Origin of the sequence: Dinoroseobacter sp. S76, assembly GCF_049801095.1 — a bacterium.
Lineage (GTDB): Bacteria > Pseudomonadota > Alphaproteobacteria > Rhodobacterales > Rhodobacteraceae > Dinoroseobacter.
Map to the genome: position 1 here is coordinate 1,098,561 of NZ_JBNAGH010000001.1, position 51,328 is coordinate 1,149,888.

General features: G+C 64.4%; 59 protein-coding genes and 1 tRNA gene (1 of these 60 running past the window's edge). 22 read left to right on the forward strand and 38 right to left on the reverse strand.

Going from position 1 to position 51,328, the window contains the following annotated elements; genetic code table 11:
* Positions 1-335 carry the 3' portion of a GNAT family N-acetyltransferase gene (locus tag ACP153_RS05450; RefSeq protein WP_424970022.1) on the forward strand. 184 nt of this gene lie to the left of the window's left edge, so the window shows 335 of its 519 coding nt (coding positions 185-519); the start codon falls outside the window, past its left edge; the stop codon is at positions 333-335.
* A 174-nt stretch (positions 336-509) separates the two neighbouring features.
* On the opposite strand, the gene rplL is transcribed toward ACP153_RS05450, so the two are convergent.
* From rplL to secE, 7 genes are all read right to left on the reverse strand, one after another.
* A complete protein-coding gene (rplL, locus tag ACP153_RS05455) occupies positions 510-890 on the reverse strand; it encodes a 50S ribosomal protein L7/L12 (RefSeq protein WP_424968694.1) in 381 nt (126 codons plus the stop codon).
* Between the two features lie 72 nt (positions 891-962).
* The gene (gene rplJ, locus ACP153_RS05460) at positions 963-1,481 is read right to left on the reverse strand and encodes a 50S ribosomal protein L10 (protein ID WP_424969934.1); all 519 of its coding nucleotides are present in this window, start codon (positions 1,479-1,481) and stop codon (positions 963-965) included.
* Between the two features lie 390 nt (positions 1,482-1,871).
* Positions 1,872-2,735, reverse strand: coding sequence for an endonuclease/exonuclease/phosphatase family protein (locus ACP153_RS05465; RefSeq protein WP_424969935.1), 864 nt, complete (start codon positions 2,733-2,735; stop codon positions 1,872-1,874).
* 198 nt (positions 2,736-2,933) lie between these two features.
* Positions 2,934-3,632: a 50S ribosomal protein L1 gene (gene rplA / locus ACP153_RS05470; protein WP_424969936.1), complete on the reverse strand. Its 699-nt coding sequence runs from the start codon at positions 3,630-3,632 to the stop codon at positions 2,934-2,936.
* Position 3,633: 1 nt separating this feature from the next.
* Complete coding sequence (gene rplK / locus ACP153_RS05475; protein WP_424969937.1) at positions 3,634-4,059, reverse strand: 50S ribosomal protein L11; 426 nt, start codon at positions 4,057-4,059, stop codon at positions 3,634-3,636.
* A gap of 125 nt (positions 4,060-4,184) precedes the next feature.
* Positions 4,185-4,718: a transcription termination/antitermination protein NusG gene (nusG, locus tag ACP153_RS05480; RefSeq protein ID WP_424968700.1), complete on the reverse strand. Its 534-nt coding sequence runs from the start codon at positions 4,716-4,718 to the stop codon at positions 4,185-4,187.
* A gap of 230 nt (positions 4,719-4,948) precedes the next feature.
* Entirely contained in the window at positions 4,949-5,149 is a 201-nt protein-coding gene (gene secE / locus ACP153_RS05485) for a preprotein translocase subunit SecE (RefSeq protein WP_424968701.1), read from the reverse strand.
* Between secE and ACP153_RS05490 the strand changes: the two genes are divergently transcribed.
* The 3 genes from ACP153_RS05490 (at position 5,148) to ACP153_RS05500 (ending at position 7,025) form a co-directional block, all read left to right on the forward strand.
* On the forward strand, positions 5,148-5,276 hold the full coding sequence (locus tag ACP153_RS05490) for a hypothetical protein (protein WP_424969939.1): 129 nt from the start codon (positions 5,148-5,150) through the stop codon (positions 5,274-5,276). The genes secE and ACP153_RS05490 overlap by 2 nt on opposite strands.
* A 73-nt stretch (positions 5,277-5,349) precedes the next feature.
* A complete protein-coding gene (locus tag ACP153_RS05495; protein ID WP_424969940.1) occupies positions 5,350-6,717 on the forward strand; it encodes a S8 family peptidase in 1,368 nt (455 codons plus the stop codon).
* Positions 6,718-6,776: 59 nt separating this feature from the next.
* Positions 6,777-7,025: a hypothetical protein gene (locus ACP153_RS05500; protein ID WP_424969941.1), complete on the forward strand. Its 249-nt coding sequence runs from the start codon at positions 6,777-6,779 to the stop codon at positions 7,023-7,025.
* A gap of 60 nt (positions 7,026-7,085) precedes the next feature.
* On the opposite strand, the gene ACP153_RS05505 is transcribed toward ACP153_RS05500, so the two are convergent.
* Complete coding sequence (locus ACP153_RS05505) at positions 7,086-7,838, reverse strand: DUF1013 domain-containing protein (RefSeq protein WP_424969942.1); 753 nt, start codon at positions 7,836-7,838, stop codon at positions 7,086-7,088.
* 153 nt (positions 7,839-7,991) lie between these two features.
* Between ACP153_RS05505 and ACP153_RS05510 the strand changes: the two genes are divergently transcribed.
* Complete coding sequence (locus ACP153_RS05510; protein ID WP_424969943.1) at positions 7,992-8,651, forward strand: ribonuclease T2 family protein; 660 nt, start codon at positions 7,992-7,994, stop codon at positions 8,649-8,651.
* Positions 8,652-8,838: 187 nt separating this feature from the next.
* Positions 8,839-9,516, forward strand: coding sequence for a VPLPA-CTERM sorting domain-containing protein (locus ACP153_RS05515; protein WP_424969944.1), 678 nt, complete (start codon positions 8,839-8,841; stop codon positions 9,514-9,516).
* Positions 9,517-9,553: 37 nt separating this feature from the next.
* On the opposite strand, the gene ACP153_RS05520 is transcribed toward ACP153_RS05515, so the two are convergent.
* Positions 9,554-11,110: an AMP-binding protein gene (locus ACP153_RS05520; protein WP_424969945.1), complete on the reverse strand. Its 1,557-nt coding sequence runs from the start codon at positions 11,108-11,110 to the stop codon at positions 9,554-9,556.
* A gap of 58 nt (positions 11,111-11,168) precedes the next feature.
* Positions 11,169-11,774, reverse strand: coding sequence for a TetR/AcrR family transcriptional regulator (locus ACP153_RS05525; RefSeq protein ID WP_424969946.1), 606 nt, complete (start codon positions 11,772-11,774; stop codon positions 11,169-11,171).
* A 157-nt stretch (positions 11,775-11,931) separates the two neighbouring features.
* Between ACP153_RS05525 and ACP153_RS05530 the strand changes: the two genes are divergently transcribed.
* Together ACP153_RS05530 and ACP153_RS05535 are read left to right on the forward strand one after the other, a co-directional pair.
* Entirely contained in the window at positions 11,932-13,098 is a 1,167-nt protein-coding gene (locus tag ACP153_RS05530; protein ID WP_424969947.1) for an efflux RND transporter periplasmic adaptor subunit, read from the forward strand.
* A gap of 3 nt (positions 13,099-13,101) precedes the next feature.
* Positions 13,102-16,233, forward strand: coding sequence for an efflux RND transporter permease subunit (locus ACP153_RS05535; RefSeq protein WP_424969948.1), 3,132 nt, complete (start codon positions 13,102-13,104; stop codon positions 16,231-16,233).
* A 130-nt stretch (positions 16,234-16,363) separates the two neighbouring features.
* Here the strand turns inward: ACP153_RS05535 and ACP153_RS05540 are convergent, their stop codons facing one another.
* Both ACP153_RS05540 and ACP153_RS05545 read right to left on the reverse strand, forming a co-directional pair.
* A complete protein-coding gene (locus tag ACP153_RS05540) occupies positions 16,364-17,350 on the reverse strand; it encodes an NAD(P)H-quinone oxidoreductase (RefSeq protein ID WP_424969949.1) in 987 nt (328 codons plus the stop codon).
* 9 nt (positions 17,351-17,359) lie between these two features.
* Positions 17,360-18,058: a COQ9 family protein gene (locus ACP153_RS05545; protein WP_424970023.1), complete on the reverse strand. Its 699-nt coding sequence runs from the start codon at positions 18,056-18,058 to the stop codon at positions 17,360-17,362.
* Between the two features lie 111 nt (positions 18,059-18,169).
* Here ACP153_RS05545 and rpsU point away from each other — a divergent pair, with 111 nt between their 5' ends.
* Positions 18,170-18,376: a 30S ribosomal protein S21 gene (gene rpsU / locus ACP153_RS05550; protein WP_012176928.1), complete on the forward strand. Its 207-nt coding sequence runs from the start codon at positions 18,170-18,172 to the stop codon at positions 18,374-18,376.
* A gap of 78 nt (positions 18,377-18,454) precedes the next feature.
* Here the strand turns inward: rpsU and ACP153_RS05555 are convergent, their stop codons facing one another.
* From ACP153_RS05555 to ACP153_RS05565, 3 genes are all read right to left on the reverse strand, one after another.
* The gene (locus ACP153_RS05555; protein WP_424969950.1) at positions 18,455-19,018 is read right to left on the reverse strand and encodes a tetratricopeptide repeat protein; all 564 of its coding nucleotides are present in this window, start codon (positions 19,016-19,018) and stop codon (positions 18,455-18,457) included.
* A 90-nt stretch (positions 19,019-19,108) separates the two neighbouring features.
* Entirely contained in the window at positions 19,109-19,981 is an 873-nt protein-coding gene (locus ACP153_RS05560) for a winged helix-turn-helix domain-containing protein (RefSeq protein WP_424969951.1), read from the reverse strand.
* 61 nt (positions 19,982-20,042) lie between these two features.
* The gene (locus ACP153_RS05565) at positions 20,043-20,501 is read right to left on the reverse strand and encodes an Lrp/AsnC family transcriptional regulator (RefSeq protein WP_424970024.1); all 459 of its coding nucleotides are present in this window, start codon (positions 20,499-20,501) and stop codon (positions 20,043-20,045) included.
* Positions 20,502-20,647: 146 nt separating this feature from the next.
* Here ACP153_RS05565 and ald point away from each other — a divergent pair, with 146 nt between their 5' ends.
* Positions 20,648-21,763: an alanine dehydrogenase gene (ald, locus tag ACP153_RS05570; protein WP_424969953.1), complete on the forward strand. Its 1,116-nt coding sequence runs from the start codon at positions 20,648-20,650 to the stop codon at positions 21,761-21,763.
* A gap of 67 nt (positions 21,764-21,830) precedes the next feature.
* Here ald and ACP153_RS05575 read toward each other — a convergent pair whose 3' ends face one another.
* The 3 genes from ACP153_RS05575 to mscL form a co-directional block, all read right to left on the reverse strand.
* Entirely contained in the window at positions 21,831-22,961 is a 1,131-nt protein-coding gene (locus ACP153_RS05575) for an acyltransferase family protein (protein ID WP_424969954.1), read from the reverse strand.
* Positions 22,962-22,981: 20 nt separating this feature from the next.
* The gene (locus ACP153_RS05580) at positions 22,982-23,959 is read right to left on the reverse strand and encodes a sterol desaturase family protein (RefSeq protein WP_424969956.1); all 978 of its coding nucleotides are present in this window, start codon (positions 23,957-23,959) and stop codon (positions 22,982-22,984) included.
* Positions 23,960-24,025: 66 nt separating this feature from the next.
* Entirely contained in the window at positions 24,026-24,421 is a 396-nt protein-coding gene (gene mscL / locus ACP153_RS05585) for a large-conductance mechanosensitive channel protein MscL (RefSeq protein WP_424969957.1), read from the reverse strand.
* 146 nt (positions 24,422-24,567) lie between these two features.
* Here mscL and ACP153_RS05590 point away from each other — a divergent pair, with 146 nt between their 5' ends.
* Positions 24,568-25,266, forward strand: a complete 699-nt coding sequence (locus ACP153_RS05590) for a glutathione S-transferase family protein (RefSeq protein ID WP_424969958.1) — start codon at positions 24,568-24,570, stop codon at positions 25,264-25,266.
* Complete coding sequence (locus ACP153_RS05595; RefSeq protein WP_424969959.1) at positions 25,263-26,033, forward strand: aspartate dehydrogenase; 771 nt, start codon at positions 25,263-25,265, stop codon at positions 26,031-26,033. The genes ACP153_RS05590 and ACP153_RS05595 overlap by 4 nt, the downstream gene beginning before the upstream one ends.
* A 4-nt stretch (positions 26,034-26,037) precedes the next feature.
* On the opposite strand, the gene ACP153_RS05600 is transcribed toward ACP153_RS05595, so the two are convergent.
* Together ACP153_RS05600 and pheT are read right to left on the reverse strand one after the other, a co-directional pair.
* The gene (locus ACP153_RS05600) at positions 26,038-26,508 is read right to left on the reverse strand and encodes a YtoQ family protein (RefSeq protein WP_424969960.1); all 471 of its coding nucleotides are present in this window, start codon (positions 26,506-26,508) and stop codon (positions 26,038-26,040) included.
* Between the two features lie 118 nt (positions 26,509-26,626).
* Positions 26,627-29,023: a phenylalanine--tRNA ligase subunit beta gene (gene pheT / locus ACP153_RS05605; protein ID WP_424969961.1), complete on the reverse strand. Its 2,397-nt coding sequence runs from the start codon at positions 29,021-29,023 to the stop codon at positions 26,627-26,629.
* A gap of 251 nt (positions 29,024-29,274) precedes the next feature.
* On the opposite strand from pheT, the gene ACP153_RS05610 reads away from it, so the two are divergent.
* A complete protein-coding gene (locus ACP153_RS05610; RefSeq protein ID WP_424969962.1) occupies positions 29,275-29,397 on the forward strand; it encodes a hypothetical protein in 123 nt (40 codons plus the stop codon).
* On the opposite strand, the gene ACP153_RS05615 is transcribed toward ACP153_RS05610, so the two are convergent.
* Positions 29,394-29,600 carry a phenylalanyl-tRNA synthetase subunit beta gene (locus ACP153_RS05615; RefSeq protein WP_424969963.1) on the reverse strand — a complete coding sequence of 69 codons (207 nt, stop codon included), beginning with the start codon at positions 29,598-29,600 and terminating at the stop codon, positions 29,394-29,396. The genes ACP153_RS05610 and ACP153_RS05615 overlap by 4 nt on opposite strands.
* A 133-nt stretch (positions 29,601-29,733) precedes the next feature.
* Between ACP153_RS05615 and ACP153_RS05620 the strand changes: the two genes are divergently transcribed.
* Positions 29,734-30,063, forward strand: coding sequence for a helix-turn-helix domain-containing protein (locus ACP153_RS05620; protein ID WP_424969964.1), 330 nt, complete (start codon positions 29,734-29,736; stop codon positions 30,061-30,063).
* Positions 30,064-30,126: 63 nt separating this feature from the next.
* Here ACP153_RS05620 and pheS read toward each other — a convergent pair whose 3' ends face one another.
* The 9 genes from pheS to pyk all read right to left on the reverse strand — a co-directional run bounded on the left by pheS (position 30,127) and on the right by pyk (position 38,132).
* On the reverse strand, positions 30,127-31,200 hold the full coding sequence (gene pheS / locus ACP153_RS05625) for a phenylalanine--tRNA ligase subunit alpha (RefSeq protein WP_424970025.1): 1,074 nt from the start codon (positions 31,198-31,200) through the stop codon (positions 30,127-30,129).
* Between the two features lie 63 nt (positions 31,201-31,263).
* The gene (locus ACP153_RS05630; RefSeq protein WP_424969966.1) at positions 31,264-32,337 is read right to left on the reverse strand and encodes a Hint domain-containing protein; all 1,074 of its coding nucleotides are present in this window, start codon (positions 32,335-32,337) and stop codon (positions 31,264-31,266) included.
* A 110-nt stretch (positions 32,338-32,447) separates the two neighbouring features.
* On the reverse strand, positions 32,448-34,331 hold the full coding sequence (locus tag ACP153_RS05635; RefSeq protein WP_424969967.1) for an SLC13 family permease: 1,884 nt from the start codon (positions 34,329-34,331) through the stop codon (positions 32,448-32,450).
* Between the two features lie 259 nt (positions 34,332-34,590).
* Positions 34,591-34,956, reverse strand: a complete 366-nt coding sequence (gene rplT, locus ACP153_RS05640; RefSeq protein WP_424968728.1) for a 50S ribosomal protein L20 — start codon at positions 34,954-34,956, stop codon at positions 34,591-34,593.
* Between the two features lie 12 nt (positions 34,957-34,968).
* Positions 34,969-35,169, reverse strand: coding sequence for a 50S ribosomal protein L35 (gene rpmI, locus ACP153_RS05645; RefSeq protein ID WP_424968729.1), 201 nt, complete (start codon positions 35,167-35,169; stop codon positions 34,969-34,971).
* Between the two features lie 136 nt (positions 35,170-35,305).
* Positions 35,306-35,695: a nuclear transport factor 2 family protein gene (locus ACP153_RS05650; RefSeq protein WP_424969969.1), complete on the reverse strand. Its 390-nt coding sequence runs from the start codon at positions 35,693-35,695 to the stop codon at positions 35,306-35,308.
* Positions 35,696-35,766: 71 nt separating this feature from the next.
* On the reverse strand, positions 35,767-36,396 hold the full coding sequence (locus ACP153_RS05655; RefSeq protein ID WP_424969970.1) for a GNAT family N-acetyltransferase: 630 nt from the start codon (positions 36,394-36,396) through the stop codon (positions 35,767-35,769).
* A 55-nt stretch (positions 36,397-36,451) separates the two neighbouring features.
* On the reverse strand, positions 36,452-36,676 hold the full coding sequence (locus ACP153_RS05660) for a hypothetical protein (RefSeq protein ID WP_424969971.1): 225 nt from the start codon (positions 36,674-36,676) through the stop codon (positions 36,452-36,454).
* Between the two features lie 7 nt (positions 36,677-36,683).
* Positions 36,684-38,132: a pyruvate kinase gene (gene pyk / locus ACP153_RS05665; protein WP_424969972.1), complete on the reverse strand. Its 1,449-nt coding sequence runs from the start codon at positions 38,130-38,132 to the stop codon at positions 36,684-36,686.
* Between the two features lie 135 nt (positions 38,133-38,267).
* Between pyk and ACP153_RS05670 the strand changes: the two genes are divergently transcribed.
* On the forward strand, positions 38,268-39,029 hold the full coding sequence (locus tag ACP153_RS05670; protein ID WP_424969973.1) for an N-formylglutamate amidohydrolase: 762 nt from the start codon (positions 38,268-38,270) through the stop codon (positions 39,027-39,029).
* Positions 39,030-39,041: 12 nt separating this feature from the next.
* A complete protein-coding gene (locus ACP153_RS05675) occupies positions 39,042-39,359 on the forward strand; it encodes a DUF1244 domain-containing protein (RefSeq protein ID WP_424970026.1) in 318 nt (105 codons plus the stop codon).
* Positions 39,360-39,416: 57 nt separating this feature from the next.
* Here ACP153_RS05675 and ACP153_RS05680 read toward each other — a convergent pair whose 3' ends face one another.
* The gene (locus tag ACP153_RS05680) at positions 39,417-40,397 is read right to left on the reverse strand and encodes a sterol desaturase family protein (RefSeq protein WP_424969974.1); all 981 of its coding nucleotides are present in this window, start codon (positions 40,395-40,397) and stop codon (positions 39,417-39,419) included.
* A 104-nt stretch (positions 40,398-40,501) separates the two neighbouring features.
* Here ACP153_RS05680 and ACP153_RS05685 point away from each other — a divergent pair, with 104 nt between their 5' ends.
* Positions 40,502-41,464: a LysR family transcriptional regulator gene (locus ACP153_RS05685; protein WP_424969975.1), complete on the forward strand. Its 963-nt coding sequence runs from the start codon at positions 40,502-40,504 to the stop codon at positions 41,462-41,464.
* 2 nt (positions 41,465-41,466) lie between these two features.
* On the opposite strand, the gene ACP153_RS05690 is transcribed toward ACP153_RS05685, so the two are convergent.
* The gene (locus ACP153_RS05690) at positions 41,467-42,468 is read right to left on the reverse strand and encodes an agmatine deiminase family protein (RefSeq protein WP_424969976.1); all 1,002 of its coding nucleotides are present in this window, start codon (positions 42,466-42,468) and stop codon (positions 41,467-41,469) included.
* Between the two features lie 148 nt (positions 42,469-42,616).
* Here ACP153_RS05690 and ACP153_RS05695 point away from each other — a divergent pair, with 148 nt between their 5' ends.
* The gene (locus ACP153_RS05695) at positions 42,617-43,111 is read left to right on the forward strand and encodes a hypothetical protein (RefSeq protein WP_424969977.1); all 495 of its coding nucleotides are present in this window, start codon (positions 42,617-42,619) and stop codon (positions 43,109-43,111) included.
* Positions 43,112-43,117: 6 nt separating this feature from the next.
* Here the strand turns inward: ACP153_RS05695 and ACP153_RS05700 are convergent, their stop codons facing one another.
* On the reverse strand, positions 43,118-43,972 hold the full coding sequence (locus tag ACP153_RS05700) for a D-amino-acid transaminase (RefSeq protein ID WP_424969979.1): 855 nt from the start codon (positions 43,970-43,972) through the stop codon (positions 43,118-43,120).
* A gap of 105 nt (positions 43,973-44,077) precedes the next feature.
* Between ACP153_RS05700 and ACP153_RS05705 the strand changes: the two genes are divergently transcribed.
* Positions 44,078-44,902 (forward strand): M15 family metallopeptidase, encoded by an 825-nt coding sequence (locus ACP153_RS05705; protein ID WP_424969981.1) that lies wholly within the window; start codon positions 44,078-44,080, stop codon positions 44,900-44,902.
* A gap of 42 nt (positions 44,903-44,944) precedes the next feature.
* On the forward strand, positions 44,945-45,382 hold the full coding sequence (locus tag ACP153_RS05710) for a hypothetical protein (protein WP_424969982.1): 438 nt from the start codon (positions 44,945-44,947) through the stop codon (positions 45,380-45,382).
* 3 nt (positions 45,383-45,385) lie between these two features.
* Here the strand turns inward: ACP153_RS05710 and ACP153_RS05715 are convergent, their stop codons facing one another.
* From ACP153_RS05715 to ACP153_RS05725, 3 genes are all read right to left on the reverse strand, one after another.
* Entirely contained in the window at positions 45,386-46,153 is a 768-nt protein-coding gene (locus ACP153_RS05715; RefSeq protein ID WP_424969983.1) for a YbaY family lipoprotein, read from the reverse strand.
* Positions 46,154-46,177: 24 nt separating this feature from the next.
* On the reverse strand, positions 46,178-47,140 hold the full coding sequence (locus tag ACP153_RS05720; protein ID WP_424969984.1) for an acetyl-CoA carboxylase carboxyltransferase subunit alpha: 963 nt from the start codon (positions 47,138-47,140) through the stop codon (positions 46,178-46,180).
* A 257-nt stretch (positions 47,141-47,397) separates the two neighbouring features.
* Positions 47,398-47,473, reverse strand: a tRNA-Trp gene (locus ACP153_RS05725).
* Positions 47,474-47,597: 124 nt separating this feature from the next.
* Between ACP153_RS05725 and ACP153_RS05730 the strand changes: the two genes are divergently transcribed.
* Positions 47,598-48,491: a hypothetical protein gene (locus ACP153_RS05730; RefSeq protein ID WP_424969985.1), complete on the forward strand. Its 894-nt coding sequence runs from the start codon at positions 47,598-47,600 to the stop codon at positions 48,489-48,491.
* Here ACP153_RS05730 and ACP153_RS05735 read toward each other — a convergent pair.
* Positions 48,488-49,135: a CatB-related O-acetyltransferase gene (locus ACP153_RS05735; protein ID WP_424969987.1), complete on the reverse strand. Its 648-nt coding sequence runs from the start codon at positions 49,133-49,135 to the stop codon at positions 48,488-48,490. The two genes, ACP153_RS05730 and ACP153_RS05735, sit on opposite strands and share 4 nt — an antisense overlap.
* Positions 49,136-49,306: 171 nt before the next feature.
* Here ACP153_RS05735 and ACP153_RS05740 point away from each other — a divergent pair, with 171 nt between their 5' ends.
* Positions 49,307-50,035, forward strand: a complete 729-nt coding sequence (locus tag ACP153_RS05740; RefSeq protein ID WP_424969988.1) for a hypothetical protein — start codon at positions 49,307-49,309, stop codon at positions 50,033-50,035.
* A gap of 113 nt (positions 50,036-50,148) precedes the next feature.
* Here ACP153_RS05740 and tuf read toward each other — a convergent pair whose 3' ends face one another.
* Complete coding sequence (gene tuf, locus ACP153_RS05745) at positions 50,149-51,324, reverse strand: elongation factor Tu (protein WP_424969927.1); 1,176 nt, start codon at positions 51,322-51,324, stop codon at positions 50,149-50,151.
* Between the last annotated feature and the right edge of the window lie 4 nt (positions 51,325-51,328).

Below are 51,328 nucleotides of genomic sequence, written 5' to 3' on the forward strand. Positions count from 1 at the left end.
GCTATGGCAAATGGACGATTCTGCTCAAGGAGAGTGAAGCGGTTGTCGGGAGTGTCGGCTTTGCGTGGCCCACCGGCTGGCCGCGCCCGGAGCTCACGTGGTGGATTGGTTCTTCGTGGCGTCGGCAAGGTTTTGCAAAGGAGGCATCCATTGCTGCGATTGCCTACGGGTACACTGTCCTGAAGTGGAGTCTCGTGGAAACACATATGAAGGATGAAAACACCGCTGCAAGGTCCCTCGTGTCGTCACTCAGCGGCCAGAAGATTGCGCGCGAGGACTTTCCCGACGGCGTAAGCCGCGACGTTTTTCGCCTTCCGAGACCGCCAGCCAGTTAGAGGAAATTGACCTTGAAGTGCCGAATGGCTGCCTCGTCCGCTCTAACGACAATGGTTCCGGGTGCCTGACGGGGTCAAGGCAAGCGCCGGTGTGGGCGTCCTAACACTAGAGAGAGGGCACAAAAAAAGGGCCGCGGAACCCGCGACCCTTTTGTAATTCGGAGCAAGTCCGGATTACTTGAGTTCGACCTCGGCGCCAGCTGCTTCCAGCTTGCCTTTGATCTCTTCGGCTTCGGCTTTGTCGACGCCTTCTTTGACAGCTTTGCCGCCAGCTTCGACCAGCTCTTTGGCTTCTTTCAGGCCAAGACCGGTGATCGCGCGGACCTCTTTGATGACGTTGATCTTCTGACCGCCAGCGGCCTTCAGGATCACGTCGAATTCGGTCTGCTCTTCAGCTGCACCGCCGGCGTCGCCGCCTGCCGGGCCAGCCATCATGACAGCGCCGCCAGCGGCGGGCTCGATGCCATACTCGTCCTTGAGGATGGTTTTCAGTTCTTGTGCTTCGAGAAGCGTCAGACCAACGATCTCTTCTGCAAGTTTCTTCAGATCAGCCATTTTACTGTTTCCGTCTGTATGAATGTGTTCCAACGCGTGGTGTTCAACCCCACGCAGATCTCTGACACGGGATCAGGCCGCTTCGGCCTTCTCCTCGATGGTCGACAGGATGCTCGCGATGTTCGAAGCAGGGGCGCCAATGGCACCGGCGATGTTCGAAGCGGGGGCACCGATGCAGGACGCGATCTGAGCGATAAGCTCTTCGCGCGACGGCATGGAGGCCACAGCTTTGACACCCGCAGGGTCCAGGTAGTCCTCGCCCATGGCACCACCAAGAATTTGGTACTTGGTGTTGTCCTTGGCATACGCCTCCGCGACCTTGGCTGCTGCCACAGGGTCTTCGGAATAGGCGAGAACGGTCATGCCCGTGAGAAGTTCACCGATCTTTTCGTTCGGCTTACCCTCGAGGGCAATCTTGGCGAGCCTGTTCTTGGCGACACGAACGGATCCACCGGCTTCGCGCATACGCGCCCGGAAATCCTGCATCTCTGCAACCGTGAGACCTGCGTAATGGGCTACGACCACAACGCCAGAGCTTTCGAAGATCTGGCCGAGTTCCTCAACCAGTTTTTCTTTCTGGGCTCTATCCACAGTTTCACTCCAATTTGGGGGCCCCGGTAGGTCGGTGTCCCCGGCTCAGTTTTACCGGATCGCTCCGGCGGTTTTGGTCCTTTGAACGGGGGCCAAAACCACCTGGGGCGCTCAACGGTCTGAGCACTTTGGGTAGCAAGACTGATCCCGTCTCAGGCAGGAATTAGCACCCTTCGGGCAACCCACCGTCTCGGACGAATGCGGGCCGCGCGAATCCACGCACGTCCCGGCTCGCGGCTGATAGACCGATTTTCGCGACACAACAAGCCCGATCTGCGCGAAGAAACTTTGAAACGATGATATAACTCATGTGCCAACTTCAGAGCCGGGTCAGGCAGGGCCGTATCGCGGACAAAGCTCGGGTGCGCCAAGCACCACCCATTCAGGCATCTACGGCGCCCAAAGTCTGACTTGCGCCAGCACTCCAGCATGGTCTGATCCAAACAAAGGCCGTGTTTCCAAAGACCCACCTCCGGGCGCCAACACAAAGTCAATTGGCAACGGTACATGTCGAAAGGTCAATGTAGGCCGAACAGGCCCAGCAAGGCGAGTGTTCGTCAGCGACGCGATCCTTAGGACGCGTCCAGACCATGGCATGATGTTGAAGTCACCGCCGATAACGATGGCACCATCCAGGTCCGCAAGAACTCTTTCAGCTGCGATTTCGTTATTGCGGCTGTCATGGGGCCACGGCCAGGGGATATGAGCAGACACCAACCATACTTTGGAATTCTCAATTCTAACCGGAGCGGCTGCAATAGCTCGCCATTCGGAGCAAACCGGCTCACCCTGAAACGGATGGCGTGACAGCAAAGCGATGCCGCTCCAGCCTGAAAATCCACACAGGTGTTGATACGGGAAGCTTTTTTCCAGCAGGCTCAGAACCTCCACGTTCTGGTCGGACACCTCTTGCAGCATCACAACGTCTGCGCCAGTGGATTCAATATCGTCCACCAAAGCCGCAATTTCTGAGTTCGCGAACCACAGATTTTTTGAATACACCCTCAGGTGACCGCCGGATTGTTGGGGCAAGAACGGTCGCGCTGTCGTAAAGAGCGCGACGGCAACGGCTAGCGCGAAGACCAGCCTGAGCCAAAACGGCCTCGCAGCGAGCATTCCAGAGATGCAGACAACACCAAAAAATGGACGTCCCATTGCAATTGTATCGAAGCTTCTGTGCTGCTGACCGAGAAAACCGGCCACCACAAGACACCCTGCCACGAAGCTCAGGCCAACCAAAACGCTGCGTGTCACCTTGAACCGAACCTCGTCTTACTATCATTAAACCATCCGCAATAATCTCATCAATCTCAACTGGAGTTCCGGGGCATCAGAATTTTTCAAACCCCTCAGAACCATCGCTCTCGGGCCAAACCAATTACCCAAAGCGCAGTCCTGTCACGAAAAAGGGCGGCCCGAGGGCCGCCCTTTGAAACGCGATCTGAGTTTGGCTCAGTTGCCGGTGGCGCTGTCCACGGAGACGGTCACGCCGGGGCCCATGGTAGAGCTCAGGGCGATCTTCTTCATGTAGGCACCCTTGGCGCCGGACGGCTTGGCCTTGGAGACGGCGTCCACGAAGGCGCGCACGTTCTCGACCAGCTTGGCCTCGTCGAAAGAGGCTTTACCGACGCCGGCATGCACGACACCGGCCTTCTCGGCCTTGAACTGCACTTCACCGCCTTTGGCGGCTTCAACGGCAGCTTTGACGTCCATGGTCACCGTGCCGACCTTGGGGTTCGGCATCAGGTTGCGCGGGCCGAGGATCTTACCCAGGCGACCCACGATCGGCATCATGTCCGGGGTCGCGATGCAGCGGTCGAACTCGATCTTGCCGGACTGGATGGTCTCCATCAGATCCTCTGCGCCGACGATGTCGGCGCCAGCGGCCTGGGCCTCTTCGGCTTTCGGACCACGGGCGAAGACAGCCACGCGGACGGTCTTGCCGGTGCCGTTGGGCAGGCTGACCACACCGCGGACCATCTGGTCTGCGTGGCGCGGGTCAACGCCGAGGCACATGGCGATCTCGACGGTCTCGTCGAATTTCGAGGTGGCGTTGCCCTTGATCAGGGAGACGGCCTCTTCCACGGTCACATCGGTCTTGCCAACCAGAGCTTCACGGGCGGCGCGGGTGCGTTTTCCAAGCTTAGCCATCTTACTTCACCTCGATGCCCATGGAGCGGGCAGAGCCCAGGATGATCTGCATGGCGCCATCGATATCGTTGGCGTTCAGATCCTTCATCTTCGCTTCGGCGATCTCGCGCACCTGCGCGGCGGTCACGGTGCCCACAACCTGACGGGAGGGGGTGTTGGCGCCGGATTTCACCTTGGCGGCCTTCTTCAGGTAGTAAGACGCGGGCGGCGTCTTGATGTCCATGGTGAAGGACTTGTCCTGATAGTAGGTGATCACGGTCGGGCACGGCGCGCCGGGCTCCATATCCTGCGTCTTGGCGTTGAACGCCTTGCAGAATTCCATGATGTTGATGCCGCGCTGACCGAGCGCCGGGCCCACGGGCGGGGACGGGTTCGCTTGTCCTGCGGGCACCTGCAGCTTCATCGTGCCTGCGAGTTTCTTGGCCATCTGGCCTCTCCTTCTTGTCAACACCCGGCCGGACGCGTCCGGTGGGCTTCAGGAACGGGCGGACCCGTTCGGGTTGCCGTGGTCCGGGTTGGCGATCGCGACCGCCGCGCCTCCCACGTTTGCACTCAGGCCGTTTTCGAGACCTGCGTGAATTCCAGCTCGACCGGGGTGGCCCGGCCAAAGATCGAGACGGTCACCTTCAGGCGGCTGTTCTCGTCATCCACTTCCTCGACGCTGCCCGAGAAGCCCTCGAAGGGCCCGTCGGTCACGTTCACCTCTTCGCCAATGTCGAAGGTGATCAGGCTGCGCGGCGCCTCGGCACCTTCCTCAACGCGGTTGAGGATCTGGTTCACCTCTTCATCGCGCATGGCCATGGGGCGGCCCTGAGGCCCGAGAAACCCGGTGACGCGGTTGATCGAGTTGATCAGGTGATAGCCCTGGTCAGTCATCTCCATGCGCACCAGCACATAGCCGGGCATGAAGCGCCGCTCGGCGGTGACCTTCTTGCCGCGCCGAACCTCGATGACCTCTTCGGTCGGGACCAGCACTTCCTCGATATCGTCCTCGAGGCCCGCCTCCTCGACAGAATGACGGATCTGCTCGGCAATCTTCTTCTCGAAATTCGAGAGAACGCTTACCGAATACCACCGCTTGGCCATGTCGCTCGTTTCCCTGCCCTTGAGGCGCTTGCCGGACCCGAAGTCCGGAGAATTCCTGTCTGCCGGACCAACCTCCGGCGGGTCCCCCGAGCCAAGGCCCGTATAAAAAACAGCGTGCGGCACGAATCGCAGCACGCTATTTCAGGGGATGCGGTGGCGTTTAGCCCCGTTATTACGCGAATTCAACCGGGTTTTGCCCGAGCGCCGCACGCAACCGGTGCGGTCGCGCATCAGCTGCCGAAGAAGTTCAGCACAGCCTGCAGGCCGGTGCGGATCGTCCAGTCCACAAAGAAGAAGAAGATCGCCGTCAGCACCGCCATGACAAAGACCATGGTCGAGGTGACCAGGACCTCTTTGCGCGTGGGCCAAGTCACCTTGGAAACTTCGGCGCGCACCTGCTGAAGGAACTGGAACGGGTTGGTGGTAGCCATGGAACTCTATCGCCTGACGCTGTTGGATTTGGTGCAGATACGCGGTCAGCGTCCGGATTTCAAGGTGCATTGCGGGTCCGCCCGCGCCCATGTGACCGCAGCCACGGACACGCCGGCATCCCCCTGATTTGTCGCCTTGCCGGTAATCTGGTAATCTGAACTCGCGTCGAGGTTTTTAAGGCGCAACCGATTTTGAAAGCATGAAAGGAATTCCCATGGCCGGCAACGGACAGGTTCTCAATCGGGATGGTCATCCCACCCATATCGTCGTCTTCGACAAACCCTCGGAAAACAACGCCGCAATGCTCTCGTCCATGATGGGCGATCGCAGCCCCAAGGATGCCGGGGGCGGTCTGCGCTTTCAGGCGCGCGGAGCGCGCAAGACCAGTGCGCTCCTCTATGAACGTCTGGCGGTAGCCGAGATGGACATGACCGAGGCGGAGGCCAAGGACATGCGCGATCAAAGCGGGATTGCCGCGGTGGAGCGCAACGAAGTGATGTCGATCCCGCGCCCGGTCCGGATGGACCCGGCGGAAGCCCGCGATATCGACAAGCCGCCCAGCCGCGGCGCGCGGGGCATGGATTCGGACATGACCGGCTATCTGCGCGGAGTGCGGGATCTGGCCAATATGCTGCTGGGCGAGGGCGACGCGCAGCCGGCCGGGCTGCCCGCGGCCCAAGGGCTCTGGCGGAGCCGCACGCGGATGACCTGGGGTCTGGATGCGATCGGAAGCGAGCGGCGACCGGATCTGACCGGGGAGGCCGTGAAGGTCGCAGTGCTTGATACCGGGCTCGATCTCGCCCATCCGGATTTCGCGGGCCTGCCTGCAGCGCAATCGAAATCCTTTGTCGGCACAAGCAGCGCCCAGGACGGGCACGGCCACGGCACCCATTGCTGCGGCACCGTGGCAGGCCCGGCGCAACCCGCCTTTGGCCCGCGTTACGGTGTGGCGCCGGGGGTTGATCTGCTGGTGGGCAAGGTACTAGCCGATGACGGGTTCGGCATGATGAGCCAGATCATCGATGGCATCACATGGGCCCTGAACGAGGGCGCGCAGGTGATCTCCATGTCGCTCGGCTCCCCCCGCTCCGAGGGCAGCGCCTTCTCCCGCGTCTATGAAATGGTCTTCCGGCGGCTTTTGTCCGAAGGGGTCCTGCCGATCTGCGCGGCAGGCAATGAAAGCGACCGCCCGGGCCTGATCGCCCCCGTGGGCAACCCGGCCGCCTGCCCCGGCGCGATGTCCGTGGCCGCCGTAGATCGGCGCATGAACCCGGGCGATTTCAGCTGCGGACAGGTTGACCAGATCGGCCTTCTCGACATCGCGGGCCCCGGTGTGAGCGTGCATTCCGCCTGGACCGGCGGCGGCTACCGCCGGATCAGCGGCACCTCCATGGCCACGCCCCATGTCTCGGGCGTCGCGGCCCTCCACCTGCAAGCCGATCCCGGGCTCACGGGCGATGATCTGCGCGCACTGATGAAGATGCAGGCGACCCCACTTGGGCAGGCCCGGGACTATGGCGCAGGCCTCGTCCAAGTGCCCGTAGACCCGAATGGGCTCGTCGGCTGAGACCGGCGCACGGGGCCGCGTCGGTTGACCGGCCCCGGACCGGCCCTTAGGTGAGAGATATGAGCGACAGCTTGAAAGTGCATATCGGGCTCAACCCCAAAGCCGCGCAGACCCTGAAGGATCTGCCCAGCGAGGCGCGCACGCCTTGGGTCCAGGCCCATATCCACGCGCAACCGGACACGTTCGAGACCTTCGACACCTATGGCTTTCTGAGCTGCACTCTGGAGCGCGAGGACCTTCTGAGCGAGGTCGAAGCGGCGCCAGAGGTGGAATGGGTCGAGATCGACCGCAAGATGTCCGCGATCTGAGCCCAAAGACAAAGGCGCGCCCCGTGGGACGCGCCTTTTATCGCTCGCAGGCGCCTGGGATCAGGGTTGCTCGTCCTCATCATCCGAGCTGTCGGGCAGATTGAAGAGGCTGTCCGCATCCACGAGGGTGCTCTTGTCTTCTTCCTCGTCGTCATCCCCGCCCAGCAGGGTGAAGCTTTCGAGCCCCGAAATGGCCGTGGGCATGCGCGGCTCCGGCTCCATCTCAAGCGACTGCTCGGTGGAGACAAGCTTGCGCCGCTCATCATCGCTCATCAGCTCGCCGTCACGGGCCTTCTTGGCGGCGGCCTTCTGGACGGCCGCGTCCAGCTCGGACTGCTTGCAGAGCCCCAAAGCCACCGGATCGATGGGCTGGATGTTCTGGATGTTCCAATGGGTCCGCTCGCGGATCGCCTGGATCGTGGGCTTGGTCGTGCCGACAAGCTTGGAGATCTGACCATCGCTCAGCTCCGGGTGGAACTTCACCAGCCACAGGATCGAGGCCGGGCGGTCCTGCCGCTTGGAGAGCGGCGTGTAGCGCGGGCCCCGGCGCTTTTCCTCGCCCGTGGCGGCGGGGTTGTATTTCAGCTTGAGCTTGTAGGTCGGGTCCTTCTCGCCGCGTTCGATCTCGATCTGGTCGAGCTGATTGTTCGCGATCGGGTCAAACCCTTTCACGCCCGTGGCCACATCGCCGTCGGCAATGCCCTGCACCTCGAGTTCATGGAGCTCGCAGAAATCGGCGATCTGCTTGAAGCTCAGCGTCGTGTTGTCGACCAGCCAGACCGCGGTCGCCTTCGTCATCAATGGTTTTGCCATTGCGTGCATCTCCTCAAATCCTGGGCCGGTCGAGGGCCGCAGACATACCTTCCCCCGCGCCGGAAACCGGCGGCACCGAGCTTGGTGCGGGTTCTCGCTTTGGGGGAACTTGCCGGGTATATAGTGTGGGAACCACTGTGAGGGAAGCCCGAAATGCGTCCATGCCCCCGCGTCCTAACGCTTTGGATCGGCCTGTTGCTGGGCGCGCTCAGTCCGGCGAGTGCCCATGCAGATGGGGAACCCGCGGGCGCGTTCGACTATTATGTCCTCGCACTCAGCTGGTCGCCAAACTGGTGCGTGCGCGAGGGGGATGCCCGCAACGCCCCCGAATGCGCCCCGGGGGAGGCGCGCGGCTGGACGCTCCACGGGCTCTGGCCGCAGTTTGAACGCGGTTGGCCAAGCTATTGCCGCACCTCCGCTCGGGATCCGTCCCGTCGGATGACCGGATCCATGACCGACATCATGGGATCGAGCGGGCTGGCCTGGCATCAGTGGAAGAAACACGGGCGCTGTTCCGGGCTGTCGGCGGAGGCTTATTTCGACACATCCCGCGCGGCTTACGGCCAGGTCGCCCGGCCCGAGATCCTGCGCAAGCTCGACCGGGAGGTTGCCCTGCCCGCCTCCGTAATCGAAGAAGCCTTCCTCCGGGAGAACGCCGATCTGCAGCCCGACATGATCACCATCACCTGCCGGGATCGCCGCATCCAGGAAGCGCGGATCTGCCTGACCAAGGACCTGACCCTTCGGCGCTGCGGAGCGGATGTTTTGCGCGAGTGTCAGCTCGACGATGCATTGTTCGCACCCCTGAGATAATGCGCCGCAGATGAGGGTCTTTATGGGATGATTCGCGGATAAAGCCTGATGAGCCTCCCGCTACAGTCAAGTATTTGCTTAATTTTTCAATAAAATCGCGAGTAATTGCCGATTTTATGTTCACTTTGTAAAAACCATGTTAAAATAGGACCTTGTAACCCCTGTGAGTAAACGAGGTGCCCCACCCATGACACGCTCTCTTGCCATCGGCCTTTGTGTCGCAGCAGCGGCCATTGCCGCGCCGCTCGCGGCGACGGCCACGACCTACAATATCAACAGCATTGTTCAGACGATCGGAACCGCGGATCCCTATCCGAACGGATTTGGCAGCTCGGTCTTTCACGACCAGACAGCGGGCCAGATGTCCGGCGGCGTCACCGACACGCTGAGCCTTGCGATCCCGTCCATTGCAGCGCCCAATCTCTGGGACAGCGCGACGGGCGATATCGGCTTCACCTTTGCTCTCGCCGGCGGCGGATCCGGGACCGCGACGGGGACACTCAACCTGACGGGCACCGCGACCAGCTCCATCGGATATCAGAGCCTTGCCGGGACGATCGATTTCGCGTTCAGCGCGGACAGCATCTTTGGCGCGACGACCCAGACCTTCATCTTTGCGGATACGTTCCACAATCCCGAAGCCAATGGCACGGATCTGACCCAGATCAGCCTCTGGGGCGATCTTGGCAACTACAACTCCGCCGATTGCGGCACGGGCGGATCGGCCACCTGCATCGGCATCGACCTCCGCCTCGGGATCAAAGAGCAGGAACCGCTGGTGATCCCGACGGTTCCCCTCCCTGCACCGGCCCTGCTTTTGCTGGCTGGACTTGGCGGCCTGGGGCTGATGCGCCGCAAGGCCTGACCCCGGACCACCCACCCAAGGTCGCGGCGGAGCCTGGTTACCCCTCCGCTGCGACCTGATCTCTCAGCACGCGCCGCAGGATCTTGCCCGAGGCCGATTTCGGCACCGCCTCGACAAAAGCGACCTTCGCGAGCTGTTTGTAATGGGCCAGATGGGCGTCCATATGGGCAGTCACATCCGCTTCGCTCAGATCCTCCTGAACCTTCACGACAAAGGCCATGGGGCGCTCGCCCGCCTCCGCATCGGGGATGCCGATCACAGCCGCGTCGCTGATCCCGTCATGGCTGAGCAGCACGGCCTCCAGCTCTGCCGGGGCCACCTGAAAGCCCTTCACCTTGATCAGCTCCTTCACCCGGTCGGTGATGAAGAGGTTTCCGCCCTCATCAAACCGCCCCACATCGCCCGTGCGCAACCACCCCTCGGGCAGAAGCGTCTCCGCCGTGGCATCGGGCCGGTTGAGGTAACCGAGCATGATCTGGGGCCCGCGCACCCAGAGCTCCCCTTCCGCGCCCTCGGGCACATCCTCGCCACTCTCCGCCGCCACGATCCGGCATTCCGTGGCCCCGAGGGTCTGCCCCACGGATCCGGGCACATTCCGCCCCTGGGGCGTGATATGCGAGACCGGGCTCATCTCGGTCATGCCATAGGCCTGTACCATCTCGCAGCCGAGGCGCGCGGCCACGGCATCGGCCACATCTCCGCCGAGTGGTGCTGCGCCGGAGACGATGTATTCCAGACTGGACAGGTCGTACTGATCCACCATCGGATGCTTGGCAAGCGCCAGCGCCACGGGCGGCGCGATGTAGAGCTTGCGCGGCTTATGCGTCTGACAGAGCGACAGGAACTGCTCGAGATCAAAACGCGGCATGGTCACCACCGCCGCCCCGCGCGCGAGATAGAGGTTCATCAGAACCGTCATTCCGTAGATGTGAAAGAAGGGCAGAAAGCCGAGGGTCACATCACCGGGCTGGATATCGATGATATCCACGCATTGATCCACATTCACCACGAGGTTGCGATGGCTGAGCATCACCCCCTTGGGCAGTCCCGTCGTGCCCGAGGAATAGGGCAAAACCACCGGATCCTTTTCCAGATCCACCGGCACCTGCGCGGCCAGGGGCGGTCCGAACAGCCCGTCAAGCCCACCGTCGCCTGACACGCCGATCATCACGACCTCTGCCACACCCGCGGCCTGCGCAGCCGACGCGGCCAACTCGGCAAAGGGCGGTACGGTGATCAGCATCCGCGCACCACTATCGCGGAGCTGATGGGCGGCTTCCTCAGCGGTGTAGGTCGGGTTGAGCGTGGTGACCGTAGCACCCGCAAAGGCCACCCCGTGAAAGGCCGTGGCATAATCCGCCACATTGGGCGCCATGATGGCGATGACATCCCCGGGTCCGATCCCGCGCGCGTGGAGTCCACCAGCGAGGGCGCGAATGCGCCCTTCCAACGCGACACCGCTCATGACAGTCCCACTCGGACCGTCGATCATCGCAGGTCCCGACCCGGACAGGGCAAGCCCCTCGAACAAAGCTTCAGTGATCGAGACGTCCCGCAAGGGCGTGTCCCTGTAGCCACTTTTGTAGATGGTCATGTTCTCTCCTCCCGCGTCGAGCCTATCAGGCTTTGACGCCGAAGCGAGAAAGATCCGCCTAGCGCCCGGTCAGCAAGCGGCGCGTGGCATCCGCCACCAGCTCCTCGACCGGGGTCTGCATCTTGGCAAACTCCGCCTTGCCGTCGATGCGCAGGAAGGACATGCCATGGACAAAGGTCCAGAGCGGGAAAGACGCCTTCAGCACGTCCTCATCCACCTCGGTCTTGCCGAGATAGGCCGCCACCTGCAGGAGCAGACCCGCGTAGCAGGACTGCCCGGCCTCCTCGAGGTCGTCGCGCTTGTAATCCTCGGAAAACATCATCCGGAATACTCCGGGATGGGCCTCGGCGAAGGCCACATAGGAGACACCAGAGGCGATGATCCCTTCGACCGAGCCATGGGGAAAGGGCGACGCCGCCGCATGCAGGCGCTCGGTCATCTCGGTCATTCCCTCCAGGATCACCGCGGCCAGCATGTCGGTCTTGTCGGAAAAGTGGCGATAGGGCGCGGCGGTCGAGACCCCGGCCCGGCGACACGCCTCGGAGACAGAGAACCCCTCGGGCCCCTTTTCCTCGACCAGTTCGCGAGTCGCGGTGACAAGCTGCTGGCGGAGGTCCCCGTGATGGTACCCCGCTTTTCCGGTCACCTTGGTTGCCTGTTTCACGTGCGATCTGCCTTGTTTTCCAAGCGCATCCGCGCCTGAGCGCGATCTTTGCCGCGCAAGAGGAGAATTAATGTTAGACTTTCTAACACTGGCGCTCTACATAGGGTCGATGTAAGACGTTCTAACTTCTTTCTCGCCCATCCGCAAGGAGCCCGCCATGCCCATCACGCCGCCTCCCGCTTCGAACGACGCGCCCCCGCCCTCTCTGTTGCGCAGGGCACTGCGCCGCCTGGGCATTCTGACCGGGACCGGGTTGACCATCGGGCTGGCCGTGGGGCTGGTCGTGACCGGCTCGGGGCTGATTGCGGCGCGGGCCGCCGGGGATAGCGCCCCGCATCAGGACGCGGTGCTGCCGGTGCAAGTCGCGCCCCTGGTGGTTCAGGACAGCTATGCGGTCACCGCCGCCTTCACCGGACAGGTGGAAGCGGCCCGCAGCGCGGATCTGGGTTTTGAGACCGGCGGCACCCTGGCGGAGGTGCTGGTGGATGAAGGCGACCGGGTGGCCGAGGGCGATGTGCTGGCACGGCTCGACATTCGCAGCCTGCAGGCGGAACGCGCGGCGCAATCCGCAGCCCGCGATGCAGCTGTCGCCCGCCGGGATCTCGCCAAGCTGACCGCTGAGCGGCAGCAGCGTCTCGCGGCCTCGGATTTCTCCTCGACCCAGCGCGCGGACGAGGCGCGGTTCCGGCTGGCCGAGGCCGAGGCCGAGATCGCCCGGATCGATGCGACGCTCATGACCATCGACATCGCCCTCACGAAATCGGAGATCACCGCGCCCTTCGCAGGAACGGTCGCCGACCGGCTGCGCGACGAAGGTGCTCGGCTCGGCAGTGGCAGCCCGGTCCTTCGGCTGGAGGAAACCGATGCACCCCATCTGCGCGTGGGTCTGCCCGATGCGCTGGCCAGCGCCCTGCCCCCTGCGACCGAAGTCTCCGTGACCCTGCCGCGCGGCACCGGAACGGCCCGGCTCGACCGGCTGCGCCCGGATCTGGATCCGGCCACCCGCACCCGCGCCGTGCTCTTCACTTTGGACCAGCCCGCGCCCTCCGGCACGTTGGTCACGCTGGAGCTAGACCGCGACGTGCCCGGCACCGGGGCCTGGGTGCCGCTCTCGGCCCTCAGCGAAGGGATCCAGGGCCTCTGGACGCTTTATCTGCTGGATGACACGAACATCCTGCGCCGGGAATCAGTCGAGGTTCTGCACGCCACAGGCAGCCGCGCCTTCGTCGCCGGCGCCTTCCCCCATGGCGCGCGCTACGTGCCCGCAGGGGCGCATCGCGTCGCCCCGGGCCAGCGCGTCACCCCCATCGCGGCGGAGGGCTGATCCGTGTTCACCCTCCCCTTCCGCAACCCCCGGCTGGTAATCCTCGCCCTTCTGGTGATTATCTCTGCCGGCGCCTCGGCCTTCCTGTCCCTGGGGCGGCAGGAAGACCCGACCATCACCAATCTGAACGCCACCATCACCACCCTCTATCCCGGGGCCGAGCCCAGCCGGATCGAAGCGCTGATCTCGCAACCCCTCGAGGAAGAGATGCGCACCCTGGCGGATATGAACACCATCTCCTCGACTTCGGCGACAGGGATCTCGGTCATCAGCCTTGAGCTGAACGAGACCACGGACCCCGCCAAGATCGAAGAGATCTGGTCCAAGGCCCGCGATGGTGTCACGGATGTGGCCCGCACCTTCCCCAGCGGCGCGCTCCCGCCCGAGTTTGACAGCGACGGCATCGCCGCCTTCGGCGCGATCTTCGCGGTCAAGCCCAGCGCCGGGGCGGCAAACCCCGCCGTCCTCGCCCGCACTGCCGAAGAGTTGGCCGAACGCCTGCGCAACGTCCCCGGCACCAAAAGCGTCGAGAGCTTTGGCACCCCCGAAGAAGAAGTGCTCGTCACTCTGGACCCCGCCCGCATCGCGGCGCTGGGCCTCACGCCCGAGGCGATCTCCGCCGCCGTGCAACGGGCCGATGCCAAGGTGCAATCCGGACGGCTGGTGAGCGGCAGCACCGATATCCTGCTGGATGTGCAGGGCGATATCGAGGCGCTGGACCGCCTGCGCCAGATCGTTCTGGTCACCGGCAGCGCCGGGCAGGTCACCCGTCTGGGCGACGTGGCCGAGGTCTCGCGCACGCCCCGCACGCCCGCCGCCGCCATGGCGCTGGTCGATGGCCAGGATGCGGTCCTGCTGGGCGTGCAGGCGAATGAAGGCTTGCAGATCGATGTCTGGATGGGCTGGGTGCAGGACGAGGTGGCGAGTTTCGAGGCGCTGCTGCCGCGCTCCCTCGTGGTCGAACAGCTCTTTGACCAGGCCATCTATACGGCGGACCGCCTGACCGAAGTAGCCGTGAACATGGCCATCGGTGTCGGCCTCGTGGTGCTCGTTCTGCTGGTCACGCTGGGCGTGCGCGCCGCGCTGATCGTGGCGGCGGTGCTGCCGCTGGTGAGCCTCGCGACCATCGCCTCCATGAACTTCATCGGCCTGCCGATCCACCAGATGAGCGTGACCGGCCTGATCGTGGCGCTCGGGCTTCTGGTGGATGCGGCCATTGTGATGACAGACGACATCCGCCAACGCCTTGCCAAGGGCAACACACGACTTGAGGCCGTAGACACGGCGATCCGGCGTCTGGCCGCGCCGCTCTTGGCCTCGACCGTGACCACGGCGCTGAGTTTCGTGCCGATGATCCTGCTGCCCGGCGGGGCCGGAGACTTCGTGGGCGCGATCGCCATCGCCGTGGTGCTGATGCTGGTCTGGTCCTTCGTCATCGCCCTGACCATCACCCCGGCCCTTGCCGGCTGGCTCCTGCCCGAGGGCGGGCGCGGCGCGGGGCTGGTCGCTGGCCTGCCTGGACGCGTGTTTCACGCCAGCCTGCGCTGGTCGGTCAACAACCCGGTCCGCTCCGTCGCGCTGGCGCTTGTCCTGCCTGTGATGGGCTTTGTCAGCTTCCCGACCCTGACCGCGCAGTTCTTCCCCGGCGTCGACCGCGATCAGTTCCATATCGAAGTGGATCTGGCCAAGGGCACGGCCCTGTCCGAAACCCATGACCTTGTGGAGGCCATGGATGCGGATCTGCGCGCCACGGATGGGATCACCCGGGTGGCCTGGACCCTCGGGGAAAGCGCCCCGGCCTTTTACTACAACATCGTTGGCACGCGGCAGGGCGAGCCCAGCTTCGCCCAGGCGCTGATCACGACCAGCTCACCCGATGCAACCGCGGCCCTGCTGGAGCCTCTGCAGACCCGACTGACCGAGGCCTATCCCGAAGCCCGCATCCTTGTGCGCGGCCTCGTGCAGGGCCCGCCCGTGGACGCACCGGTGGAATTCCGGCTTGAGGGCCCGACGCTGGAAGTGCTGCGCGCTGAGGGCGAGCGCCTGCGCGCCATCTTGCTCGGTGTCGAAGGGATCACCACGGTGCGTGCCAGCTATGAGGGCGGCGCGCCCAAAGTGCAGGTCGATGTGGACGAGGCAGCAGCCCAGCTCGCCGGGCTCAGCCTCGCCGATGTGGCGCGGCAATTGCAGACCGGCCTGGATGGTGTGACCGGCGGGTCCCTGATCGAGGCCTCCGAACAGCTCCCCGTGCGGGTGCAGCTGGGGGCGGGAACGCGGGACGATCTGGAGCGGATTTCACAGATGCTCATCGTACCACCACCGGGGACTGGCCGTCAGAGCCAGACCCTGCCCGCGTTCCCCCTCTCCGCCATTGCCGAGATCGCGCTCGTGCCCTCCGACAGCCCCATCGCGCGGCGCGACGGCACCCGGGTGAACACGGTCCAGGCCTTCATCGCCCCGGACCTGCTGCCGCAAGAGGCGCTGGTGCGCGCGCAAGCGGCCATCAGTGCCGCTGGCTTCGCCCTGCCCGCCGGGTACGATCTGGCGATTGGCGGGGATGCGGACGCGCGCAACGACACGGTGACCCGACTGATGGCCCCGCTCGGGCTGATCGTGACCCTGTCGCTCGCCACCATCGTACTGACCTTCGGCTCCTTCCGACTCTCGGCGGTGACCATGGTCGTGGCGGTGCTCTCGGCCGGGCTCAGCATCCTTTCCCTTGCGGTCTTCCAATACCCGTTCGGGATCACGGCAATCATCGGGGTGATCGGCTCCATCGGGGTGTCGATCAACGCGGCGATCATCATCCTGACCGGCCTGCAGCAGGATGAGGCCGCCGCCGCCGGGGATCGCGACGCCATGGCCCAGGTTGTCATGAATGGCTCGCGGCACATCATCTCGACGACGCTGACCACCTTTGGCGGCTTCTTGCCCCTGATCCTCGCGGGTGGCGGGTTCTGGCCCCCCTTCGCCATGGCTGTGGCGGGCGGCGTGCTGCTGTCGACGGTGGTGAGTTTCTACTTCACCCCTCCGCTCTTTGCGCTGGTGCGTCCCCGCAAACCCAAAGCGGCCTCGGAGGCCGAGGCCGCGGACACGCCCCGCCATCCGGTGTCGCTGAAAATCGCGGCGGAATAGCCACAATCCCCCTGTCCGCGACCTCCGGGCCGCGGACAGCGCCGGGGTCTTGCACCATCCGGTTTCCTTAAGTCTCTAAATATCCCCGCCGGAGGCTCCCGCAGGCGCGACCCGCGCCACCGCCAAGAGTTCAGACCGCCAGAACGATCTTGCCGATATGGGCTGAGCTCTCCATCCGCGCGTGAGCCTCGGACGCTTTTTCCAGATCATAAGTGCTGTCCATCACCACCTTGATCCGCCCCGAAGACAGCAGAGGCCAGACCTCGCGCTCGAGATCCTCTGCGATCCGCGCCTTGGCGAGATCCGATTGCGGACGCAGGGTGGAGCCGGTGATCGTCAGCCGTCGCATCATCAGCGGGGCAAAATTCACCGCCATTTTCGGCCCTTGCAAAAACGCGATCTGCACCAGACGCCCGTCCTCTGCCAGGCTCTTGAGGTTGCGCAGGATGTAGTCCCCGCCAACCATGTCGAGGATCACATCCGCGCCGCCCTCGGCCTTGAGGATCGGCACGAAATCCTCCTCGCGATAGTTGATCGCGCGCTCCGCCCCGAGCTCGGTGCAGGCCGCGCATTTCTCCGCCGAGCCGGCAGTGGCAAAGACCCGGGCCCCGCGGGCATGGGCCAACTGGATGGCCACCGTCCCGATCCCGGAGGATCCGCCATGAACCAGAAACCGTTCCCCGCCGACAAGCCCGCCGCGGGTCACCACATTGGACCAAACCGTGTAGTGGTTCTCGCAAAGCGCGGCCGCCTGATCCATGGGCAGGCCATCGGGGATCGGCAGGGCATGGGCGGCCGGGCAGACCACATATTCCGCATACCCCCCACCGGGCGTCAGCGCGCAGACCGCATCGCCCACGGACCACCGCGCCACATCCGGACCAGTCGCCACGACCGTGCCCGAGACCTCCAGCCCCGGCAGATCGCTGGCCGTAGGGGGCGGCGCATAGCTGCCTGCGCGTTGCAACGCGTCGGGACGGTTCACCCCGGCATAAGCCACCTTGATCAGGATCTGCCCCGCACCCGGCACCGGCACAGGGCGCTCGCAAGGGCGCAGAACCTCGGGTCCGCCGGGTTCCGTGATTTCTACGGCGCGCATTGTCTGGGGCAAATCCATGGGGTCGTCCTATTTCGGCCGAAAGGATCCGGGCAGATCCGCTCGGGGCAGTTTCGAGGGCGGCTTGATCTGGCTCAGCACCCAGTTCGGGCCGCTCATCAACCCGCGCAGCAGCGGGTTCTTGTTCACGGCCCCTTTGACCTCCTCGATTTTCATCACATCGTCAATCCGACGGTCGAGGAAGGCCCAGGTCGCCACATCCCCCTCGGAGGTGTCGCCCAACCAGTAAAGCACCGTCGCGCCATAGACCCCGGCCAGGGTCGCGCGCTTGGAATACCAGTTGAAATCATTGGAACTGTCGCCGAGGGTCTCCCAGATCAGATCACAGGTCCCCCAGATCGCCTTGGCCCCATCAGCAGCGTATTGCGGCAACGCAAAGAGCGTCGTGCCACGGCGCACGGCCTCCTTGTCCTCAACGGCCTCGAGCCGATACCGCACCGCCGCCGCCACCTTGTCACGAAAGCGCAGGCCATCCAGAGGCTCGCGCTTGAGCCGGGCGACCATCTCCGCATCGCCACGGGCATGGAAAGCCAGGGCCAGATCCACATGGCGGCGCGGGAACAGAGTCTCCGCCAACCCGGGCTCAATCTCGGCATCCGCGCAGGCCGCGTCAAAAGTGGCGGGCGACCAGCCATCGAAGGCCACATGGATCAGCGCGGCATCGAGCAGCGCATCGCTCAATTCCGGGGTGGTGCGGGTGTCGGTCATCAGGGTCTCCAGCAGGCGGACAGGCGTGCTGGACATCTAGTCCAGCCCTTGCTATACGGCCACCTCCTGCAATCTGACGCAACACAAACTTAGGAAGGTGGTGACAACCACATGCAGGTCAGCGTACGCGACAACAACGTCGATCAGGCACTGCGGGCTCTCAAGAAGAAGCTGCAGCGCGAGGGTGTGTTTCGGGAAATGAAGCTCAAGCAACATTACGAAAAGCCCTCCGAGAAGAAAGCACGCGAGAAGGCCGAGGCCATTCGCCGTGCCCGTAAACTCGCACGCAAGAAAGCCCAGCGCGAAGGGGGGCTCTAGGCCCAACTCGCTCAGCTTTCGCTGAAAACGACGACCCCCGAGGCTTGGCCCGGGGGTTTGTTGTTTTCTAGGGTGCGCTTAGAAGAGATGCGGCGCGTATTTCCACGCATCCGCATCGGGCGTGACACTGTCGAGATCGAAGTCATTGTCGATCAGGTGTTGCGCCGACGTCTCGCCCAACGCAGCAGCGCGCTCGATCACGCGGCGCCCCTCGACCTCATCCCGGGGCACGCCGCGCCCGCGCAAGAGATCCAAACCATAATTGAACATAGCGACCTCGCTGCCCAGCTCCGCTGCGCGCCGGTCCCACTCTGCTGCGGCCTCGGGGTTTTCCGGGCCCGCAAGCCCATTGTCCTCCATCCAGCTCAGCCAGGTCATGCCCTGCACATTGCCCCGGGCCGCGCTGTCCTCGAAGAGCGCGCGCGCTTCCTCATGCAGGCCCGCCTTGGCCGCGCCATAGCCCAGCGCGCTGTCCATGGGGGAGGGTTGGCCGATCTTCAGCCGGGCGAGCGCCCCGCGCAGGGACAGTTCCTCGGGGTTATGGGTGCCGTGATCCTCGACCATCATCTCGCGCGGCGTGGGGCCATCGGCAAGGGCAGCACCGCCCAGGCAGAGCAGAACGGTCAGTGAAACAATACGCATGGGAGCCTCCTCAATTTGCCCTCCCAGCAAAGGACATCGCGGCGCGGGATGCGTGAAACCACTGCAAGAAACTGTCAGAAAACTGTAAAATCAACCTGGTAGGCGGTAGCCCTGCCCATGGACCGTCTCAATCACCGGCGCCCGGCTGCGATCCGGGTCAAGCTTGCGCCGGAGGGTCGCGATATGCTGATCCAGCGCCCGACTATTGGGCATGTAGTCCCGCCCCCAACCCACATCATAGAGCTCATCCTTGCTCAGCACCGCGCCCGGGTTCTCGGCCAGATGTTGCAAGAGCCGCAGGTCGCGCGCCGTGAGATCCGCCGTGACCTCTCCGCGACTGGCGACCATCCGGCGTGGGTCCACGGTCACATCCCCCAGCGAGAAACCGGCAGCATCGGGCGGCTCCGAGGCAGGTGCTGTGGACCGCATATGGCGCAGCGCAAACGCACCCGTCACCCCGGCCAGCACAAGCCCCAAGGCGAGCCCCCAGGGACGGGAGTTCGACGGCGGCGCCTCGAACACAGCGGCGCGCAGGGCTTCTGGACTGGCAAACCCGAACTCTGCTGCCAGCGCCGAGGCCTCGAAAAGCAGGCAGATCTCCCACAGGTTATGGCACCAGGCCATCGCGTCCGGCGACAGACCGTCTTCGGCCCAGGCGGTTGGGGCCGCACGGTCGCGCAAGGCCTCCAGCCCCGGCAAGACCCGGAGGATCTGGTCATCGCTCACATGGTGCAAACCGCCCGGCTCCGGGAAAAGGCGTGTGCCGCCGCGCCAGATCGCCAGCCCGATCAGGGCCGGATCCGCGGCGAGGCGAAACCGCAGGTTCCCCGCGCTCTGGTCCAACGCCTCGATCAGGTCCTGCGCACGAGCGCTCAGCGCCGCATCCAACTCGGCGCGCTCGGTCGCCGAACCCGGCAGCGCGCCAAGCGTCAGGATCAGGCACAGCAAGAGACAGGGCAGCATCCGCATGGATCCAGACTACCCCATTTTCCACACTGCGCGCAGCACTCCAAAAGTCGGAGCCCTAGAGCGGCAGCGCGGTGGTCTTGAAGACCGTGCGCAGGGCAAAACTCGACTGGATCTGCGCCACACCGGGCAGCGTCGCGAGACGGCTGCGATGCAGGGCGGCGAAGGCCTCGGTATCCTGGGCGACCACCTTCAGAAGGTAGTCCGCCTTGCCCGCCATCAAATGACATTCGAGGACCTCGGGCACGGTTTGAACCGCCTTCTCGAAGGCCGCCAGCACCTCATCCGCCTGACCCGAGAGGGTCACCTCGACAAAAACCGTGGTTTTGCGGTCCACGGCACGCGGCTCCAGTAGGGCAACATAGTCGCGGATCACACCCTCCGCTTCCATCCGGGCGACGCGGCGATGGCAGGCTGAGGGCGACAGATGCGCCAATTCCGAAAGCTCGGCATTGGACATCCGCCCGGTGCGTTGCAGCGCGCTCAGGATTCGGATGTCTTTGTCGTCAAGAGCGATCATCTTGCAAAAATCTCTCGCAAATTTTTAATTGGTGCAAGATATTACCATTTTGAACTTGTTTTGCACACGTCTTTTCACAGCATTCCCGACCAAAGCATGCCAGCTTCCGCTTATCGCGTTCACAACTCACGAGGGAGGCTCTCATGCGCATCGGTTGCCCGACAGAAATCAAACCCCAAGAATACCGCGTCGGTCTGACGCCCGCCGCCGCCGCCGAGGCCATTGCCCATGGCCATGAGGTCATCATGCAGTCGGGCGCTGGCGTGGGCGCAGGCTTCGAGGATGCGGATTATGTGGCCGCCGGCGCCGGCATCGTCGACACGGCCGCCGAGGTCTTTGCCACTGCGGATATGATCGTGAAGGTCAAAGAGCCTCAGGCCATCGAACGCGCCATGCTGCGCGAAGGTCAGGTCCTCTTCACCTACCTTCACCTGGCTCCCGACCCCGATCAGACCCGTGATCTGCTGGCCTCTGGTGTCACAGCGATCGCCTATGAAACCGTGACGGCCCCGGATGGCAGCCTGCCCTTGCTCGCGCCGATGTCCGAAGTGGCCGGGCGCCTCGCGCCGCAAATGGGCGCTTGGACCCTGCAGAAGGCCAATGGAGGCCGCGGTGTTCTGATGGGTGGCGTGCCCGGCGTCGGCGCGGCTGAAGTGGTCGTGATCGGTGGCGGTGTCGTGGGCACCCATGCGGCCCGTGTCGCGGCAGGGATGGGCGCGAAAGTGACCGTGCTCGACCGCTCCTTGACGCGTCTGCGCTATCTCGATGACGTGCATGGCAGCCTCTTTGCCAACCGCTATGCCTCCTCCGCGGCCACGGCCGAGCTGGTGGCAACCGCCGATATGGTGATCGGCGCGGTGCTCGTGCCCGGTGCCGCAGCTCCCAAGCTCGTCAGCCGTGCGCAGCTCGGCAGCATGAAGCCCGGTGCGGCGATCGTCGATGTGGCGATCGACCAGGGCGGGTGCTTTGAGACCTCGCGCGCGACCACGCACCAGGATCCGATCTACGATGTGGACGGGATCATGCATTACTGCGTGGCCAACATGCCCGGCGCGGTTGCCCGGACTTCCACCATCGCGCTGGGCAATGCGACCCTGCCCTATATGCTCGACATCGCGGACAAGGGCTGGCGCGCAGCGATCGCGGCGGACCCGCATCTGCGGGCCGGTCTGAACGTCCATGCGGGCACGCTGACCTACCGCGCAGTGGGCGAAGCCCTTGGCCTGCCGGTGACCGAGGCCGAACTGCTGGCGGCCTAAGGGCACGCAGTTTCAAGTCGACCAAGTTCCAAAGGGCGGTGCAGATCCTGCGCCGCCCTTATTTCGTTCAAGGTTTGGTGTCCTTTAGAAGCGTCGCCCCCGGCCTTTTGAGCCTTGACCAGATCTCTTCGAGGGCACGCCGTTGCCGGATCAAAGGTCGCTCGAAGATCTGGGCGAAGGCGAAACAGATGGCCAAGGTCAGCCCAAGCATCCAAAGATCATGGCCCGGCAGGTCATTAGGCAAAGTCGCGTCCAGGAGATGCAGGCTGGGATAGTGCATCACATAAAGCGAAAAGCTTCCCCCAGCGATCCAGCGCGTGAGCTTAGCCATTGAGCTTGGGGGAGAGGGCGCGCGTGCTGCGCAGATGCCGTGCACACCCCAGAGGTGGAGCGCCACGCAGGATGCCAGCAGGAAGCTCCACAGCGCCTCATCGGAATACCCAAGGATCAGATGGTGATTCCACGGCGCGAACCAATCGGCTGTTCGTTCGGTCAAGTCGTCTGGCAGACCGCTGGCCTTCAGCGCCAAGGCCAGTAGCGGTGCACCGAGCGCAACGGCCCAGCTTATCCCGCGCGAGGGCGGTGCCCGCCGCGAGAGGCGAGACCAGAGCAACACCCCCAGCAGCCAACAGGGCAGAAGCGCCAAAATCGGCAACCCAGCCAGCAACAAGAGCAACAGCATCAGAACCCAACGCAAAGCCCCCCGCAGAAAGACGAAAACCGCGAACAACGCGTAGAAGGCGACCTCATAGCTCAGAGACCAAAGCGGCCCGTTGCTGCCGAGACGGAGACGAGTCCAGATCCCCTGCCATTCATTGGTCATCGTGCCCCCACGCAAGACCATCTCGCCCACGGAAACCGGCGCGTAGAAGGGCGCCTGATAGGCCGTCGGATCGACGCGCTGTCCCAAAGCGTCGAACAGGAGGGTCAGAAGGAGCGCCGGGATCAAAACCCCATAGATTCGCGTGAGCCGCTTGAAGGCAAACCGCCCCAATCCACCGTCACGCTCCGCGGCTGCGGCAATGACCACACCGGAGAGAACGAAGAACACGACCACAGCATCGCTGGCCACGTTCCATTCGCGTAGGACATGATAATCGCCCCGCGTGAAGCGAATATGCGCCATATGCCCGAAGAGCACGGTCAAGGCTGCCCCGGCCCGCAACGTATCGAGCCAGAGGGAAAAGCCAGGGCTCATCCCTTGCGCAGGCTTCCCGATCACGGATCCCGCACCTGTCGAGGTGCGTCTGCGCGCTTGCTCCGCAGGACGGCGAGACTGTTCCGGAAGGGTCCGAACAACGCCGCTGCAAGCGTCTTGTGCGGTTGCGGGATCGACGTGCCGTCGGCCTCGGATATGCCGAAGGTCAACTCCTCCTGCCGGTCCGGGATGTAGAGGGTGCCAAAGGCCCAGTCCCACAGCGCGAAGATCGACCCGTAGTTTTTGTCGTGATGTTCCACCGCGGTGGAGTGGTGGATCTGGTGCTGCGCGGGCGAGATAAACACATGCTCCATCACGCGCCCGTAGCTCAGCCAGATATGGCTATGGCGGAGGTTCGCCCCCAACGCGTTGAACAGCACATAAAGCGCATTCGCCCCGCCAATTGTCACGAAATCGATCCGTCCGAGCAGGACGATCAGGACCAGCGCCTGTACCAGCCCGACAATCAAGGTCATCAGCAGGTTGCGCAGCAAGGTCTCCACCGGATGGGCGCGCATGACGGTCAGCGGTGTCAGGACCTCCGCCGAGTGGTGCACCGCGTGAAACGGCCAGAGGATAGGCCATTCATGGTGCCAGCGATGGGCCCAATACTTGCAGAAGTCCGAGGCCATCACGATGATCACGGTCGCGGCGAGCACGCGTAGCCCGCTCTCCGGTGGTGGCGCGTAGCCCGCAAAATTCGCCCAGAGGCCCAGCACACCGCTCGCCACAAGCGGGGGAAAAAACAGCGCCCCGGCAAGACCGGAAACATCCACAAGCCGGTTGGTCAGAAAGAGCTTGATGTCGAGCAGGTTCGATCGGTGCCGATAGACCCGCGCGGGCAGCAACCAGGCAAGGAACCCTTCGGGCCGTCCACGCCACAGCCAGATCACAACCGCAAGAAGCAGCGTACAGCCCAGATAAACAAGGGAAATGCGCAGGTTCATATTGAACGGCGCGGCCAGCAGATCCCTTAAATACGCGTTAACCAGTTCCATCACACCTGTCCTTCCGACAAGCATGATGGAGAGAGATTTCGATTGCGTTAGCGTCTGATCAGCAGATCAGGGTTTGGCGAGCGCATCCCGGATCTGCATCAAGAGTTCCTTTTCGGTGGGGCCGGGGTCTTCGGCGGGCGCCTCCTCCTTCGGCTCCTCGGCCATGGATTTCACCCGGTTCACCATCTTCACCAGGAGAAATACGACCCAGGCGATGATGAGGAAGTTGATGACCGCCATGATGAAATTGCCATAGGCAAAGACCGCGGCCTCCTCGCCCTCGGTCAGCGCGAAACCGAGCCCGGAGAAGTCCAAACCCCCGGTAAAGAGGCTGATGATCGGGTTAATCAGATCCTCGACCAGAGACGTGACGATCGCCGTGAACGCGGCCCCGATGATAATCCCGACGGCCATGTCCATGACATTGCCCTTGGCGATAAATTCCTTGAATTCGTTGAGCATTTCGACAAGCTCTCCTTGAAAACTCTTGACCCAGACGCGGCCCCTGCACGGGTACACACTGCCTGCGCGGCAAGGTTAACAGTGCCCCATCTGTTTTCCTACCGTCGGAGGCTTACCTGTGCTGAACATTGCCGAAGGAGCCCCCGATGTCCGATCTCTCTGCGTTTCCGATCACGCGCAAATGGCCTGCCGAAAACCCTGACGTTCTGCAGCTCTATTCCTTTCCGACGCCCAATGGCGTGAAGGTCTCCATCGCGCTTGAGGAGCTGGGCCTGCCCTATGAGCCGCACAAGGTCACCCTGTCCGATGCGGATGTGAAAAGCCCCGAATTCCTGTCCTTGAACCCCAACAACAAGATCCCGGCCATCATCGATCCGGATGGGCCGGACGGTCCCATCGCGCTCTTTGAATCTGGGGCGATTCTGCTCTACCTCGCCGAGAAAACCGGCAAGCTCATCGGTAACAGCCCCGCGGAGAAAGCCGTCATCACCCAATGGCTAATGTTCCAGATGGGAGGTCTCGGGCCGATGCTTGGCCAGCTGGGCTTCTTCGTGAAATTCGCCGGCAGCGAGATCGAAGACCCCCGTCCGCGCGACCGCTACATCGCGGAGGCCAAACGTCTGCTCGCCGTCCTCGAAGGCGCGCTGGAAGGCAAGGAGTGGATCGCGGGCGAGTTTTCCATCGCCGATATCGCCATCGCCCCCTGGCTGCGCGCATTGGAGTTCTACGGCACGCGGGAGCATGTGGGCTGGGCCGAACACAAGAACCTGGTCGCCTATCTCGATCGCTTCCTCGCGCGCCCGGCAGTGCAGACCGGGCTGAACATCCCCGATCGCAACGGATGAGGATCGCCTTCATCGGTCTGGGCGCGATCAACCGCGCCGTCGCTGCAGGGCTGAGGGGGGATCCCCAGCCCGCGACCATGGCGGCACTGACCCGCAGCAGGGCGTCGGACCCAGATGTCACCGCCCTTGCGGGGGTGGACGCGCTGCGGGATTTCGCGCCTGACCTGGTGGTGGAAGCTGCGGGGCACGCCGCCGCGCGCAGCTTTGGGCCGGCGCTTCTCTCCGAAGGGGTGTCCGTGCTGCTGGCGTCCGTCGGCGCGCTCGCGGATCCAGCCTCAGAGGACGCATTCCGAAGCGCGCCAAACCACGGTGCACAACTTCTGATCCCCGCCGGAGCCCTTGGCGGCCTCGACATGGTCGCGGCCCTGCCAAAACCCACCCTGCGGGAGGTGCGCTACACCGGCACGAAACCTCCCAAAGCCTGGGCAGGCAGCGCGGCGGCGGAGGGCCATGACCTCTCCGCGCTCATGGGCCCGGTCACCCTGTTCGAAGGCTCCGCGCGCGACGCCGCCCTGCGCTTTCCCAAGAATGCCAATGTGGCCGCGACGCTTGCCCTGGCCGGACGAGGGTTCGACGACACGGAGGCGCGGCTCGTGGCCGATCCTCACGCAACAGGCAACAGCCATGCCTACCGGGTGGCATCGGATACCGCCGAGATGTCATTTGCTGTCACTGCAAAGCCGTCCGAGACGCCGGGCACGTCGGCGACCACCGCCTTCAGCCTGCTGCGCGCGATCCGCAACCGCAGCGCAGCCTTGGTGATCTGAGCCGCTACTCGGCGGCGGCTGCCGTGCCTGCCGGCAAAGCCCCGGTCAGCACGTAGCGCAGCACCTCAACGACCTGTGCTGGCGTCTCGGCCACGGCCAAGGCCGCCGCGTGCACCTCTTTCAGGGCGTGCTGATGCTCGGGCGGGTTCAGAACGATGATCGACTTGCCAAGTGCCGCGGCATAGCCCGCATCAAAGGCCGCGTTCCACTGCTTGTACTTCTCGCCAAAGCGCACGACGATCACATCCGCATCCGCAATTCCCTTGCGGGTCCGGATCGCGTTGACCATCGCCCCCTTGTGGTCATGCCAGTACTTGTTCGGCTCCGCTCCGAAGATCGCGACCCCGCAATCGTCGCTGGCCGCGTGATCCGTGACCGGCGCGTTGAAGCTCACATCCAACCCTGCGGCCCCGTCGATGATCTGCTCGCGCCAATCCGTGTGGATCTCACCGGAAAGATAAATGTTCAGCCCCATGGCCCCCTCCCCTCAATGGAAATGGGGGCACGACGCCCCCATCTTAAGTCTGGAAATATCCCCGCCGGAGGCAAGATCAACCGCTAAGCCCGCGCAGCCTCCGCAGCGGCGCGCCCACCTAGCCGCGCAGAACGCCACCCGTGGCCTTTTCAACCTTGGCGACGATCTTGGCGGACACGGCCTCGATATCCTTCTCCGTCAGGGTCGCGTCCTTGGGCTGCAGGCGCACGGTGATCGCGAGGGATTTCTTACCCTCGCCCAGCGCACCGCCGATGAACTCGTCAAAGATCCGAACCTCTTCGATCAGCGCCTTGTCGGCCCCGGCAGCCGCATTGGTCAGGTTCAGAGCCTCGACCCCCGCATCCACGACAAAGGCGAAATCGCGCTCCACCGCTTGCAGATCCTTGGCCTCCAGCGCCGGGCGGGTCGCGCTCGACTTGCGCGGCATCGGGATCTCGTCGGGCCAGATCGTAAAGCCCATGACAGGGCCTTTGAGGTCCATTGCCGCGACCACCCGAGGATGGATCTCGCCAAAGATACCCAACACCTTCTTGGGACCGAGGCAGATCTTGCCATGGCGCCCCGGGTGCCACCACTCCTGCGCCCCGCGCAGGATCTGCACCTTGGTGGGGGCACCAATGGCGGCCAGCACGGCCTCCGCATCGGCCTTCACGTCATAGACATCCACCGGGCGGCTCTCACCGCGCACATCCTTCGGCCCGGTGCGCCCGACAAGCAGACCGGAGATCAGCGTGTGCTGCTCGCCCGGCTCGCCCCCGTGGAAGGCAGGCCCAACCTCAAAGAGCGCCAGATCCATCATGCCCCGCGCCTGGTTCCGCGCCGCCGCCTGCATCAGGCCGGGCAAGAGCGCCGGACGCATATGGCTCATCTCGGAACTGATCGGGTTTTCCAGCTCGGTCGCCTCGGTCCCGCCACCGAAGAGCGCCGCCGTGGGCTGATCGATGAAGGAATAGGTCACACATTCATTGTAACCCAGCCCTGCCGCCGTGCGCCGCGCCATGGCTTGACGCCGCTGGCCCGGGGTCACCACGGGCTTCGGCACGCCGGTCTCGGTACGCGGCAAGGGCCGGCCTTCGAGCTTGGTGAGGGACGCGATCCGGGCGACCTCCTCCACCAGATCCGCCTCACCCATCACGTCCGGACGCCAGCTCGGCACATGGGCCATATCGCCCTCAAGCTTGAAGCCCAGCGCCTCCAGCGTCGCGCGCTGGGTCTCGGGCGCGATCTCCATTCCCACAAGGCTCTGCACCCGGTCCGTGTCCAGCTTATAGGCCCGGCTCACATCCGGCATGGCGCCCGCCATCACCACCTCGGAGGCCTCGCCACCGCAGAGATCGAGGATCATCCGCGTGGCGTGCTCGATCCCCTCCGGCGTCCAGGCCGGGTCGATCCCGCGCTCAAAGCGATAGCGCGCATCGGAATTGATCTTGAGCGCGCGGCCCGTATAGGCCGTGCGGATCGGATCGAAATAGGCCGCCTCGAGGAAGACATTCACGGTCTCCTCAGTGCAACCCGATGCCAGACCGCCCATGATCCCCGCAAGGCTCTCGACACCGTTCGCGTCGGAGATCGCGGTCATGCCGGGCTCGAGCACATAGTCCTTCTCGTCGAGCCCCGTGAAGCGCTCGCCGCCCTTGGCCGCATGGACGCGCAGCCCGCCCTTGACCTTGTCCGCATCGAACACGTGCAGGGGCCGGTTGCGGTCATAGGTGAAGAAATTGGTGATATCCACGAGGGTCGAGATCGGGCGCAACCCGATCGCCCGCAGAGCCGCCTGTAGCCAATCCGGCGAGGGGCCATTCTTCACGCCGCGGATCAGGCGACCATAGAAAACGGGTGCTGCGCCCAGCGTATCCTCGTCAATGCTGACCGAGATCGGGCATGGGAAGCTGCCCGGGACCGGATCCGTGTCCCGCGCCTTCATTGTACCGAGCCCACGCGCGGCGAGATCCAGCGCGATGCCCCGCACGCCCAGCGCATCCGGACGGTTCGGCGTAATCGCGATCTCGATCACCGGATCCACCCGCGCCGGGTCATGGGCGGCCAACCAATCGGGGAAGCTCTGGCCAATCTCCCCCTCGGGCAGCTCGATGATGCCCGTATGCTCGTCCGACATCTCCAGCTCACGCTCGGAGGCCATCATGCCGTAGCTCTCGATCCCACGGATCTTGCCCACACCGATGGTGGTGTCGATGCCCGGCACATAAACGCCGGGCCGAGCGACCACGACCGTGATCCCCTCGCGGGCATTGGGCGCACCGCAAATGATCTGCGTCGGACCCTCGCCATACTCCACCTGACAGACCTTCAGCCGGTCGGCTTCCGGGTGCTTTTCGGCGGACACCACCTTGCCCACGATAAACTCCGACAGCGTCGCGGCGGGGTTCTCAACCCCCTCCACCTCCAGCCCGAGATCGGTCAGGGCATAAAGGATGTCGTCAAGGGAGGCCTCGGTCTCGAGGTGATCCTTGAGCCAGGAAAGCGTGAATTTCATCGGGCCGGTCCTGCATGGGTGAAACGTTCCGCTGCTCTTATCCGAAGGGATGCGCGCGTTAAAGAGGCCGGGCCGAGAATTCCCCGCGCCAAGGGGCCCCATGCCGCGAGACAACCCGGTCCGCGCCACAATCCCGCCATGGGGCGTCGGTAGTTAACACCCAGTTAATGGCCAACCCCGCCCAGAAAGACATCTCCATGACGATCCCCCCCGCACCCGCGCCCCGCGCTCTTCGGTTTGAAACGCTTGCCATGAGCCTGGCTTTTGTCCTCGTACTGGGGCTGACCGCCGGTCTGGTGGGCGAGGCCCGTGGGGGGAGCGGCGGCGAGCTCGACACCTCGCGCAAGACCGATTGGTCCGCGCCCCTGCGCTAGGGGTCGCGTTTGGTCTGCCCCTCCCGCGCCGCGAGCCAGCGCGAAACACCATAGGCTGGCAGCAAAACCACCGCCCAACCCAGCGCATTGAGCAGCGTCAGCCGGAGCTTGAGCTCGGTCGGCCAACGCTCCGAGGTCCAGAGCCCGATATGGGCGAGGATGATCAAGCTCAAGAGGGCAGTAATGGCGAGACGGGTTCTCATGGGAGAGAGGTAGGGCAAGACCACTGCCTGTGAATGGACCTTGCACGGGCTGCAAGCCCGGGCAGCGCCCGACAGCCCGCATTGAGCAACTGTTTGGCCTTGCGGCACTTTGTTCAAAGTGAGAGGCTAATTCATGGTTTTCAAAAACAGACTACCTGCAGACACATCCGCAAACCCATATGCCGAAATAGGTGCTCGATTGCGCTGGCACCGCCTAGAATTTGAGAAATTGAGGCAGGCCGACTATGCTGCAAACGCTGGGCTAAAGAGAACTTCGCTTGCCAGTTGGGAAACAGGGACTAAGCGTGTCTCTGTAGATGCTGCCGCTAAACTAAGGAATGTCTATGGGCTCTCTTTGGATTGGCTATATTGTGGCGATGACGCGAACTTGCCTGCGTCAATTCGGAGAGCTTGGCGCGAGTCGCGGCATACCGAAAGGGGCCGCGATTGGCTGCGACCGTAGCAGTTAACTGGCCCGACCGAGTGAGATACTCCGCTCAGGCTTCTAGCCGGTTTTTAACGTGGTTCACCGGCTCAGACCCGCATTGATCGTCGGCACGTCCAGCGCGCGGAAGCCGTAGTTCCGCAGCCAGCGCAGGTCCGAGTCGAAGAAGGCACGCAGGTCGGGGATGCCGTATTTCAGCATCGCGATCCGGTCGATCCCCATGCCGAAAGCGAAGCCCTGCCATTCCGCCGGATCGATCCCGCCCGCCTCGAGCACTTTGGGATGCACCATGCCGGAACCGAGGATCTCGAGCCAGTCATCGCCCTCGCCGACCTTGAGCTGACCGCCCTCCCAGGAGCAGCGGATATCGACCTCCGCCGAGGGCTCGGTGAAGGGGAAGTGGGAAGCACGGAAGCGCAGCTCCACATCGTCCACTTCGAAATAGCTGCGCACGAACTCCTCAAGGACCCATTTCAGGTTCGCCATGGAGATGTCTTTATCGATCGCCAGCCCTTCGACCTGGTGGAACATCGGCGTGTGGGTCTGGTCATAGTCGCAGCGATAGACCCCGCCCGGGCAGATCACCCGCAACGGTGCGCCATGCTCCTGCATGGAGCGGATCTGCACCGGCGAAGTGTGCGTCCGTAGCACATGGGGCGGGCGGTTATCGCCCTCGGCGCGCTTCATATAGAAGGTATCCATCTCGGCCCGCGCCGGGTGGTGGCCCGGAATGTTGAGCGCGTCGAAATTGTACCAATCGCTCTCCACCCGCGGGCCTTCGGCCACGGCAAAGCCCATATCGGCGAAGATCGCGGCGACCTCTTCCGACACCTGGCTGATCGGGTGGAGCGTGCCCGCGGGCCGCTGCCGACCCGGCAAGGTCACGTCGAGCCATTCCGAGCGCAGACGCTCATCCAGTGCCGCATCGGCGAGGGCGGCTTTCTTGGCGGACAGGGCCGAGTTGATCTCATCCTTCAGGGCGTTGAGCGCGGGGCCGGCAACCTGCCGCTCCTCGGGCGTCATCTTGCCCAGCTCGCGCATCTTCAGGCTGACCTCGCCCTTCTTGCCCACGGCGGCCACGCGCAAGCTCTCCAGCGCCGACTCGTCCGCTGCCTCGGCAATCGCCGTCAGGTATTTCGCTTTGAGATCTTCCATGGTCATTCGCCTCGTCCTGCGTCGCGCCCGGAGGTAGCGAGCCCGGAGACCGAATGCAACCGCTCAGACCATTCCACCCTGCCGGAGAAGCTGCGCTTCATGGGCGCGGAGGGTCATTCGGGCGCTATGCCCATAGCTGGCCGCATCGGCCACGAGCCCGGGAAAGAGCGTCGAGAGCTCCGCCCGTGCCGCCGGATCCAGCGTATCCAAAGCCTGCTGGCCGGGATGAAAGCTCTCGGACCAGGCGCCATTGGCACAGACCAGTTGGTGGGTGTCAAAGAGCAGGTGGATATAGCGCACCATGCCACCGGGCCAGCGCATCACACGGTCGCCATCCACCAAATGGCGCGCGGCCACGAGGACCTCGTCGCGCCCGGTCAGAAGCTCGGCCTGCCAGCCGGTCAGCAACATCCGATGCTGGGGCGAGACCAGAAGCGGCGCCGTCAGCCCAAACATCCCCGCCGAGATCCGAACCGGCGCAAGGATCCCCGCCGCAGGCACGGTCCGCGCGCTGACCCAGCGCAAGGTCTGGATCCCCGCATCCCGGGTCCAGACCCGATCCCCTGGGACCAGATCCTCGACCGCACGCGCACCAAATTCCATGTCGATCATGGTACCGGGGGTGAAGCACACCCCGCTATCGCCCGCATTGACCGCCATGAAGACCGGCGTGGTCGGGTCGGGCTGGTTGAACTGGATGGAATAGGTCGAGGCATTCGCGCTGGTGGGCAGGGGAATGTTGGTCGAGACCGCGCCCGAGGCCGCCCCCTCCACCGCTTCGATATTCTTGGTACCGCCGCCGATGTCGTAGAAATCGATCACCTCATCATTGGAGGTATTGGTCAGGGCAAAGGCCTCGGAATTGTACTTCCCGCCGCCATCCGGGTCCGTCAGCAGGATGCCGAAATCCTCCTGCGAGATCACATAGACATTCTCGCCCGAATCCGGGTCGTAGGAGACGCGGACATCGTCATGGTCGAGATCGACCTCCATCGTCGTCTTGCCGTCGTGATTGTAGAAGCTGACCGTGTAATTGGCCGGATCCTCGGACGGATCCAAGGACACCTCCAGAAACTCCGACACGCCGGATTTCTTGGCATAGGCGTTCGAGTAATGCATCTCGCTGATCCGCGCCATGCCGCCGGTGGTCCTCGCATTGAAAGCGGGGCGCGGTGGGTCACGCCCTCGGGGTCCCCCAAGCTATGGCGCAAAGTGGCAAACAAAAGGTGAACAAAGCTGGTCAGAGATCAGAAAACGAGGTTCATCACGGTCAGCGACACCACCAGGAACAAGAGCGTCATAATCCCGCCGCTCTTGATGAAATCGGTCACTTTATAGCCCGCAGGCCCCATGATCAGCGCGTTCACCTGATGGGTTGGGATCAGGAAGGAATTCGAGGTCGAAATCGCCACGGTCAGCGCAAAAAGCGCCGGGTCCCCTCCGGCAGCCGTGGCGATGGAAATCGCCAGCGGAACCAGCAGCACGGTCGCCCCCACATTGGACATGATCAGCGTGAACACCGTCGCCAGCACAGCAAGCCCTGCCTGCAGCGACCAGAGCGGCCATCCGTCGAGGAGCACCAGAATTTGCTGCGCAATCCAGGCCGCAGTCCCTGAGCTTTGCACCGCCTGCCCCAGGGGAATGAGGCTGGCCAAGAGGAACACGGTGCTCCAACTGACAGCCTCATAAGCGTCGTCGATATCGAGCACGCGGGTCAGGATCATGCCCGCCGCCCCCGTCAGAAGGCAGAGCGACAGGCGCAGATCCGTCAAGAGGATAAGACCGAGGGCGATGGCGAAGAAGAAAAGCGCCCAGCCGACCTTCTTGGGGCGCAGCTCCTCCTGCGGGTAGTCGGTCGTGACCACCACGAAATCCCGATTGCGGCTGAGCCGGGTCAGCGCCTCCCACGTTGTCAGGAGGACCAGCGTATCGCCCGCATGGAAGGGCACCTCGCCGATCTGGGTGTGCCTGTGATCCTCGGTCTCGACAAAGCTCAGGGTCTCCTCGCTCCGATGGATCGCAAGCATGCTGGCGCCATAGGTCTTGCGGAACACCACATCATGGGCGCATTTCCCGATCAGCGAGGAGCCGGGCGGGATCACCACCTCGGCCACACCGGATTTCGTGGGCGCGTAATCCTCGGCAAAGACATCGAGCCGGTCATGGAGCGTGAACCCCATATCCTCGGCCATATGCCGGACCTCGCGCGCCCGGCCCAGCACGGCCAGTCGGCAGGGCGGCGTGATCTCGGTCTGGATCACCGGCGCGAACCAGGTCTTGCCCTGATAGGCGCTGCCGATGATGTAGACATGGTATTTCTTCATCAGATCATCATAGGTCTGACCGGCCACATCATGCCCCGCGGGGATCGTGATCTCAAAGATATCCGTGCGCAGGCCATAGATATTCTTCAGGTAATCGCGGGTGGATTGCCCGCTGGTGGCATCGCCGCCCTTCTGCCCGCTCGGCAGCACCCAGCGCCCGAACAACATGAAATAGAGGATCCCCGTCGCCACCAGCGCGAGCCCCACGGGCGTGACGGAGAAGAGCCCGTAAGTTTCCATCTGCGCGGTTTCGGGCAAGGAGCGGTTGGCGGCGAGCAGGAGATCGTTCAACAGGATCAGTGGCGAGGACCCGACCATGGTCAGTGTCCCGCCCAGAATGGCGCAGAACCCCATGGGCATCAGCAACCGGCTGAGCGACAGGCCCGTGCGCACGGCGATCCGGCTGACCACGGGCAGGAACAGCGCCGCCGCGCCAACATTCTGCATGAAGGACGAGATGATCCCGACCGTGCCCGAGATGATCGGCACCACGCGGGTTTCCGAGCTGCCGCCACGCTTGAGGATCACCGCAGCGACCTTGCTCATGAGCCCCGTCTTGTCGAGGCCCGCGCCAATGATCATCACCGCGATGATCGACACCACCGCGTTCGAGGCGAGCCCGTCAAAGAGCGTGCTGACATCGGCCAGCGAGTGCAGTCCGGGAAGCTGGCTGAGCAGGCCCAGCAGAACCATCACGAGGATCGCGGCAAAGTCGATGCGGACCACTTCCGATACGAACAGGGCCACCGTGAACCCGAGAAGGCCGAGCACGACCACCATCGGAAAGGTGAGTGTCAAAGCCTCCACGGCATGTCCCCCCGGGTCTTCGCGCCGACATACCCGGAGGCCGTCGGCTGCCTTTTGGTCAAGGGACGGCGCGTTTGCCGCGTCTGGGGCCCCTTCCCCCGTGTCTCCTGCACAGGAGTTGCAGAATGCCCGACAATGGCCTGACAAAGCAATAGATTTGCTGCCACGCCCGCGAAGGGGGCTTTGGGAGGACAGCGCAGCGGGCACAAAAAAACCGCGCCCGAAGGCGCGGCTTTCTGAACTCGGGCTCTGCGGCGCGTTACGCGGGCAGGGCTGCCTTGGCCTGATCCACGATCGCGTTGAACGCATCGGGCTCATGCACGGCCAGATCGGCCAGAACCTTGCGGTCCACTTCGATCCCGGCCAGGGACAGGCCGTTGATGAAGCGCGAGTATGTCAGCGCTTCGTCATGGGCGCGCACGGCGGCGTTGATCCGCTGGATCCACAGGGCGCGGAACTGGCGCTTGCGGGCCTTGCGGTCGCGCGTGGCGTATTGGTTGGCCTTGTCGACCGCCTGACGGGCGACCTTGAAGGTGTTCTTGCGGCGACCGTAATAGCCTTTCGCGGCATCGGTGACCTTCTTGTGACGGGCGTGGGTGACGGTTCCACCTTTGGTACGGGACATATTCCGGTCTCCTTAGCGCGAGTAGGGCATGTAGGACTTGACGATCTTCGCATCGGGCGCGCTGAGGGTCGTGGTGCCCCGCGCGGTGCGAATGAACTTCGTGGTCCGCTTGATCATGCCGTGGCGCTTGCCGGCCTGACCGGCTTTGACCTTGCCACTGGCCGTCATCTTGAAGCGCTTCTTGGCGCTCGACTTCGTCTTCATCTTGGGCATTTGCGTCTCCTGTCGTCTACGCTTGATCCCGCGACTCGGCATGCCACTCGGGCCGGTCTCGGGCTTGAGCGTGCGCGTTTAGGACAGGTGCCGGGAATTGGCAAGCCCTTTACGCCTGTGACGCAGGGCCCTGTGCTCAGCCGCCAGCCTGACGGGCGTAGTCCTCGGCATCGAACCAGCCATAGGACTGGCGCACCTTGAGATCGGCGTCGAGCTCCCACTCTTCCCAACCGCGCACATCGAGGGGTCGTCCGGAGGTCGCGTCATGGCCTGTGAAGGTCCAGACATAGATCACATGCGTGCCCGCCCCGCGGATCGCGTCACAGCGCAGGCTTAGGTCCGGAACATCCGCAAAAAACCCCGCCGCCATCTCGGCCACCTTGGCGCGGCCCTGCCACGGGTCACCGCGATTGATGATGATCCCGCCCTCTTCGGCGTAGAACCCCGCAACCGCATTCGGATCGCCGGAATTCCAGGCCGCCGTATAGTCCCTGGCCAGCGCCTCGAGCCTGTCTTGTGTGGTCATCTTTGCCTCCTCTCCCAGAGCCTCGACCGTGTCAGAGAGGGATCGCCCTGTCGAGTGCCCAGGCGCAGGGGCTAGAGGGTGTAGGTCATCGTTGTGGCCGCGCGAAAGCCAAAGATATAGCGGAGCGGTCCGAGATGGGCGGTCTCCCCGGCGACAAAGCCCTCGCGCGTGTAGAGAGCGCGGGCCCGGGGATTGGTGTCGATCACATCGAGCCGGACCCGGTTGCAGCCCAGATCACCGGCGCGGGCCTTGATCGCTGTCAGGAGCCTTTGTCCGATCCCCTGCCCGCGCGCGACCGGGTCAACCATGATCCCGTCCATCAGGAGGATGCCGGGGGCCACGGGACGCTCCAGCACGGACAGGGCAATCCCGCGCCACAGCCCGCCAAACCGCCCGAACACAGCCTGCAGATCGGACAGCTCGCCGCCCATGAAGCCACCGCCCGCCGTCTTGAACCCGGCCACGCCCAGCAAACGACCCTCCGGCGAGAGCGCGCTGATGGCAAAAGTCGGGTCAGCCACCCGGCGCAGGAAGCCAAGCGCTTTCTCCTCGGGGGTCAAGATGCGGTGCAGCTTGCCGTGAAAGGCCTGCCAGAAGAGTATCGCCGCCTGATCACGCTGATCTTCCGGGAAGCCCGGGTGCAGGGTGACATCGCGCGGGCCGCGCGTCGAAAGGGAGCGGTCGAGTGGGGGCTGGGTCATGCCTTGCATGTGGCCACGGGTTCCGCTTAAGACAAGACGCAGGCGCAGGGCAACGCTAGTCGGACAGCACCCGGAACAGTTTGACCACCGCGATGGGTACATCCCCGATCCGGAGGCCATCCGGATCGGTGTACCAGGCGATCCCGAGCAAGAGCAGACCGACCGCCCCAAGGCCGAGGGTCGGCCAGATCGGCCGCTCCTCGATAGACGCCACGAGGCTGCGCGTCACGGAGAACACAACACAAAGCAGTCCGAAGACCAGTGTTAGCTCCGTGATCATGGCGGCCTCAGCCCGGTTCGGTCGAGAAGATCAGACGCTCTTCACAAGGGGCCACGCGCAGAATGTTCGTGCTGCCCGCCTGATTGAAGGGGACACCGGCAACAACCAGGATCTGGTCGGCCTCGGTGGCGAACTCCTCGGTGCGGGCGGCCCGCGCAGCGGCAACCACCGCCATCTTGAAGCGCGAGATCTCGGTGACCATCACGCAATGGGCGCCCCAGGTCAGGCAGAGCTTGCGCGCCGTGCCGAGACGGCTGGTCAGGGCGATGATCGGCACGCGCGGCTTCTCGCGGCTGACCTTGGACACGGTCGTGCCGGATTCCGAGAAACAGCAGATCGCCTTGATCCCCGAGGTGGTCTCGGCGATCTCGCGGGCCGCCGAGACGATCCCGTCCGCCACGGTCGAGCGGGCGCCGGGGCGCGAGGCCTCGATCACCTGGCGGTAGGTCGGATCGCTCTCAACCTCGATGGCCACGTTGTTCATGGTCCGCACGGCCTCGATCGGGAATTGCCCGGCGGCGGATTCCGCGCTGAGCATGACGGCATCCGCGCCCTCATAGATCGCCGCCGCCACGTCCGACACCTCGGCACGGGTGGGCATGGGCGAGGTGATCATGCTCTCGAGCATCTGGGTCGCCACGATGACCGGCTTGGCCTCGCGCCGCGCCCCGCGCACGAGGCGTTTCTGGATCGGCGGCACTTTCTGCACCGGCAACTCGACGCCCAGATCACCGCGCGCCACCATGATCCCGTCCGAAGCAGCGAGGATCTCTTCATAGGCCTCGACCGCGGCGGGTTTCTCGATCTTGGAGAGGATCGCCGCCCGGCCCCCGGCCAGCTTGCGCGCCTCCTGCACGTCTTCGGCGCGCTGCACGAAGGACAGCGCCAGCCACTCGACCCCGAGTGTGCAGACAAATTCCAGATCCGCGCGGTCCTTGTCCGAGAGGGCCGCCAGCGGCAGCACCACATCCGGCACGTTCACACCCTTCCGGTCGGAGATTTCGCCGGCCACGGTCACTTCGGTCTCGGCGAAGTCCTCCCCGCAAGAGGTGACCTTCAGAACCACCTTACCGTCATTGACCAGAAGGCGCGCGCCGGGCTCCAGCGCGTCGAAAATCTCCTTATGGGGCAGGCAGACACGGGTCGCATCCCCTTCCGCCGGGTCGAGGTCCAGACGGAAGGATTGGCCCAGCTCCAGCTGATGCGGCCCGTCGGAAAACGCACCGACTCGCAGTTTCGGGCCCTGCAGATCCGCCAGAATCGCAATCGGGCGCCCGGTGTCTTTTTCCACCTGGCGGATGATCTCGTGCCGCGCGGCCACATCCTCGTGGCTGCCATGGCTCATATTCAGGCGAAAGACATCCGCGCCTGTTTCGAACAATGCTCTAATAGTCTCGTAATCACTGGAGCTCGGGCCCAGCGTTGCAACAATTTTCAGATTTCTATGGCGTCTCACAATCGGCTCCCTCGGTCCGGACGGTCCCGTCGCCGTTAGCGGTATCATGTCGCTTAACGGGATTCCATCGCGTTTTGCAGTTGCAGCAGGCGGAGGTCTGGCCCCGCCCCGCAAAGGAGGCTATGGCCTAAGCCCATGACAACAGGATCACAGACCGACGCCCCTGCCTTTCTCGAGGTGCCCGGCCCCACAGCGCCGGATTGGGTGCTGATTTGCGACCACGCGCGGAACTGGGTGCCCGACACCGTGGCGGGAGGCAATCTCGGCTTGCCGCCAGAGGATATGGCCCGCCACATCGCCTTTGACCCCGGGGCCGAGGGCGTGACCCGGGCGCTGGCGGCAGAGCTTGCGGCGCCTGCTGTGATCTCGACCTTCTCGCGGCTGGTGATCGACCCGAACCGGTCGGAGGATGATCCGACCCTGCTCATGCGGCTCTATGACGGCTCGATCATTCCGGGCAACCGCCATGCGGACGCCACCGAACGCGCGCGCCGGATCACCGACTGGCACCGCCCCTATCACAAGGCGGTGGGCGCGCTGCTGGCGCGGCATCCGGAGGCCTTGCTGGTTTCGATCCATTCCTTCACGCCGCAGCTGCGCGGTCGAGCGCCGCGCCCTTGGCATATCGGCGTGCTCTATGCCGAAGATGCGCGGCTCGCGCGGCCCTTTCTGGCGGCCGCCCAGGATGAACCGGATCTCTGCATCGGGGATAACAAACCCTATTCCGGTCATCTGCCCGGGGACACGATGGACCGGCACGGGGTACAGCCCGGACGCCCCCATGTCTTGATCGAGCTCCGGAACGACCTCATTTCAACCCCAGAGACCCAAGCGGCCTGGGGGCTCCGCCTTGCCGGGCTCCTGCGCGCCGCAAAGACCCAGATGGAGGAGACCTGACCCATGGCCGATATCGACGCCCAGACCCAGATCGAGCTCGAAGCCGCCGCCTTTCGCACCCTGCGCAAGCACCTGATGGAAGAGCGCACGGATGTGCAGAATATCGACATGATGAACCTCGCCGGGTTCTGCCGGAACTGCCTAAGCCGCTGGTATCAGGAGGCCGCCGCCGAGAAGGGCATCACCCTCGGCAAGGACGAAGCACGGGAGATCTTCTACGGCATGCCCATGTCCGAGTGGAAAGCCAACTACCAGACCGAGGCCAGCGCCACCCAGAAGGCCGAGTTCGACGTGGCCTTCAAGGAAAACGTCACCGACAAGCAGGGCTGAGCGGGCCGTTCGCTCTGCGCAAGCCCCACGCCTCTGCCGCGGGGCACTTCAGCTGGCTCAGTTCCCCATGATGCGCTTGCGCCGCTCTTTCATGCGGGCATCGGCCTCAACCGTTCCGTCATGGAACGAGCCAAAGAGCTTGTCCCAGGGGATCTCGAGCGAGCCGTAATTACACTCGAAATACCGGTGATGCATCTGATGATGAAAGGTCCCCAGGGCCAGCCGGTTCTCATCCTTCACCACCAACCCCTCGAACCCCGTATGGGTCGTGGCCGCGGTCAGCGTGTAATACTGCATGTGGAAGAGGATATGCACCGGATGGGCCGCCACGACCCAGTGGATCAGCACCGTGCCGAGATAGATCAGATGCTCCACGGGATGCATGGACATGCCCGACCACGGTCCGACATTGATGTTGCGGTGATGCAGGGCATGCACATGCTTGTAGAGAAACGGCACATGCAGCAGCCGGTGGATCCAGTAGAAGTAAAAGCTCTCCCAAACCGGGATCAGCAGGAAGAGCGCAATGAACCAGACCGGGTTTGCCGCCCAGGTCAGCATCGGCGCATAGCCATTGGCCAGCGCCCAGAACATCAGAACCTCATAGGCGGTCCAGATCGTCACACCGCTCGCGAGTGTCCAGAACATGTTGTCCCGGATCTGCCCGCCGAGGGTGAATTGCCGCCCGTTCTTCATCAGGGGGCGCGGGTCGTATTTCAGCCGCTGCCCTTGCTTGGTGAAGGTGTAGAAATAGAGGTGCAGCCCGCCTGCCACGGCGCTCATCAGCACCATGTTGCGAAGCCACATTTCGAAGATCCAGCCAAAGGCGAGGGTCTTGGTTTCCGACAGCGGTGGCTGGAACCAATAGAAAGACGCAAAGGCGATGCCGAGGATGATCAGCTTCTCGGTGATCAGGAACCAGGAGTTCCAGACCCAGCGCAGCATCTCCGCCGGGCGCAGGGGCCAGCGGAAGAAGGGTGAGACCTGGATCGGGACAGAAGGCGTGTGGTTCCAGCCTTTCAGGGGAGCGTCGGACATCGTCACCTCGGGGATCGCATGGGCTTTTCCCGAGTTTGACAGATCGCCCTTCACATGAAAAAGAGATTTAATGGATCAATAACATCTGAATTTCCGAGGTTTTGATGGCGATCTCCCTGCGCGCCATGTCCTATTTCGTGACCGCCCTGCGCCACGGCAATATCGCCCGTGCCGCTGGCGAGTTGAACATCGCGGCCTCCGCTGTCTCAGCTGCCATCGACCAGATCGAGGCGGAGTTCGACCTGACCCTCGTGACCCGCCAGCGCGCGCGCGGCATCCAAGCCACGGCGAGCGGGCAGGCCATTGCGCGCAAGTTCGAGCGGCTGCTGGAGGAATACCGCGCGATCCTCGCCGAGACCGAGGATCTGAAACAGGCGCTGAGCGGCACGCTCCGCATCGGTTACTACGCGCCCATCGCACCTGCCTTCCTGCCCCGGATCCTTCGCCAGAGCCTGCCGGACCCCGGCGCGGTGCGGCTGGAGCTTGAGGAATGCGACAATATCCGCGCACAGGATGGGCTGCTGAACGGGACCTATGACATCATCCTCTTTGTCAGTGAGGATGTCCGCCCGATGATCGAATATGACGTCCTGATCGACGCGCCGGCCTATTGCCTGCTGCCTCGGGAGCACGACCTTGCGCGCCATACAAGCGTGACCCTGGCCCAGATCGCGCAGGAACCGCTCGTGGTGCTGAACCGGCCCGTGGCGGCGGCCTATTATGCGGGGCTGTTCAAGGACGCGCGCCGCGCTCCGCAGATCGCCGCCTATGCCAGCTCGACCGAGATGGTGCGCAGCCTTGTGGGCGCAGGCCACGGGGTCGCGATCCTCAACATGCGCCCGCGCACGGATGTCAGCTATGGCGGGGACGATCTGGCGACCCTGCCGATCGCGGATCCGCTCCCGGCGCTCAGCCTCGCAATTGCCTATGACAGGTCCCGCCCTCGGCGCCTCGTCCAGCATGTGGTCGACGCGTGCCGGGCGCATTTCGCGCATCCGGATCAGGACCGGTCGATCGTCACATCCAACCTCACCGCACCGGGCGCGACGCCCCCCGGCGCAGGCTAGGGTTACGCCGCTGGCATCTGCTGCGTTGCACAATGGATCCCGCCGCCCAGCTCGCCCAGCGGGTCGACATTGAGCATGACGATCTCCCGCCCCGGGAAATGACGCGCCAGCGCTTCAGCAGCGATGTCGTCGGTTTCCCCATCCCCGAAATGCGGGGCGATCACAGCACCATTGCAGACATAGAAATTCGCGTAGGACGCCACAAACTCCGGATGCTCGATCCGGGCGCGGGCGGGCTCTGGGATCACCTCGATCTCGAGCCCCGCGGCGGCGAGGATGTCATGGGTCTCGAGCGCAGCCTGGTGGAAGGGATCCCGTGGATCCGGCCTGTCCGGCAGGGCGATCAACACGCGTTCCGGGCCAGTGAAGCGCGCCAGACTGTCGATATGGTAGTCGGTGATGTCCTCGCCCGTGACGCCCGGGCTCCAGATCATCTGCTCCGCGCCAAGTGCTGCCAGCAGACGAGCCCCGGTCTCGGTGCGCGACAGGCCCGGATTGCGGTTCGGGTTCACCCAGGAGCTTTCATGGGCCATCAGGAGGCCATGGCCGCTCTGCTCCACCCCGCCCCCTTCGCCCACGAGACCCGAGGGCAAGACGGGCAGGCCGAGCCGTTCGGCGACCCGTGCCGCGACCCGCGCGTCATTGCCATGGGGCTGACGATTGCCCCAGCCATTGAACTGGATCTGCCGCACCGCCAGATCGCCCGCTTCATTCTGGACGAAGATCGGCCCTGCATCCCGGCACCAGAGATCATCGGTCGGGACATCCCAGAGCACCACCCCACCCGACAGGCCCCGCCGCGCCCGGCGATGATCCTTCTCATCCGCGAGCAGATAGACCGGCTCGAACTCCGCGATCGCGTTGGCGATGTCCCGGATCGTCTGTTGCACCATGTCCCGATAGACCGGGTCGCGATAGACGCGGCGATGGGCCGGCCATTGCATGAAGGTCGCCGCGTGGGGCGCATCCTCGGCGGGCATGAAATAGGCATCGGGGTCGGTCATGCAGGATCCTTCTCGCTCGGGCGGCCAGCATAGCATGGCTTTTCCGGATCGCAGCAGCGGGGATCCCGCGCGCTCTGACGCAAGCGTGACCCCGTGTGATCGCCAAACCCGCTAGGGCTAGGGGATCCGTTCAGTGACAAGGTCCCCCATGCCACGCAAATCCTCAAAATCCCGCACCAAAGCCGCCAAGAAATCCGCCGCCCCCGAGGTGCCCGCCAAGCGCGAGACCCTCAAGACCTTTCGCAATGGCGCGCTCGGCGCGCTGGTGCTGGGCGGGATCGGGGTGTTTTCAGTCAATGCCGTGCGCGCCACCATCGCCGAGCAGGATCTGAGCGTGATCGGCACGGGCCTGCCCACCATCGTGCAGATCCATGATCCGCAATGCTCGCTCTGCATCGAGCTGCAGCGCGAGACGCGCAAGGCGCTGGAGGGGTTTGACAGCGATCGGGTCGCCTACCGGATCGCGAGCATCCGGACCCCGGACGGGACCGCCTTTGCCCATCGGCACGGGCAATCCCATGTGACACTCGTTCTGCTCGACGGGGCGGGCGAGGTGCAGCAGATCCTGCAGGGTGTGCGCCCGGCTGAGGAGCTGCGGACGCATTTCGACGCTCTGGTCGACGGGGCAACGCCCCGCAGCTAGGCCCGGTCAGACCGCCTTGGCGCGGCTTTCCTCGAGATAAATCTCGCGCAGGCGCAGGGCCACCGGCCCCGGCGCGCCGTCGCCAACCTGTTCGCCATCCACCTCCACCACGGGCATCACGAAGGTCGAAGCCGAAGTGATGAAGGCTTCGCGGGCATTCTGCGCCTCCTCGATGGTGAAGGGGCGCTCCTCCACCTTCATCTGGGCCTCGCGGGCAAAGCGCAGCACGGCGGCGCGCGTGATCCCGTGCAGGATCTCGGTGCCCAGATGACGGGTCACAATCGTGCCCTCCTGGGTGACGATATAGGCGTTGTTCGACGTGCCCTCGGTCACGGCCCCGTCTTCGACCATCCAGGCATCATCGACACCGGCGGCCTTCGCCATCATCTTGCCCATGGACGGGTAGAGCAGCTGCACCGTCTTGATATCGCGGCGGCCCCAGCGCGCATCCTCAATGGAGATCACCTTGATCCCGCTCTGCACGGCGGGCGCATCGGCCAGGGTCTTTGTTTGGGTAAAGAGCACCAGCGAGGGCACAGGCTCCGCCGGATAGGCGAAATCCCGGTCCGCCGCGCCCCGGGTCACCTGCAGATAGACCATCCCTTCGGTCACCTCGTTGCGCGCCACAAGCTCCCGGTGGATCTCCAAGAGCTCCTCCATCGTGCAGGGCGCGGGCATCTCAAGCTCGGAGAGCGACCGCTCCAGCCGCTTGGCGTGGCCCTCGAAATCCACCAGCTTGCCTTCGAGCACGCTGGTCACTTCATAGACGCCATCCGCAAAGAGAAACCCCCGGTCGAAGACAGAGATCTTGGCCTCTTCTTCGGGCACATACTCTCCGTTGACATAGACAATGCGGCTCATGGGATCCTCCGGGGTGACGCGTGGCTGCGGCGATATGGCGGGGCGGGCGCGACGGGGTCAAGCGCCGAGTTGCAATCGGCGACATCACGGCCCAGTCTGCGCGCCATGGACCAGCCTCTTCGACTGACCGAGGGCCCGCTCGCGGCCCTGCGCGCGCGCCCGCTGACCGAGGCCGTGGCGGCGGGTCATGCCCGCAAGGCGGGGTATCGGTCCCACCCGATTGACACGACCAGCCCGGTCTATGGCGACCCGATGGTGGCCATCGCCGGGCACGGGATCGCGGGCCAGAACCACTATGCCGCGCGGTTCAACCCGCCCTATCACGCCGAGATCACCGGGGCGACGACGGCCTTATTGCTGCGGGCCAACGTGGCGGACCGGCTGGCGCGCGTGAATACGCGGCTCGCGCCCTACGGGCTGGAGCTTTGGGTGTTTGACGCCTGGCGACCCATCGCGGTGCAGAACCATTTCCACGATCACTGGATGCCCGACTACCTGCGCCGCGCGCGGCCCGGGCTGAGCGAGGCAGAGATCGCCGCCGAAGTGTCAAACTACTGGGCCAAGGGAGCGCCAGGCGGCGAGATCGACCCGGCCTCGCCCCCGCCCCACGCCACAGGGGCGGCAGTGGATCTGACCCTGCGCGAGCGGGCGACGGGCGCGCAGCTCTTCATGGGATCGATCTTTGACGATGTGACAGCCCTGTCGAACACGGATGCGTTCGAGGATGTGGCCGATGCCATGTCCTTCTCGGCGCTGGAGGCGCGGGACAATCGCCGTCTGCTCCATTGGGTCATGGCGGCAGAGGGGTTCGCGAACAATCCCACCGAGTGGTGGCATTTCTCATGGGGCGATCAGATGTGGGCGCGCCTGACCGGGGCGGAGGCCGCGCTTTACGGTCCGGCGCCGAGCGCCGCGCTTCCGGAGGGATGAAACGGAGATCGCCAAGCCGCCACGCCCGCCTATATCCCCTGCATGCGCCCGATCCTTGCTCTTGCCGCCGCCTGTCTTCTCCCCCTCCCCGCCGCCGCGTGGGAGGCGCGCTCCGACGGCCCGCTCTGCATCCTGACCCATACGGAGCCCGGGGCTGAGATTCGTCTGACCTACGACTCGGTCGGGCCGGAATACACGATCACGCTCACGGCGCCGGAGCCCTGGCCGCAACAGCCGGTCTTTGCCCTGCGCTTCGAAGGTGGGCGCGGCCTGACGATCAGCACGGATCGCCACATCCTGTCGCCCGATGGTCGCTCGCTGACGGTGATTGATCGCGGGTTCGGCAATGTGCTGCGCGGGCTCGCCGAGAACAGCCGGGCCACGGGGCTGACCGGCGCGCGCAGTCTGAGTTTCTCGCTCGAAGGGGCGGCGCCCGAGGTTGCCCGGTTCGAGGCCTGCGGGGCCGCGCCCAGCGTCTGAGCCCTAGCGCGGGGCTGCCGCAAAGAGCGCGGTTTCCTCGCCCTCTTCATCCAGTAGCCGCAGCATCGGATCGGCGAACCCGCCCGACACCGCGAAGCGGCGGGTGGCCTCCAGCGCCGCGATCACGTCGCGCTCAAGCGTATCGAGCGGCGGCGGACAGGCCATCTTGGTGCCCGCCATGGGGCTGGGAAACACCATCGCCCCCGGAGCGATCTCAACCCGGCCGGAGAAGCGGTTGCACCCGGCAAAGACGCTCGCACCGCCGCCGTCCCGCAGCTCCAAGGTCGGGACAACATCCCCATCCAGCGCGACACCGTCGAGCGCCACCAGCTGCCAGCTTATCCCGGTCAGCTTCGGCGTGGTGAGCGGGCTGACGGCGCCAGCCTGCTGCAGAATCAGATCCACGCTCTGCCCCGCGCCGCGGGTCAGCACCGGGTAAGCCTGGGTCGTGCGAAACACAACACGCCCCTCGGAATGGATCCGCGCGGCGACTGTATATGTCATGCGCGCATCGATCACGGCAGGATCATAGGGCAAGGCGACACGCATCGGTATCCGGGTCATGGCGACCCGCTGGCTGGCGATGCGGATCGCAGCCACATCCATGCGGGAGGTATCGAGCAGCTCGACCTCGAGCTGGGCATCGGGCGGCAGGGCGATCCGTTCGAGATAAGCGGCGCTGACCGTCAGGCTCTGCATCTCTGCGCGCGCGAGGCCGACGCTCGCCAGAAGGGCCAAAAGGCCGATCCACACCAGACGTCCCACTGCCATCGCCCTCTCCTTGCGGTCAAATCCTCAGGCGGCGAGCCCGCGCGAGCCCATGGCCAGAAACTTCGCCCGGCGGTCCTTGACCAGAGCTTCGGGCGAGCGGTCGATCAGCTCGGCCAGCATGCCTTCGAGCGCCTTGCCCACGCGGGCGATCGTGTCGTCCTTGTGCCGCTGCGCACCGCCCACGGGCTCGGGGATGATCCGGTCGACCACACCCAGCGCGTGCAGATCTTGCGCCGTCAGACGCAGGGCCTCGGCGGCCTCTTTCATCTTCTCGGCATCCTTCCACAGGATCGAGGCGCAGCCTTCGGGGGAGATCACCGAATAGATCGAATGCTCGAGCATTGCGACGCGGTTGGCCGTCGCAAAGGCCACCGCCCCGCCAGAGCCGCCCTCGCCCACCACGACAGAAATGAGCGGCACGCCGATCTGCAGACACTTCTCGGTGGCGCGCGCGATCGCCTCGGACTGGCCCCGCTCCTCAGCCCCCTTGCCGGGATAGGCGCCCGGCGTGTCCACCAGCGTGATCACCGGCAGGCCAAAGCGATGGGCCATATCCATCAGGCGGATCGCCTTGCGATACCCCTCGGGGCGCGCCATGCCGAAATTCCGCTCGATCCGGGTCTTGGTGTCATGGCCTTTCTCATGGCCGATCACCACCACGGGCCGGTCATTGAACCGCGCCAGCCCGCCCATCACCGCATGGTCGTCGGCGAAGTTCCGATCCCCCGCAAGCGGCGTGTATTCCTCGAAGAGCTCGTTGATATAATCGATGCAATGGGGCCGCGCAGGATGCCGCGCCACGAGGCATTTTTGCCAGGGCGACAGCCCCGCATAGAGATCCGCCAGAAGCTGCTCGGCCTTGCGATCCAGGGCCGAGACCTCTTTCTCGATATCCATGGTCCCGGATGTGCGCGCCACAGCCCGCAGCTCTTCGGCCTTGCCCTCAATCTCTGCGAGCGGCTTTTCGAAATCGAGATAGTTCTGCATCAACCCCTCCGGCTGTCTTGCTGCGCCTTATGACCCCTCCGTCGCTGCGGTGCAACAGGGAGGGTGCCGCATGGGCAGGCCCCTGTCACCGACCCGGGATTTGGCGCCAGGCCGCCTTGGACTGCGCGACTGTCCGTGCAGGATCAGGTAAGCGGCGCGGCGGATCTTGTGAAGAGGCGGGCGCCCCTCGCGGGCGCGGCACGACCCGAGGGCCGCGCATCACGCGTCCCGGACACATCGAATTGCGGGAAAAGGTCTGGCAGGGGCTGAGGGACTCGAACCCACGACCCTCGGTTTTGGAGACCGATGCTCTACCAACTGAGCTAAACCCCTAAGACCAAGGCGAGGGGTATGTGTTTCGGCAGAGGAAATCAAGGCGCTTTTCGGGCTGATTTTGCCGCGCCGCCCCGGCACTTCGTCTTGCATATGGATCCGGGCGGTCGCATCTTGCGCCGCGATGCCGATCCCGCCCTCTGCCCCTGCCTCTTTCACGCTGTCTGACGTCCGCGCGCGCTTTGACGCCAAGCCCTGGCGCACGGCGGAGATCGTGGCCGCAGAAGCCGGGATCGCCGTGCCCACCATGCTCGCCCCGCAGGAGCGACAGTTCTACTACTGGGCGGCCCGGGATTGGGCGCGCGGGGATGGCGCGCTGGTGGATCTGGGCGCGTTTGCCGGGGGGTCCACCGCCCGTTTCGCAGCAGGGGCCGAGGCCGCGGGGCATGGCGCGATCATCCATGCCTTTGACCGGTTCACCGCCAAGGAACAGACCAAGCAAAACGTGCTCTATGCAGAGGGGATCGCCCCTTTCGAGGGGCGCGATATCCTGCCTTTGGCGCAGAGCTTTCTGGCCCCCTGGGCGGCCCAGATGCGGTACCATGTGGGCCATATCCCGGATCTGGGCTGGCCCGGCGGCAAGATCGAGCTTCTGGCGGTGGATGCCGCCAAGATCGCCACGACCACGGACCTGATTGCAGCGCAGTTCTTTCCCGCGCTGATCCCGGGGCGGAGCCTGTTGATCCAGCAGGACTTCCTGCATTGGTCCCAGCCGTGGCTTGCGGCCCAGATGTGGCGCATGCGGGGCGCGTTCCAGCCCGTGGCCCATGCCCCGCGCGACACGGTCGCCTTTCTCTGCACCGCGCCGGTGACGCCCGACATCATCGAGGCCGGCCGGATCTCCCAGGCCAGTGATGCGGAACTGCTCTCCGACATTCGCGCGATGCGCGACGCCCTGCCCGCGGGATGGGCGCTACGCCCCCGCCTGCGCAAAACCGTTGCCGCCCTGCGCGCCAATCCCGACGTCCGGATCGCCTGGCAGATGCAGCCGCCCCCGGAGGATCCTGCGAAGGGTTAGGGGGCCAGAGCCTCCAGCGCTGCGATATCGCCACCGCAGATCTCGGCCTCCGCGGCGAGGATCCGGTCGATCGGCCAATCCCACCACGCGATCTCCAAGAGCTTGTCGATGACGTCGGGCGCGAAGCGCCGCCGGATCACGCGCCCGGGATTGCCAGCCACAATGCTGTAATCGGGGATCTCCCCACCGACCACGGCACCCGCCCCGACAATCACCCCATGGCCCAACCGCGCGCCCGGCAAGACAGTCGCATTGCGCCCGAACCAGCAGTCATGACCAACCAGCGTGGGCCGCGGCGCATGCCCCGGCATGGATGGACGATCCGGCGACATCCCGTCGAAGATTGCGAAGGGAAAGGCGCTGAACCCGTCATAGCGGTGATTGGCGCTGTCGGTCACAAACGAGACCCCCATGGCGAGGCAGCAGAACTTGCCGATCTCGATCCGTTGCTCGCCATAGAGATAGGGAAAGAGCCGCCGCCGGATCAGGTCGGGCTCGGGCATCTCGTCATCGCTGTAATAGGTGTAGTCGCCGATGCGCAGCCCCGGATGATCCAGCACCGCGTTCAGAAACACCGTGCCGTCAAACCGGGTGCCATCGGGAAAGACAATGGGATGCGGGGTGTCGGGGGGTGGAAAGGGCATGAGGTCCTCCAGGCGCGCCTGACACCGGCCTAGCGGCTGCGTCGCACGGAGGAAAGTCCAAAGCCGATACAGATCGCAAGCAAGCGATACAATTGATACCACAGGCGAAATTCTGCGGATACCTCATTGCGGCACATGGAGCGCGATACAACATCCAAAAGGAATTGCCCCATGAAACAACGTCCCTTTTCCCTGATCGCGCTTGCGCTGCTGGGCGGCGCCACGCTGGCCCAGACCGGTGCTGCGACAGCCGCCACGCTCTACGCGGATCGCGCCGCGTTTGAGGCGGACACCGCCCCCACAGGCGGGATCGACTTCGAGGATATCCCCGAAGGATCCTCCTTCACCGGACAGGAACTGAGCCTTGGCCCCATGCGCATCGCAGGCGGTGTGACCCCGGGAAACGAGACCTGGAACGTGGTGTCCTCCGTTGGCTATTGCGACGGCTATCACGCCATTGACGGCTCGCGCCATGCCTGTGTCGGCGTGTCCGACCATGCACAGGTGCGCCTAGATTTCCTGACCGATGTCTCGGCCTGGGGCGCGGATTTCTCGGATATGGGCGACCAAGGTCGCGAAACGGCCCTGATGTTCTATGACGACGAGGATCAGCTGCTGTTCGAGTATGTCGCCGCAGATCAGGGTGAGCTCGAGAAGACCTTCATCGGTGTGGATTTCGAGGACGAGACCGCGAGCTACATGACCTTCTCGCTCTTTGCGCGCCTGCCCAGTCAGCAACTGGACGGGTTCGGCATGGACAACATCCTCTTTACCTCCGTGCGCGATCCGGGCGCCCCTGCCCCCGTGCCGCTTCCCCCGGCGGCGCTGCTGCTGGGCTCTGCTGCAGGTGGGCTCATGGGGCTCGGGCGTCTGCGTCGCAAGCGCAAGGCGCAGGCGTAACTCTCGCCGCCGGAACCGCCCGGCATTGGGCACGAAAAAAGGGGCGCCTCTCCGGCGCCCCTTCTTGCATTGGCTGAGATCTGCCCGCGCCGGGTGGCACGGCGCAGGATCTTTTACTCGATGATTTTGGAGACGACGCCCGCGCCGACGGTGCGGCCGCCTTCGCGGATGGCGAAGCGGAGGCCGTCTTCCATGGCGATCGGCGCGATCAGCTCGACACCGAATTTCAGGTTGTCGCCCGGCATCACCATCTCGGTGCCTTCCGGCAGCGTCACGGTCCCGGTCACATCCGTCGTCCGGAAGTAGAACTGCGGACGGTAGTTCGCGAAGAACGGCGTGTGACGGCCCCCTTCATCCTTGGTCAGGATATAGGCTTCGGCTTCGAACTTGGTGTGCGGCGTCACGGAGCCCGGCTTGCAGAGAACCTGCCCGCGCTCGACACCTTCACGGTCCACACCGCGCAGCAGGGCGCCGATATTGTCGCCCGCCTCACCGCGATCCAGCAGCTTGCGGAACATTTCCACACCGGTGCAGGTGGTCTTGGTGGTGTCGCGGATGCCGACGATTTCGATCTCGTCGCCCACATTGATCACGCCACGCTCCACACGACCGGTCACAACCGTGCCGCGGCCGGAGATCGAGAACACGTCTTCGATCGGCATCAGGAAGGGCTGGTCCACGGCGCGGGCCGGGGTCGGGATGTAGTCATCCACAGCCGCCATCAGCTCGGCGATCTTCTCGGTGCCGATCGCGTCGTCACGGCCCTCGAGTGCGGCCAGAGCGGAGCCCGCAACGATCGGAATATCGTCGCCCGGGTACTCGTAGCTGTCCAGCAGCTCACGGATTTCCATCTCGACGAGCTCCAGGAGCTCTTCGTCGTCGACCTGGTCAACCTTGTTCATGAAGACGACCATGTAGGGGATACCCACCTGACGGCCGAGCAGGATGTGCTCGCGGGTCTGGGGCATGGGGCCGTCGGCCGCGTTCACCACGAGGATCGCGCCGTCCATCTGGGCCGCGCCGGTGATCATGTTCTTCACGTAGTCGGCGTGACCCGGGCAGTCCACATGGGCGTAGTGACGGGTCTCGGTCTCGTATTCCACGTGCGCGGTGGAAATCGTGATCCCGCGAGCCTTCTCTTCCGGCGCGCCGTCGATCTCGTCATAGGCCTTGAAGTCGCCAAACTGCTTGGTGATCGCAGCCGTCAGCGTCGTCTTGCCGTGGTCAACATGCCCGATCGTGCCGATGTTAACATGCGGTTTAGAACGCTCAAACTTTTCCTTAGCCATGATG

What these genes read in the sequence shown, in the direction of transcription:
- rplL (WP_424968694.1), bottom strand. Translation starts at nt 890, where the DNA reads ATGGCTGATCTGAAGAAACTTGCAGAAGAGATCGTTGGTCTGACGCTT.
- rplA (WP_424969936.1), bottom strand. Translation starts at nt 3,632, where the DNA reads ATGGCTAAGCTTGGAAAACGCACCCGCGCCGCCCGTGAAGCTCTGGTT.
- rplK (WP_424969937.1), bottom strand. Translation starts at nt 4,059, where the DNA reads ATGGCCAAGAAACTCGCAGGCACGATGAAGCTGCAGGTGCCCGCAGGA.
- nusG (WP_424968700.1), bottom strand. Translation starts at nt 4,718, where the DNA reads ATGGCCAAGCGGTGGTATTCGGTAAGCGTTCTCTCGAATTTCGAGAAG.
- ACP153_RS05490 (WP_424969939.1), top strand. Translation starts at nt 5,148, where the DNA reads ATGGAACTCTATCGCCTGACGCTGTTGGATTTGGTGCAGATACGCGGT.
- secE (WP_424968701.1), bottom strand. Translation starts at nt 5,149, where the DNA reads ATGGCTACCACCAACCCGTTCCAGTTCCTTCAGCAGGTGCGCGCCGAA.
- ACP153_RS05495 (WP_424969940.1), top strand. Translation starts at nt 5,350, where the DNA reads ATGAAAGGAATTCCCATGGCCGGCAACGGACAGGTTCTCAATCGGGAT.
- ACP153_RS05500 (WP_424969941.1), top strand. Translation starts at nt 6,777, where the DNA reads ATGAGCGACAGCTTGAAAGTGCATATCGGGCTCAACCCCAAAGCCGCG.
- ACP153_RS05505 (WP_424969942.1), bottom strand. Translation starts at nt 7,838, where the DNA reads ATGGCAAAACCATTGATGACGAAGGCGACCGCGGTCTGGCTGGTCGAC.
- ACP153_RS05510 (WP_424969943.1), top strand. Translation starts at nt 7,992, where the DNA reads ATGCGTCCATGCCCCCGCGTCCTAACGCTTTGGATCGGCCTGTTGCTG.
- ACP153_RS05515 (WP_424969944.1), top strand. Translation starts at nt 8,839, where the DNA reads ATGACACGCTCTCTTGCCATCGGCCTTTGTGTCGCAGCAGCGGCCATT.
- ACP153_RS05520 (WP_424969945.1), bottom strand. Translation starts at nt 11,110, where the DNA reads ATGACCATCTACAAAAGTGGCTACAGGGACACGCCCTTGCGGGACGTC.
- ACP153_RS05530 (WP_424969947.1), top strand. Translation starts at nt 11,932, where the DNA reads ATGCCCATCACGCCGCCTCCCGCTTCGAACGACGCGCCCCCGCCCTCT.
- ACP153_RS05540 (WP_424969949.1), bottom strand. Translation starts at nt 17,350, where the DNA reads ATGGATTTGCCCCAGACAATGCGCGCCGTAGAAATCACGGAACCCGGC.
- ACP153_RS05545 (WP_424970023.1), bottom strand. Translation starts at nt 18,058, where the DNA reads ATGACCGACACCCGCACCACCCCGGAATTGAGCGATGCGCTGCTCGAT.
- rpsU (WP_012176928.1), top strand. Translation starts at nt 18,170, where the DNA reads ATGCAGGTCAGCGTACGCGACAACAACGTCGATCAGGCACTGCGGGCT.
- ACP153_RS05555 (WP_424969950.1), bottom strand. Translation starts at nt 19,018, where the DNA reads ATGCGTATTGTTTCACTGACCGTTCTGCTCTGCCTGGGCGGTGCTGCC.
- ACP153_RS05560 (WP_424969951.1), bottom strand. Translation starts at nt 19,981, where the DNA reads ATGCTGCCCTGTCTCTTGCTGTGCCTGATCCTGACGCTTGGCGCGCTG.
- ald (WP_424969953.1), top strand. Translation starts at nt 20,648, where the DNA reads ATGCGCATCGGTTGCCCGACAGAAATCAAACCCCAAGAATACCGCGTC.
- ACP153_RS05575 (WP_424969954.1), bottom strand. Translation starts at nt 22,961, where the DNA reads ATGAGCCCTGGCTTTTCCCTCTGGCTCGATACGTTGCGGGCCGGGGCA.
- ACP153_RS05580 (WP_424969956.1), bottom strand. Translation starts at nt 23,959, where the DNA reads ATGGAACTGGTTAACGCGTATTTAAGGGATCTGCTGGCCGCGCCGTTC.
- mscL (WP_424969957.1), bottom strand. Translation starts at nt 24,421, where the DNA reads ATGCTCAACGAATTCAAGGAATTTATCGCCAAGGGCAATGTCATGGAC.
- ACP153_RS05590 (WP_424969958.1), top strand. Translation starts at nt 24,568, where the DNA reads ATGTCCGATCTCTCTGCGTTTCCGATCACGCGCAAATGGCCTGCCGAA.
- ACP153_RS05595 (WP_424969959.1), top strand. Translation starts at nt 25,263, where the DNA reads ATGAGGATCGCCTTCATCGGTCTGGGCGCGATCAACCGCGCCGTCGCT.
- ACP153_RS05600 (WP_424969960.1), bottom strand. Translation starts at nt 26,508, where the DNA reads ATGGGGCTGAACATTTATCTTTCCGGTGAGATCCACACGGATTGGCGC.
- pheT (WP_424969961.1), bottom strand. Translation starts at nt 29,023, where the DNA reads ATGAAATTCACGCTTTCCTGGCTCAAGGATCACCTCGAGACCGAGGCC.
- ACP153_RS05610 (WP_424969962.1), top strand. Translation starts at nt 29,275, where the DNA reads ATGAGCCTGGCTTTTGTCCTCGTACTGGGGCTGACCGCCGGTCTGGTG.
- ACP153_RS05615 (WP_424969963.1), bottom strand. Translation starts at nt 29,600, where the DNA reads ATGAGAACCCGTCTCGCCATTACTGCCCTCTTGAGCTTGATCATCCTC.
- ACP153_RS05620 (WP_424969964.1), top strand. Translation starts at nt 29,734, where the DNA reads ATGGTTTTCAAAAACAGACTACCTGCAGACACATCCGCAAACCCATAT.
- pheS (WP_424970025.1), bottom strand. Translation starts at nt 31,200, where the DNA reads ATGGAAGATCTCAAAGCGAAATACCTGACGGCGATTGCCGAGGCAGCG.
- ACP153_RS05630 (WP_424969966.1), bottom strand. Translation starts at nt 32,337, where the DNA reads ATGGCGCGGATCAGCGAGATGCATTACTCGAACGCCTATGCCAAGAAA.
- rplT (WP_424968728.1), bottom strand. Translation starts at nt 34,956, where the DNA reads ATGTCCCGTACCAAAGGTGGAACCGTCACCCACGCCCGTCACAAGAAG.
- rpmI (WP_424968729.1), bottom strand. Translation starts at nt 35,169, where the DNA reads ATGCCCAAGATGAAGACGAAGTCGAGCGCCAAGAAGCGCTTCAAGATG.
- ACP153_RS05650 (WP_424969969.1), bottom strand. Translation starts at nt 35,695, where the DNA reads ATGACCACACAAGACAGGCTCGAGGCGCTGGCCAGGGACTATACGGCG.
- ACP153_RS05655 (WP_424969970.1), bottom strand. Translation starts at nt 36,396, where the DNA reads ATGACCCAGCCCCCACTCGACCGCTCCCTTTCGACGCGCGGCCCGCGC.
- ACP153_RS05660 (WP_424969971.1), bottom strand. Translation starts at nt 36,676, where the DNA reads ATGATCACGGAGCTAACACTGGTCTTCGGACTGCTTTGTGTTGTGTTC.
- ACP153_RS05670 (WP_424969973.1), top strand. Translation starts at nt 38,268, where the DNA reads ATGACAACAGGATCACAGACCGACGCCCCTGCCTTTCTCGAGGTGCCC.
- ACP153_RS05680 (WP_424969974.1), bottom strand. Translation starts at nt 40,397, where the DNA reads ATGTCCGACGCTCCCCTGAAAGGCTGGAACCACACGCCTTCTGTCCCG.
- ACP153_RS05685 (WP_424969975.1), top strand. Translation starts at nt 40,502, where the DNA reads ATGGCGATCTCCCTGCGCGCCATGTCCTATTTCGTGACCGCCCTGCGC.
- ACP153_RS05690 (WP_424969976.1), bottom strand. Translation starts at nt 42,468, where the DNA reads ATGACCGACCCCGATGCCTATTTCATGCCCGCCGAGGATGCGCCCCAC.
- ACP153_RS05695 (WP_424969977.1), top strand. Translation starts at nt 42,617, where the DNA reads ATGCCACGCAAATCCTCAAAATCCCGCACCAAAGCCGCCAAGAAATCC.
- ACP153_RS05700 (WP_424969979.1), bottom strand. Translation starts at nt 43,972, where the DNA reads ATGAGCCGCATTGTCTATGTCAACGGAGAGTATGTGCCCGAAGAAGAG.
- ACP153_RS05705 (WP_424969981.1), top strand. Translation starts at nt 44,078, where the DNA reads ATGGACCAGCCTCTTCGACTGACCGAGGGCCCGCTCGCGGCCCTGCGC.
- ACP153_RS05710 (WP_424969982.1), top strand. Translation starts at nt 44,945, where the DNA reads ATGCGCCCGATCCTTGCTCTTGCCGCCGCCTGTCTTCTCCCCCTCCCC.
- ACP153_RS05715 (WP_424969983.1), bottom strand. Translation starts at nt 46,153, where the DNA reads ATGGCAGTGGGACGTCTGGTGTGGATCGGCCTTTTGGCCCTTCTGGCG.
- ACP153_RS05720 (WP_424969984.1), bottom strand. Translation starts at nt 47,140, where the DNA reads ATGCAGAACTATCTCGATTTCGAAAAGCCGCTCGCAGAGATTGAGGGC.
- ACP153_RS05730 (WP_424969985.1), top strand. Translation starts at nt 47,598, where the DNA reads ATGCCGATCCCGCCCTCTGCCCCTGCCTCTTTCACGCTGTCTGACGTC.
- ACP153_RS05735 (WP_424969987.1), bottom strand. Translation starts at nt 49,135, where the DNA reads ATGCCCTTTCCACCCCCCGACACCCCGCATCCCATTGTCTTTCCCGAT.
- ACP153_RS05740 (WP_424969988.1), top strand. Translation starts at nt 49,307, where the DNA reads ATGAAACAACGTCCCTTTTCCCTGATCGCGCTTGCGCTGCTGGGCGGC.
- tuf (WP_424969927.1), bottom strand. Translation starts at nt 51,324, where the DNA reads ATGGCTAAGGAAAAGTTTGAGCGTTCTAAACCGCATGTTAACATCGGC.